This is a genomic window from Enterobacter sp. 148H3 (assembly GCF_034107425.1).
Classification (GTDB): domain Bacteria; phylum Pseudomonadota; class Gammaproteobacteria; order Enterobacterales; family Enterobacteriaceae; genus Enterobacter; species Enterobacter vonholyi.
In genome coordinates this window covers 57,672-115,342 of sequence record NZ_JAWNEI010000008.1, presented here as the reverse complement: position 1 = coordinate 115,342, position 57,671 = coordinate 57,672, and the positions used below count along the sequence as shown (strand labels likewise).

Here is a 57,671-nt window from a genome sequence, read left to right as displayed (position 1 = left end):
GCAGACCTACTGGAACACGTCAGACACCACGCAAAGCCTGCAGTTTGCGTGGAACGCCACGTTTCGTAATGTGTCTCTTGGCGTCAGCGTCCAGCGAAGCTCGAGCCTGTACGATGACAAGAAAGATAACATCCTGTCGATGTCGATTTCGGTCCCGCTGGGCAACCCGACGCTGTCGACCCGTGCGCGCTTTACCACGACCCATGCGGACTCCACCGGCACAACCGCCAGCACGGGCGTGAGCGGCTACCTGCCGGGCCAGGAAAACCTGTTCTATAGCGTCAACCAGCGCTACAGCGCGCAGCAGCACTACGGCGGCGATGCCACTCTGCAATACGAAGGCGCGTGGGGAGATTACAACCTGGGCTACAGCTACGCCAGCGACTCCCGCAACCTCAGCTACGGCATCAGCGGCGGCGCGGTAGTGCATGAAGATGGCCTGACGCTGAGCCAGCCGCTCGGGAACACCAACATTCTGGTGAAAGCCCCGGGGGCCAGCAACGTTGCCGTGCTTAACCATAAGGGCATCAAAACGGACAGCCGTGGCTACGCGGTGATCCCGTACGCCACGCCTTACCGCGTTAACCAGGTCGCGCTGGACGTGACGACCGCTGGCAACGACGTGGAGCTGGAAAACGCCATCGTCAACAAAACGCCTACCGATGGCGCCCTGGTTCGCGCCACCTTCGCTACGCACCAGGGGGCAAAAGCGATGTTTATCGTGCGTCACGGCAACGACGTACTCCCCTTCGGCACGCTGGTCTCGCTCGATGATGACAAAACCAGCGGCATCGTCGGCGATGGCGGCAGCCTGTATCTCTCCGGTTTGTCAGAGAAGGGCACGCTGAACGCCGTGTGGGGTCGCGGCAACCGCCAGCGCTGCGCCGTTACCTATGCCTTAAACAAGCAGAACTATAGCGCCCGCACCGGTCTTTATTCTCAGGAGGTGGTATGTCAGTAACGCTTCGGATCGGCTGCATTGCGCTGCTGCTGGTTTTCACGCTCCCCGTTCGCGGCTACGACGTGCTGGTCTCCGTCACCGGCAATTTGATCGGCAACACCTGCGTGGTGGCGCAGGACTCCGGGGAGCAGAACGTGCCGCTGGGCACTATTGGTATTAAACAGTTCAGCCGTGCCGGGGCCGTCAGCAATATCAAAACGCCCTTCACGCTCAGGCTTGAAGCGTGCGGGCCAACCTTTGCTGGCGTAAAAATTCGCTTCAGCGGAACGCCGGATGATGCCAACCCGCAGCTGCTGAAAATTGCCGACGGTGGCGCTACCGGCGTGGCGGTGCAAATCCTCGATAAAGAGAGCGTACTCATTCCCCTGAATACAAAGACCACCGCATACGGAACCGCGGGGGATGACAGCGTACAGATGACCTTCTACGCGCAGCTGGTTGCCACCGCTACGCCGGTGAGCGCCGGTGATGTGTCAGCCCTCGCCACCTGGACAACGGAGTATCTATGATGCGTTTAGCGTTTCTTCTCAGCGGATTACTTTTCTGCACCAGCGTGCAGGCTTTGGACTGGAAATCGGACATTACGCTCTCCCCTCAGCCGATGACCTACAGCGGGCCAGCGGACTCCGTGGTGCCGGGCAGCATTATCGGCTCAACCTGGAGCGCCACCGCCAGCGTGCAGCAGGTGTTCTGGTGCGGGCTTATTTTTACCTGCAACAAAGGCACGCTGCAGCCCAGCAGCAGCGCCATCTCAAGCGGTGCGACGGTCACCGTCGACGGCGCGAATTACACCATTTTTGAGACCGGCGTACCGGGCGTGGGATATATCATCGGGCTGAAGGATTTTAAGAGTACACAATATATTCCCCTGCAGACCGGTATCACGCAAAGCTACCCGGCAGAGGGCACCAGTGGGTTTGCCCAGGATCTGGGATGGTCAGCAAAGGTCACCTTTATTAAAACCGGTGCCGCCCTTAAATCCGGCGTCTATCAGATCCCGACCATCAACGCCGCGGTGCTCACCGCCTATAACAACGAGACAAAAACGGCGCAGGTGATTATCAGCCCGACCACCATCACGGTGACCGCCAGCGGGTGTACGGTCGGCAGCAAAAACGCCAGCGTGGCGCTGGGCACCATTGATATTCGCACCCTGCCCACGGTGGGAAGCACGTCGCCATCGGGGACGTTTAACGTCGGCCTGACCTGCGACGCGAACGTGGCGGTTCACGCGGTGATGACCGATCAGACCACGCCGTCGAACACCTCGTCGGTGGTGACGCTAACCGGAGACTCCACGGCGTCCGGCGTTGGGGTGCAGTTTTTCTACAACGGCAGCGGGCCGCTGATGATGGGGCCGGACAGCTCGGCCGCGGGTGCGACCGGCCAGTTCTTTATCCAGAGTACCACGGCGGCACAAACGCTCACGTTACCGTTCCAGGCGCGGTACATCCGAACCGGTGAACTGGTCCCCGGCTCGGCCAACGCGCTGGCCAGCATTACGTTTTCCTACCAGTAGGGGCTACTGCTTCACCCACACCAGCTGGTCAACCCGGAAGCCCAGACTGCGCGCGGTGTTCAGGTAATCCTGCTTCACCGCATCCGGGATGGTTGGCGTGCGCGACAGGATCCACAGGTAATCGCGGTTCGGGCCGCTCACCAGCGCGTACTGGTACTTATCGTCCAGCCTGATCACGTTATAGCCACCGTAGAACGGGCCGAAGAACGACACCTTCAGCGCGGCCGTGGTCGGCTCGCCGGTGAAGTACGCTTTGCCTTCGCTCTCATTCCACTTGTTCTTCACCGGATCGTAGCCCCGGTTAAGCACGCTGATGCCGCCGTCGCTGCGCTCGCCGTAGGTCGCCGTCACCTGCTCCAGCCCGCGTTCGAAGCGGTTTTCCAGACGGGCGACTTCGTACCATTTGCCGAGATAGCGGCTGGCTTCGAAATTGGTAATAGGCTGCACGCCTTTCGGCGGCGTGGGGGATTTACAGGCGACCAGCGTCAAAGCAATCGCAACACCGGTCACAACGGGCCATAGCTTCATGAGAATTCCTTTCATTTGCGCGGTTGGATGTTAAGTGTAGTGCACCGTTTCGGCGCTTCATCCCGTTCGGGAAAATTCGTAGTATATTGAGAGTATTCCTCCACTCTGGACACGGACATGGCTTACTCCATCGGCGAATTCGCCAGACTCAGCGGCATCACCGCCACCACCCTGCGGGCGTGGCAGCGTCGCTACGGTTTACTCAAGCCACAGCGCACGGAAGGCGGCCACCGCCAGTACAGCGATGAGGACGTCCAGCAGGCGCTCAAAATCCTCGACTGGGTAAAAAAAGGCGTCCCGATCGGCCAGGTCAAACCGCTGCTGGAACGCCCGACGCCCGGGCGGACCAACAACTGGCAAACCCTGCAGCAGAACATGCTGCAACGCCTGCAGGACGGCAAAGTTGAGTCTCTGCGCCAGATGATTTACGACGCCGGACGCGAGTACCCAAGGCCAGAGCTGGTCGCGAACGTGCTGCGCCCGCTGCGCAGCCAGGTCTCGGCCAACGTCGCCGCCGCCATGACCCTGCGCGCGATCCTCGACGGCATCATCATGGCCTACACCTCGTTTTGCCTCGAAGGCGATAAAAAAGCGCCGGGCGATAATATTCTGCTCAGCGGCTGGCACCTGAACGACCCGTGCGAGATCTGGCTCGAAGCCCTAACGCGCACCGGCCAGGGCCACCGCATCGACATCCTGCCGGTTCCGCCTGACGCGCTGGCACCGGAAATTTTCCCGGAGCGTAAATGGCTTCTGGTCACCAGCGGCAAGCTCACCGCCGCGCGGAAAAAGCAGGTGGAGCAGTGGCAGCAGCAGGTATCGCTTGAAGTAATTATCCTCTGATAATTTTCTCCTGCGGGAATCTTCACGAAAAGTTGAATATTTTCCCGCGCCGCAGATGCTAACGTTTTCCTGTGACGTATAACTCCACAGGAAAACACCATGAAAAAAACTGCCCCTCTGCTGATGCTGGCCGCGATGGCCTTTACCCCTGCCGCCTTTAGCGCCGCCCCGGCCGGCACCCTGAGCGTACACATCCTCGACCAGCAAACCGGCACGCCTCCACCGGGCGTCACCGTAACGCTGGAAAAGCAGCAGCAGGACAAATGGACCCCGATCGCCAGCGGTAAAACTGACCAGGACGGACGCATCAAATCACTCTATCCGCAGGACCAGGACATGCAGCCTGGCGTGTATAAAGTGACCTTCAAAACCGCAGAGTACTTCCACGGCAAAAAGCTGGACACCTTCTTCCCGGAGATCCCGGTGCTATTTACCGTGACACGCACCAACGAGAAGCTGCACATCCCGCTTCTGCTGAGCCAGTATGGTTACTCGACCTATAAGGGCAGCTAAGGCGCATTGATTCTAAAGGAATAAAAAAAATAGTTCCGCGAATACTTGGACAAATTAGTCATGTTGTGTAAGTTTTAATTATATGAACGGGAGGACCACACCATGACGACGAAACCAGTGCTGGGTATTAGCGGATGTTTGACCGGATCCGCCGTTCGCTTTGACGGCGGACACAAGCGTATGGGCTTCGTCATGGATGAGCTGGCCCAGTGGGTGAATTTCAGGCCCGTCTGCCCGGAGATGGCCATCGGCCTGCCGACACCTCGCCCGGCCATACGCCTGACGCTGACGGAAAGCGGCGAAACGCAGCTCCGTTTTAGCAAGCCGCCTCATGATGACCTCACGCAGAAAATGGCCGACTTTACGGCGGACTATCTGCCAAAAATCGGCGATCTGTCGGGATTTATCGTCTGTGCAAAATCCCCAAGCTGCGGCCTGGAACGCGTGCGGCTGTACGATGAAAACGGCAACCGGGGCCGCAAGGAGGGGGTCGGGCTGTTCACCGCTGCCCTCCTTGAAACCTGGCCGTGGCTGCCCGTGGAAGAGGATGGACGCCTGCACGATCCGGTGCTGCGGGAAAATTTCGTCGAACGTGTTTTTGCCCTGCACGAACTGAACACGCTGCGTAAAAATGGCCTCACGCGCCGCGCGCTGCTGGACTTCCACAGCCGTTACAAACTCCAGCTGCTGGCGCACCATCAGGCGGGTTACCGTGAAATCGGCCCGTTCGTTGCCTCGCTGCACGAGTGGGAAGACCTGGACGCCTTCTTCGTGGCGTACCGGGAAAAGCTGATGACCATCCTGAAAAAACCCGCCTCGCGGAAGAATCACACCAACGTGCTGATGCATATTCAGGGGTATTTTCGTAATCAGCTTAACACCCGCCAGCGCGGCGAGCTGCGCGACGTGATTCTGCACTATCGCAACGGACAGTTGCCAATCCTCGCCCCGATCACGCTGCTGAAGCACTACCTGGCCGAATACCCCGACCGGTATCTGATGACGCAAAACTACTTTGATCCCTATCCTGATGATTTGGGTCTGCGTCTGGCAGTCAAGTGATGAAAAAAATGCGAAGGCCCCATTGACCCATAGAGGCCCAAAGCAGTACCCCGTTTAGACGACATCCTCACTGTCGTCTCTTTTTTGCATTTCATCTCAAAGACTGTGATTATATACAGGCTTATTCTGCGAAAGGGGCCTGCCTGTGATCCACACCCTGCACATTCAAAACTACCGCTCCATCCGCGACATGTCGCTGGAGCTGGAGCAGCTCAACATCGTCTTCGGCCCGAACGGCACCGGGAAATCCAATATCTACAAGGCGATACATCTAATGCACAGCGCCGCTCAGGGGCAGTTTTCCCAGGCGCTGGCGAACGAGGGCGGCATTCTGAAGGTGTTCTGGGCAGGCAAAACCCGCAGCGACCAGCTGCGGCGGATGAACCTCGCGGTGGAAACAGAGACCTACGAATACGAGCTGCAGGTCGGGTTTGTGGAGAAGCTGCCCTATCCCTCGCAGTTTCAGCTCGACCCGGTGATCAAAGAGGAGTCCATCTGGCTGAGCGGCCAGCACCGTCGTCCTTCGTCACAGCTGATGAAGCGTAAGAACCAGGCGGTGTTTCTGAACAACGTGCATCACGAGAAGGTGACCCACAGCGGCACGCTGTACGAGAACGAATCGGTATTCGGACAGCTCGGCGAACCACACCTTTACCCGGAAGTGTCGCAGATGCGGGAGTCCCTGCGTAACTGGCGCTTTTATCATGAGTTTTCTGTATCAATCGGCTCGGCGATGCGCGCCCCGCAGGTCGGTTTCCGCTCCCCAGTGCTGGCCAGCGACGGCGCCAACCTGGCGGCCGCGTTTCAGACCATCGTCGAGATTGGTGACGAGCTGCTGCTGATGCGCATCCTCGATCAGGCCTTCCCCGGCTGCGTTTTTTACAGCGACAACACTGGCGGACGTTTTCGCATGATGATGCAGCGGGAGGGGCTGAGCAGACCGCTGGAACCGGCGGAGTTCTCCGACGGCACACTGCGCTTTCTGTGCCTGGCGGTGGCGCTGCTAAGCCCGCGCCCACCGGCGTTTATCGCGTTGAACGAACCGGAAAACAGCCTGCACCCGCAGATGCTGCCCGCCCTGGCGAGCTTAATCGCCGAGGCCAGCCGCTACTCGCAGATCTGGCTCACCAGCCACTCGCCGGAGCTGGCGAAGTTGATTGAGAAACAGCGATCGTTTTCGCTGTATCAGCTGTCGATGGTGGAGGGGGAGACGAAGGTGGAGAGGCTGGGGTAGTTTGTCGGTATACGGAGACTGTTTTTCCGCATCTTACTCATGCTAACTATCCTCGATAACAATTCTATCCGACGACGATTGCAGGTGAGCGGTTCATTTTTCTACTTTAATTGTCATCCACTTAAATTTTTGTAGTTGAGTTTTCCTGCACCTTAATTAGTTTGCCAGCAACATCACCTGCACACGTTATAATCCCGATAACAGTGGCGAGATAATCAAGCGCACTGTGTGCTTCTATAAAACGGCACAATTTTTTCTTATAAAACTCATTCGTTTTCTGCTTCGACACGCTCTTGCGCCATCTGCCGGGCCGTTTTGCAGTGAGATACTTCATCCAGCAAGTCGCTCAGTGAGCTATCCTCAGCGACTATTTTTCCGGCGATACTCATGCAATTTATTTTTTAACCATATCCCTACACCTAATATTAATCCTGTAACACTCCCTTTTATTAATGCGATATATAATGCCTTTTTCCATGAAAAAAGGAATTCACCATCGTTAAAATAAAAAATTGTTGACACTCCGAACTGGCATATGAAAAGAACAATAGTGACTAAAAATGTACAGTACACAACTAAGAAAAGTAGCCAAAAGATACCAACCTTACTGAAGACACTCATTGCTTCTTCTCCCGTTTGTCTAACTCATCTTTTACCACTTTCCCTGTAAATTCAGAAGCAGTAGAACCTGTAACTGCACCAATAACATCCTTTGTCACTTGGTCAGCTACTGGAGACAATGAATCAACAACTTTCCCTCCTAAACTACCAGCTAAACTTCCAAATCCAGTACTTATCACAGAGTTAGTCGGGTCTTCCCCTTTAATCGCACTGCCAATCGCAGCCCCCCCCATATTGATTGCCGCTGATACTTTCCAGCCTTTCCCCGTAGTTGCGGCAGATGCCACTCCCGCCATAATGGCATCAACGTAGCTGAATGGTTCATTTCCACTAAGTTGAAAACCAGTATTCACTGCTGTTCCTATCGCAGCATTAACAGCCATACCTTCTCTTATTGTAATTCCCAGCACGCTACTACCAAACATAAGAGGCGCATCACCAATACTGGCATTAGACTCATGGTAGCCCCAGGTATTTACAATGCTCTGGGCCTGATTCAAAACTCCATTGTCAGGATTACGTTCATAACCAGGATAAGCAAAAAGATTCTGCACCATCTCTTTAGCTCTATCTGCACCATAAATGTTCTGCATTTCAGCAGCATAGACTCTAACATAGGTACTTAATTCGGTTCGTTCAGATTCTGATAATGAAGAAGGATCGCGCCGAAACTTATCCATTAGCGCATCACTACGTTTATCAGCATTTTCCAGTTTAATCACGTCATTAGCCGCCGCCAGCGATCTATCCCCCTGCTTTATTTTCTCAATAGCTTTATCAAGCTTGTCCGAAGATATCGCACCAAGGAAATTATTCTCAACACTGTTCTTCCCGGCACTGGCACCAGCCGCCGCACCAGCCGTATTTCCTCCAGCAATCCCGCCTGCTATGCCCGCTGAAACAGATGCCAGCATACTCACGGTCTGCTTCTGCTCTTCCGTCAGTTTCGACGGGTCTGTGTCCGGATAGAACTGTTTGGCAATCGCTGTCGCAATCAGTTCACCGGATGCGGCCCCCACAGCGCCCGCTGCGGCACTGTTGCCCTGAAGGGCTGCGGTTACGCCGCCGAGGATGGCATGGGCAATCGCTTTTGCCGCCGTATCGTCATCAATGCCTGCATGATGGCCGATGATGTTCGCCAGCTCCGGTGCCGACGCGCCCGCCAGCGCCCCTCCGATATTGCCGCCCGCCAGTCCCTGCAGCGCTGCCGTGGCCGCCTGGATGCCGCGCTGCATGGCGCTGCCGGTTCCGTACGTCACCATCACGGCTTTGTATGCCTGGGTATCTCGCAGTTTCGCCAGATAATCCTGGCGCTGTTTCTCTGTCGCGTTTGCGGGGAGTGTTGCGCCGGTTTCTTTCTGTGCCGCCTTCAGCCCGTTCAGGTCACCCTGCGTCCTGGCAATATCCGCCACCTGGCTGCCAATTTCGCTGATCATTCCAACTGCGTTCAGGCGGTTCTGCTCTTTCTCCTTGTCGAAGATCGGGCTGATGCTGTCGTTGGCATGTTCGGTGTCGCGACTCAGATCGGCTACGTCCTGCTTCTGGTTTGCCTTGTCGCGGATGGTGAGGGAGCCTTCTGCTAAGGCGGCCTGCGTGGTGCCTTCCTTATGGCCTTTATTACCCGCAGCGGAAATCATGCCCCCCGGCAGGTTGCCCTGGAATTTATCCCCGAAGCTGCCGCCGCCGCTCAGGCTGATACCGGAGTGCGAGGTTTTAAAGTCCGCTTCGTTGTGGATATCGCTGAAGCCCAGCGTCCCGGTGTCGAGGCTGTTTTTATCCGGCGTGGCGGTAGAGGCGATAACCGCGCCATCAAGCTGGGTGTGATGCCCGACGGTGATGTCGAAGCCGCCGTCCCCGGCATACAGCCCGGTTTGTTCGGCCACCGAATCAAAGCGGCTCTTCATCTTGTCCTGGCTGGCGTTGATATAGCCTGAACCGGACATGGTGCCGAAGGTGAAGCTGCCCCCCGCCGCAACGCTGGTCTGCTTGCTGTCGTAGTCGCTGTTGTCCTGCTGGCTGCGCATCAGCAGATCGTGACCAACATCTGCCACGATTTTATCGCCGTTAACCTGGGCCCCGTTGAGCACGGTGTCGTGCCCGCTTTTAAGGGTGACGGTTTTGCCGCTGTCGATGGTGGTTTCGGTCCAGTCGGTACCGTTGCCTTTATCCTTGCCGTGCGCGGCGTTGACGTTGGCAAACACGCTGATACCCGCGCCGCTGCCTCCGGCACCGATGCTCACGCCAATACCGCCACCGCTGCTGCTGTTCTTGCCGCTGGTTTTTTGGGTATTCGCCGCGCCGGACAGCAGAATGTCGTTCTGCGCATCCAGCGTGGTGTCGCCCCCGGCTTTCAGCTGGCTGCCCGCAATCACGATGTCGCCGCTGTTCGCGCCTTTGTTTTTACCGTTCGCGGTGATGGAGAGATTGTTGCCTGCGTTCAGCGTGCTGCCTGCCACCGCATCACTCTCAGCATGCTGCTGTGATTTCGACTTCTGGGTCGTCAGCGAGAGGCTCACACCCATTGCGTTCGGATCGCCGGTGGTTGCCGCCATATCCGCTGCCTGCCCGGCCTGCACGCCGGATAGCACCGTTTTGGTGGCCTGAAGGGCTTTCAGACGGCCATCACTTTGCTCTTTGGTCTCCTGCGCCGCGCTCACGGCATTGTTAATAGCGCTACCGACGGTGCCGGAGAGCGCCACGGTGAGCCCGCTTTTCTTCTGCTCGAAGGTTTCATCCCGGGTGCGCTTGTCGTGCCCCGGCTCGATGATGACGCTGTCGCCGCTGAGGCTTAAATCCTTCCCGGCGATAAGATCCGCACCGCCGATATGGGCCTGGTTTCCGGCAGAAATCGCGACGTTACCTCCCGTCGAACCCACCGTACTGAAGCTCTGACTCTGGGTAGTGCCCTTCTCACGGAGATCGTGCGTGCTTTTGCTGCTGCCGATGGTGAAGCCAATCCCGCCCGAGCCCATCAGGCCGGATTTTTTCTCTTCCTTAAAGCGCCAGGAGGTATCGCTGTTCGTGGCCGCCACGATATCGACGTTGTTGCCCGCCTTCAGCTTCACGTCGCCATCGCCCGCGACGGCGGAGCCTGACACTAACAGGTTATTGCCCGCAACCACCTGCACGTTGTCGCCGCTCAGCAATGAGCCGGATTCACGCGTCGCGCTGTTCTCCTCGATGGTGTGGGTGCTTTTCTTGCTCAGGAACCCTTTTTTGGTTTTGGTCTGCTCTTTGTAGTGATAGTCGCTTTCGGTTGCGGTATTGAGATTGACGTCGCGGCCTGCCGCCACGCCGATATCGCCCTTCGCCGTCACCTGCGCGGCTTCGGTGGTGACATCGCGCCCGGCGAGGATTTGGGTATTCGCCCCGCTGGCGATCTCGGTTCCCTGCTGACGCACCGATTCGTTGATGACGGTTTTCTTGCCTGACCTATAGCTGTCGCCCTGCGTGGTCTCTTCTGCAGCCAGATTCACGTCGCGACCCGCCTGCAGTCCGACGCTTTTCTCCGCCGCCAGCGCGGCGGCCTGGGCGTTGATATCCTGTCCGGCCTTCAGGACCAGGTTATCGCCTGCGGAAATCGTGGTGCGGTCAAGCCCGGTGCTGTGGGACTCGCTTTTCCCTTTCCGGCTGCTTTCGCTGGTTTGCTCTGCGTTCAGGTTCAGGTCGTTGCCCGCGCTCAGCCCCGCGCTGCCGCCCGCCTTCAGGTCGCTGGCGGTCACGTCAAGGTTGTGCCCGGCATTCACCAGCAGGTTACCGCCCGCGGTGACGTTACTGCCCTGATACGTGACGGACGAACGGCTGGTTTTCGCCCGGCTTGAGCTGAATGCGTCGTTGATCTGATTCGCGTTGACGGCAATATCGCCCCACGCGTTCAGCAGCATATCGCCGCCGGAGGCCAGGTTCGCGCCGGTGACGGTGATGTTTTTCCCCGCCTCAAGGGACAGACCATCCTGTGCGGTAATGGACGCCGTGTTGCCCAGCAGGGTGTCTTTCAGGCCGATGTTGCCGTACTTCCCGCCGGCGTTGATATCAATCTGCTCAACCTGGGTCAGGTTATTGATGCTGCCGTCCAGGCTTTCCAGCGCGACCGTTTTGCCGCTGATGGTGGAGCTGATGTTATTGATATCGCCGATGGCGCTCAGGTTCAGGTCGCCGCCCGCTTTCATCAGGCCGTTGCTGAGGTTGCTGATGCTGTTCTGGCTGTCGAGCGTCAGGCTGTTTTGCGCCAGCAGCGTGCTGCCGCCGTTGGTGATGCTGCCGCCCTTCAGGGTGACGTTGTTGCCCGCGATCACGCTGCCGTTGTTGACGGTGACGTCCTTCGGCGACAGGTAGAGTTTCGGTACCATCACCGTTTCGCCGTTGATAGTGGCTTTCTCCCACCACAGCAGGCTGTGGTCGAGCGCGGCAATCTGATCGGCGGTCAGCGAGACGCCAAACTGCAGGCCCAGCGACTGCTGCGCCGCCGCGGCGTTGTCCATCAGATAGCGCATCTGATCCAGATCGGAGCCGATGCCGTTCAGGTAACGGTTACCGGTCTGGTTGAGCACCACGTTGGAAACGTAGCGGGTATCGAACGCCGCATCGCCGAGGAAGCGGTAATCGTAGTCCGGGTTCAGGTTGAGGCGGCCCAGCATGTAGGACGAGCCGAGGAATTGCTTCTCGTCCGTAAACGCCAGCCGCGTCTCCTGCGGCGCCGTGGACGACGGTTTGATCCCGAGCATTGCGTTCAGGTCGGCAAACAGGGCGGGATCAAGCTGTCCGAGACCGTTCAGTTTCGGGTTGATGCCGATCAGGTACGGGCTTTTCGGGTTGTCGGAGAAGACAAAATAGCCGTTGTTGCCCGACGGCAGCGGGTAAGCGCTGGTATCGACGCGCTGGCCCTGATAATGCCCGACGGCTCCGCCCTGAGCGGTTCGGAGATCGGCGGTGGTGACCCCGGCGTTCGCCAGCGCGCCCAGCTGGCCGAGGTTCGCGTTGCCTTTCTGCGTCGTGGCAATGTTGCTGAGAGGCGTGCCGGACGCGCCGCCGTTTTCCAGCGCGCCGCCGCCGTTAAGCTGCTGCAGCGCACCCTGGAGCCGATCGTTCCACTGCGGCGAGTTCACCGCCACGGTGCCGGTAGCGTTCAGCCCCTGTTTTTGCACGCCGCTGCCGACACTCTGATTGCTGAGGGCGTTCAGCGACGGCGTGGAGATGACGTTGCTGACGCCGCCCGCGTTCGCAGTGGTACTGGTGTTGCTGATGTTACTGGTGAAGTTTGCGGTGACGTTGCCGCCCGCCTGGATGACGGCGCGTAAGGTTTCGCCCTCCACAGATTCAGTCGTCAGACCTTGTAACTCATAAATAAAGGTCGAGTTAGCTTTTGGTCCAGGATATCCCGATTCCGAAGATGAACCCCCAGTAGAACTGAGATACTTATAATTATAAAAAGTCCCCGTTGTTCCCGATTGATAGCTCTCATTGTTCAGCTGCGAGCCTGAAAGAGATGCGTTACGTTCACTCAGTATTTGACTTGATTTATTTTCCAGAGTACCAGCATTGATAACCAAATCGCGCCCGGAAGCGATGCGCCCCGCGCCACCGCTCGCACTTACATCAAGATGTACCACTGAGCCAGCAAAGCGCATTTGGCTGCTCTCTGCGGTAGGAACAAAAGATGAACTGTAAATATCGTACTCAATTGCACAAGTACAGTTGCGATATCCTTTGGTTTTCGTATTGCTGATTCTGTAAGACGTTGAAGGGAGACTCAGGACAAGCAGTTCAATCGTTGCATCACCGACGTTTTCAGCCAGTTGTGAAGTCTCCGTCCAGCTATTTACCGAAAGTCCATCACGGGTATTCAGCAAATGCCCCGTTCTGATCGCAATATCCCCATTCTGCGTCTCAATATTCCCCGACGTGTTCACCACCTGGCTGTTCGCGTTCCCCGCCGCATCCCGCTGCATCCACAGGTTATTCCCCGCCATGATGTCGCCGCGCTGGTTGGTGATGCTGTCGGCAAACAGCGCCAGGTTATTCGCCGCGTACAGCAGCGCGGTGTTGACGATGGACCCCGGCGCGCTCAGGGTCAGCGAGCCGCGCGTGCCGGTGAAGCCGTCCACGGTAATATTGCTCCGGCTGGCCACGGTGATATCGCCGCCGCCCTGCACCGAGCCCGCGGCGTTCAGCGCCACGCTGCTGCCGGAGAGCGTGCTCGCGCCGCCGCCGGTGGTGATTTGTCCGCTGTTGCTGAGCTGCCCGCCCGCGTTCAGGCTGACCGCCTGCCCCTGCAGCACGCTGCGGTTATCGATGTCGCCGCCGCTGCTGATGGTCAGGGTTCGGCCTGCCGCCACGGCGGTCCGGCTGGTAAACGCGTTCGTCAGCTGCAGCGTTAAGTCCCCCAGGGAGACCAGCTGGCCGGTCAGGTCCAGCCCCCGGCTCTGCAGCCACAGGTTGCCGCCGCTCAGCAGCCTGCCGCCCGCGCTCTGGGTTACCTGGTCGGCATTAATGTTCAGCTGCGCGTTGCCGAGCAGCGTGCCGCTGTTGTTCAGCTGGCTGTAGTTAACCGTCAGCTGTCCTGCCTGGGTAGTGCCCTGGCTGGCGAAATTGGTGCCGGTCAGGGTGGCGCGATCGGCCACCCACGTGCCGCCGTTGGTAGCGTTTGCCGCATTCAGGATCAGGTCGGTGGCCTGCAGCCAGCCGGTGCCGGTGAACTGCGGCGTGCCGAGCGTCAGGCGCGCGCCGGAAAGAAGCCTGCCGTCGTTACGCGCCTGCGAGGAGGCGGTCACGCGCGTCTCGCCGCCGCCCTGGATAAGGCCGTAATTAAACAGCGCGGGCGTGGTCAGCGTCAGCGCATCGCGGCTGACGATTTCGCCTCCGCTGCTGTTGGTCAGCGTCCCGCTGAGGGCCAGCGTCGCGCCGTTATCGCCCTGCAGACGTCCGTTGTTGGTGAGCGCCCCTGTGGTGATGCCGAGCGTGCTCCCCTGCATTTTGCCCTCGCTGGTGACGGAGGCCGCCGTGACGTTCAGCGCCCCGCCGGAGAGCAGGGTGCCGGTCGACTGCTGGCTGACCGCGCCGGTCTGGCTGAGGGTCAGGCCATTCACGCCGCTGATGGCGCCGCTGTTGCTGAGCGTGCCGCCCGTCAGCGTCAGGTTTTTCGCCGCCCACTGCCCCTGGTTCGCCAGCGTGGCGGCCTGCAGCGTGGCCGCACCCAGCGCGGTGATCTTACTGCCCGCGGTTCCGGTGAGCGTGTCGGCCAGCGTCATCTGCAGCCCGTCGGCGCTCTGCACCGTGCCGCTGTTGCTGAGCGACTGCGCGTTAAGCAGGATGTTCTGCGCCTGCCAGCTCCCGGCGTTGGTCACCGCGCCGGATGCAATGGTCAGCGCGCCCTGAGTGAGAAGCCTGCCGCCTGCGCCGTTAATCAGCGCCTGCTGCGGCACGGCCATCGCCATGCGCGCCATCAGCCGCTGCTCCCCCTGAACGGTCAGGCTCTGCAGGCCGGTCAGCGTGCCCTGGTTGTTAATGCTGTTCTGATGCAGCGCGAGGGTGTTCCCCTGCACGGTGCCGCTGTTTTTAAGGGTGCTGCCGCCGAGCGTCACATCGCCCTCGCTGAGGAGCTGCCCGCGGTTATCCAGCGTCTGTGCGGTGATATCCGCCCGCCCCTGGCTCATCAGCGAGCCGGCTGAGGTCAGCGTGCCGCCGGTCGTGGCCGTCAGCGCTCCCTGGCTGAGCAGGGACCCGCCGTGCGTCCAGTCGCCGGTGGCGCGGATGTCCGCGCCGTTCCCCTGCAGCGTGCCCTGGGTGGTCAGCTGGCCTGCATCCAGCGTCAGCATGCCGCCGGAGAGGATGCGCGAGGTCGCGCCCGTGGTCAGCGCGGTGCCGGTGAGCGCCAGGCCGTTCGTTCCCTGCATCAGCCCGCCGTTGTTCATATCGCGGGCGGTGAGGGAGAGCGTACCGCCCGTGATGCGCCCCGGGTTCGCCAGGGTGTCCGCGGTGAAGGCGGTGGTGCCGCCACTCTGCAGCAGCCCGGTATTGGTTAACGCCCCTCCGAGCGTGCCGCTGAGTCCCGTCTGCCCGTTCACCGTGCCGCTGTTGGTGAGGGTGGTGCCGGTCATGCCCAGCGTCGCGCCCTGCAGCGTACCGGCGTTCGTCAGCTCTCCGCCCGTCAGCGTGAAGCCGCCGCCGGAGAGCCATTTGCCGTTCTGCTCGTTGATAAAGCGGTCAGCGGCGGCGTTAACCGCGCTGCTGCCCTGCATCAGGCCACTGTTGCACAGCTCCGTCGCGCCAGCTGTCAGCGTTTTGCCCGCCACCGTGCCGCTGCTGGTCAGCGTCGTCGCGTGAAGCGCGGCATCTCCGGTGGCAACGATGTTCCCCGTGCTGGTCAGGGCACTGCTCAGGCCCAAATCCAGGTCCTGCGCCTGAATATCGCCCCGGTTGGTCAGGTCGCTGCCCCGCAGGGTAAACCCACCGTTCACCAGCAGCAGGCCGGCGTTATCGAGCGTGTCGAGGGACAGGTCCAGCGAACTGCCGCTAATCAGCTGCCCGGTGGCGCCGTTGCTCAGCGCGCGGGTGGTCAGCGCCAGCGTGTCGTTGCCCTGCAGCATGCCGGTGTTGGTCAGCTGCGCGGCGTTCACCGTCAGCGCCTTCCCGGCCAGCTGGCCGTCGTTGAACAGCTGCGCCGCCGTCAGCGTGAACAGGTTCTGGCTGAGCAGGGCGCCGGTGTTATCCAGCCTGCCGGTCGCGGAAAGCGTCAGGGCGTCCAGCGCCTGAACGCTGCCCTGGTTATTCAGGCTTGCTGCGTCAAGCGTCGCGCGGCGCCCCTGCAGGCTGCCCGCGTTGCTCAGCGTTTGTCCGCTGAGCGTCAGGGTCTCGCCGCCCGTCACCTGGCCCTGAGGCTGGTTCGTGAAGGTGTTCCCGGACCAGGCCAGCGTGCTGCTGCCCTGAAGCAGGCCGCTGTTCTGCAGGTCGCCCCGCAGGGTCAGCACTTTCGCCAGCAGCTGGCCCCGGTTATCGGTCCTGCCGGCCTGGACGTCCAGCGCCTGCTGGCTGAGCACCTTGCCGCTGTTGGTCAGCGTGCCGGTCACCGCCGCCGTCACGCCCGCTTCCCCCAGCGCGTTGCCGGTGTTCATCCACTCGCCGGTGGCCAGGTTCAGGGTGTTGCCCTGCAGCAGCCCGGCGTTGGTCAGAGTAGTGTGGCGCAGGCCGAGCGCGCCGCCGGAGAGCAGCATGCCCGCCTGCAGGTTGCTGAGCTGTGCCCCGGTCGCCGTCAGGGAACGGGTCCCCTGCAGCGTGCCGCCGTTGGTCACCGACGCGCTGTTAAACTGCGCGTCGGTACCGGCCATCAGGCCGCCGTTCGTCAGGCTGGCGGTAGTCAGCGTCAGGCCGTCCCGGGCAATCACCCGCCCGTCGGCATCGTTGCTGGCCTGGCGGGTCAGGCTCAGCAGCAGCGCGGTGGCGCTGAGCTCGCCGCTGTTGGCCAGCGTTTCACCGTTAAGCGTGAGCGTTCCGCCGCTGCGCAGCGCACCCCGGTTAGTGAGGTCTGCCACGCCGAGCGTCAGGGCCGCGTCCCCCCCGACGGTGCCCTGGTTCTGCAGGCTGTCCGCCGTGATGTGCAGGTCGCCGGCCGCAATATTGCCCGCGTTAGTAAATGCAGTGCCGTTCAGGGTGAGCCGGTCGTCCGCCAGCAGGCGCCCGCTGTTGGTCAGGCTGAGGTAGTCGCTGCTCAGGCTGACGCCGTTGATTTCACCCTGGTTTGTCAGCGTGTCGCCTTTAATGCGCAGCGTGCCGTCGGTGGTGATAAGCCCGCTGTTGGCCAGCGCCGGAACGTTCAGCGTTAAATCCTGCGCGCTGTAGACCGACCCGCCGGCGAGGTTCGTGAGCGACCCGGTCTTCAGGTCGAGCAGGGTGGTCCCCTGCAGCAGCCCGCCGTTCTCCACCGAGGCACCGTCCAGCGCCAGCGTACCGGCAACCAGCGTACCGCTGCTGGTGATGCGCCCGGGGGCCGTCAGGGTCATGCGGTCCGCTTTTGCGACGCCGGACTGGAGGATGTTCTGTCCACTGAGCGCGATGGCGCTGGCGGTGAGCTCGCCGCCGCTGGTCAGGTCGCCGGTCGCGTTAAAACTCAGCGCGTTACCGGTGGATTTCCCGGCGTGCGCAAGGGTGCCCGCCGTCACCGACAGAGCCCCTTTCGCCGCCTGCGTGCCGTTCAGCGAGGCATTCTTCGCCTGCAGGGTAAGCCCCTGCCCGCTCTGCAGGTGCGCATCCTGGCCGGTGGTCAGGTCGCCGGTGCTGACGGTTAATGCCCCCGCCGCGTCCGTCTGCCCGTTCAGGCTGGCGCTGCGGGTCGCGGTAATCTGTACGTTACCCTGGCTGGTGGTGCGGGACGCCTGACCGCTGGTCAGGGTGCCGGCCTGCGCCGTCAGCGCCGTCGCGCCGGACAGGGTGCCGTTCTGCTCAAGCGCGTCTGCCGTCACGCGCATCGCCCCGTCAGCCAGCAGGCTGCCGCTGTTACGCAGGGTCTGCTGCGCCGTGACGTTCGCGTTGCCTTTCGCGCTGAGCGTGCCCCGCTGCTCCAGGGTACCGGCGCTCAGCGCCAGGTTGCCGGCGCTCTGCAGGGTACCGCTGTTAGTGACCGTCTGCCCCTTCAGGGTGACGTCGTTACCCTGCGCCGTGCCGCCGTTCGTCAGCTCTCCCGCGTTCACGTCAAGGCGGCCTTTCGCCGCCAGCTGGCCGCTGCTGGACACCCTGTCGCCGGAGAGCGCAATGTCGCGCCCCGCATTCACCTGCCCCTGGTTACTGACGGCGCTGCCCGTCAGGCGAACATCGCCCGCGGCATCGGCCCGGCTCTGGCCGTCCAGGACTATTTGCCCGCCGCTCAGGGCCAGATTCTCTCCTGCCGAGACCGCGCTGGCCGCGGAGGACAGCGTGCCGCCGCTGCTGAGCGTCGCGCGGGTATTGCTTCCGCTGCGGGTATTCGTCAGGGTGATATCTTTCCCGGCCGCCACGCTGAGCGCGCCTTTGCTGGTGACGCTGCCGCCGCGCTGCGTCAGGCTGCCGCCGGTGGACAGCGTGGTGTCGGCCTGACCCGTCAGCGTCGCATCCGCAAGCGCCATTCCCTGTTTGCTCGTGACGGTCAGCGCCCCGCCCTGTGCCGACACGCCGCCGCCGTTGACGGTCAGGGTGTCTTTACTGTCCAGCGTCGCAGCGCCGCGGGAAACCAGGGAGGTATTGCTGAGCGTCATCCCCTGCCCGCTGCTCACCGACAGCGCGCCCGCGCTGTTTGTCCCGCCACCCGTCGTCTGCACTTTCCCCGCAGCGGAAAGGCGCATATCGCCCTGGCTGGCGAGCGTGCTGTTATTGAGTTTCACATCCTGCGAGCTGGTTACATTCACCGCGCCACCGGCCTGATGGCTGCCGCTGAGGGCCACCCCCGCGCCATTCGCGGTAATCGAGCCGCTGGCCAGGCTGTTCGTGACCGTCAGTTTCCCGCCCGCGTCCAGCTGAATGTCGCCCTGGCGCGCGGTGAGGTTGCCGAGGTTCACCCCCACGCCCGTCTCGCTGGAGACCAGGCGAATACGGTTCGCATACATCCCGCCGAGCGCGCCGGTATCCACGGCCACCACGGGCGCGGCGCCCTCACCGGCAACCGGCCTGACGCTGCCGTCTGCGCCCACGCGGTTCGCCCCTGCCGTCACCGTCAGGTCGTTCGCGTGTATCGCGGCGTTCACTTCCGTCGCGCGCGCAATAATCGACAGCGCGTCGCTTTTACTGGCATCCAGCCCCTGCCCTTCAACCGTGATGGCCCCTTTCGTCACCTCCAGCGCCTGCAGGTTACCGCTGGCGTCGAACTGCGGTTTCCCCGTGGTCAGGGTGACGTTCGGGGTGTTGATAAATCCGCACCCGTTACAGGTAATGCCGTACGGGTTGGCCACCATGACGTTTGCTGCTTTACCGGCAACTTCCGTGTAGCCCTGCAGCTGCGAGCGGCTGGCACCCGTGACTTCGTTGATAATGCCTTTCGCTTCCCGCCCGGCCTGCAGGTTGGGGTTGTTCTGGATAAGCCCGCCCAGCTGGGTCCGGGTTAAACGGTCCGTGCCGTTGTTGAGGATAAGCCCCTCTTTGCCGACGTTATACTCACCGAACTGGTTATGCGAGATACCCGCCCCGTTGGGCGTGGCGATGTTGACGACCGGCACCCCGTTCCCCGCCCGATCGACCGTGGCCTGTCCGGCCGGCGTGAGCGCCGCCGCGACAGCAGGCGCCATCGGCTGCCAGACCATCAGGCCGCAGACAATCCAGCTGATCAGACGCTGCGAGAAACGAACGGGTGGGTGACGGGTATCCATAGTCGTAGAGTCTCTTAAAGCATGAAGGCAATGCGCCAGTTAACGCTCACATGATCCGGGCCGAGCCAGTCGGGGTAGTGCAGGGGCGTCCCGACCGAAATCTGGCTGCTGTACCAGCGCCCTGCGCTGCTCAGCCCCACCGAGCCTCCCCACAGCGTGCCGGAGGCAAAGCGGTCCTGACGGTCTTTTTCCAGCCAGCCGCCGTCAACGGCGACCGTTGCGCTCACCGCGCCAATCACCGGAAGGGTGAAGAGGGAATACCCCAGCTCGTTGCGCCAGTAGCCGCCGTTGTCCCCGGACAGGTACTGCTCCTTAAAACCGCGCACGGAGCTTTCGCCGCCGAGCGTCAGGCGCTCAGAGCCGTACAGCCGGTCGGGCGACCACTGGCCGTAGGCGCTGGTCAGCCACCAGGCGTTACGGGCGACAGGACGCTGGAAGCTGGCGTTCAGGCTCCATTTACGGAATTCCGCGCGCGGCATATCCCCGGACTTATCTTCGTCGGTTTCGGCACTGAACCACGGCATGCCGTGGCTCCAGGTCGGGTTGAAGGTCGCCACGCCGCCCAGCATTTTTTGCGTGTGCGTAATGCCCAGAACCAGGCTGGAGAGGTTGCGCGTGCTGCTCTGAAGCGGCGCGTCGTTGAGCCAGTTGCGGCTGGAGCGCTGAACCACGCCAGCCGCAATGCCGGTTTTCACCTCCCCGTTGCGGAAGACCACCCAGGACGCGTTAACGCGGTGGGTTTTCGTATCGCCCGTGGAGAGCCAGTTGAAGCCCTGGTTACTGATGGTGGTCCGGTAGTTACTCCAGGCGTAGCTGTAGTCCAGTAATCCGTAGCCAAACGGCACGCTGACGCCCGCCTGGAAGTTCTGCGCATCGTACGCGCTGGCAAAATCGCTGCTGCGCCCGCCGCTGACAAACCATTTATCCGCCAGCCCCAGCATATTATTCGCGGTGAGCACGCCATTCAGCTGATTTTCACCGGTGCTCTTCTGCCCGCTATTATCCAGGCTTACCGATGCACTTAAGGGAAATTCCGGTTTTGCCGTGAGGTTAACGATGGAATATCCGGCCTGCGTTCCCGGAAGAATTTCAATCTGAACCGGTTCGGCACGCAAACGGTTAATTTGCTCCATGCCCTGTTCGATGTCGCGTAAATTAAGGATGCCGCCGACCCGTCCCGGAAACGCCATTTTCAGCATGTGCGGCGTTTCGCCTTCCAGACGGATCGCTTCCAGTCTGCCTTCCAGCACCACAATATTCAGCTGACCGCCGGAGAGATCCTGCTCGGTAAGAAAAGCGCGGCTGGTGATATATCCCCGGCTGATATACCAGTCAGAAATATGGGCGAGAAGTTCCGTTATTTTTGCCATATCCAGACAGCGGCCCTGCCACGGCGCGACAAGGGTCTGCCGGGTTTTCGGGGAGATTAAGGTCGCACCGGAAAGGGTAATGGTATGAATGGTGAAACAGGGTCCGGAGCCGGTAACAGGCAGCGGTCTGGCGGGCGCGGGACGAGGAATACTCCGCTCCAGCTCCTCACGCTGTTGCTGGTTCTGTAATAAAAGCTGCTGCTGTTGCTGCTGGATGGAATCGCGATCGGCTGGAGACAAGGGGGCAGCGTTAGCGCTCGCTGAAAAAAGCGCAACCGATAAGATAAAAATAATATAATTTGCTAATGAAATTATTCTCTTTTTTATTTTATTGCTATTCATCCATGCCACAAAATTATTCGCTATTAATATTTTCGAAATATAAGAGCATTCTTAATGCGAGTATATCTAATTTGCGTTAGGGCTCATCAAATAAAATATTTTTTTAGAAAAATGAGAGGTCGATTAAGAAAAAATAATAAATTATTTAACTAAGCCTTAAATCTTGAGTTAGCCCAAATAAACTAGCTGTGAAGACGAAAGGTTTTTCTCCATTCCGCAGGGCTCACCCCAAAACGAGCCTTAAACTGCTGTCGCCAGGTGATGGCGGAATTAAATCCCACCAGCTCAGCCACGCGCTCAATCGGCATATTTCCGGCTTCCAGCAGGATCTGGCTGCGCCGCAGGCGTTCGGCGGTCAGCCAGTCGGCGACGCTCATCCCCGTAGCGTTAACAAAATGGCGGGTCAGGGTGCGGCGGCTCATCGAGACGACCTCCGCCAGCGAGTCCAGACTATGCGGTTCGGTGATGTGCTGCTGAAGATAGTCGATCAGGCAGTTAATGCGTCCGTCGCGGGTATCTTTGGGAACCGGCTGGGCGATGAACTGCGCCTGACCGCCCTCGCGGTGGGGCGGTACAATCATACGGCGGGCAATCTGGTTGGCGACCACGCTGCCAAAGCGCTGGCGAATGATATACAGGCAGCAGTCCAGCGCGGCGGCAGTCCCGGCAGAGGTAATGATATTGCCGTCATCCACGTAAAGGGCATTAATATCCAGTCGAACGTTCGGGAAGAGGGACTGAAACTGACGTTCGAACTCCCAGTGGGTGGCCGCACGCTTACCGTCGAGGATCCCCGCCCAGGCCAGCACAAACGACCCCAGACACAGCCCGACGATTTCTGCGCCGCGGTCTCTCGCCTGCACCAGGCTGTCGAGCAGCGACTGCGGCGGGCGTTCAAGAACGTGCTGCCAGTAGGGAACGACAACAATATCGGCCTGCCCAATGGCGGTAAAATCCTGCGTGGCGTTGAGGGCAAATCCGTCTTTTGAGGTGAGGAATCCCGGCGTTTCGGCGCAGATCGTCACGTTAAAGCGCTTTTCTCCGGAGACCGAGTCGCCAAACAGAATGCAGGGAACGGAGTAGTGGAACGGGCTGAACCCGTCTACCGCGACAATCGCGACGTTGGCTAGCGGCATTTGTCTCTCCTTTCCCTTTTAGATACTCAGAATATAACGGTTTCGCCATCCAGGGGAATGCTCACTGCGTCACTCACCTGGTTGGCTTCAACGTACTCACGCAGCGCGCTGCGGGTTAACAGGCAGTGGTTAATGGCTTCCATATGGCTCGCCACAATTTTGGCCTGCGGCAGCAGGAAATGGACGTTGAGCACGTCCTCCTGCCCCATAATAATGGGCCCAAAGCCAATGACGTGAGCATAGCCGGCGTTCAGCACCACCACGTCCGGCTGATGCTTTTGCAGATCGGCCGCCACTTCGTCACGCCAGACGGTATCCCCGGCAAGATAGAGCGTCTTCTCATCAGGATGGCGGAGCACCACGCCACAGGCCTCGCCCAGCCGCTCCGCCAGTTCGGGCACAGCATATGCGCGATCGGTCCCGTGCTGCCCGCCATGGGTTTTCGTAATCTGAATATCGCCGAAGAAGGTCGCGTCGGTCATGATCGTCAGGTTGCTAAACCCCTGGCTGCGCAGCAGCGCGGCGTCAAGTTCGTTTTGCACGTAGATCGGCTTATCTTTGGCGATCAGCTCTGCCGCGGCGCGATCCCAGTGATCGTCATGAGTATGGGTGACGATCACCGCGTCGGCGTCCAGCAGCGTGTTGATGTCAACGGGGAGTTCAACCGTCGGGTTACGGCGTTCGGCATACGCCGTGCCGGGAAAGCCCGGATAAGCGCCCTTAGGGGCCAGCATCGGGTCGATTAAAAGACGTTTTCCGGCGTAGGTAATCAGCTGGGTGGCGTTGCGAATGTGGGTGATGTTCATGGGCTATCCTCCGGTTGGTGTGATAAGGAGGATAGCCAGCCGTCGCGCGTCATGCTGTGGGTTAAAGGGCGATTACCGATGGAATCGGGCCAATTTAAGCAAACCTTTTTCCATCAGATTGTTTACCAGCCTGGCACCGCCCCACCGTTAAAGATCGTCTCCGCCGCTTTCGCCACTTCAGGCGACTGATACGACTGGATAAATTCCTTCACGTTCTCGGCGTCTTTGTTGTCTTCGCGCGTCACCACGATGTTCACGTACGGCGAGTTTTTGTCTTCGATAAAGACGCTGTCATGCACCGGCGACAGCCCGGTTTGTTGGATATAGGTGGTGCTGATGATGGCGACATCGACTTTCGGGTCGTCCAGCACGCGCGGCAGCTGCGCCCCTTCGAGCTCCATGATTTTCAGCTGTTTAGGGTTGGCGGTAATATCCAGCGCCGTTGGCAGCAGCCCGGTGTCCGGCTTCAGGGTGATGAGCTTCTCTTTTTGCAACAGCAGCAGCGCGCGGCCGAGGTTGGTCGGGTCGTTTGGAATGGCAATGGTCGCCCCGTCCTTCAGATCAGAGACGGATTTGATTTTGCGGGAATAGCCAGCCATCGGGAAAACAAAGGTGTTCGCCACGGCCACCAGCTTGTAGCCATGCGCCTTGTTATCCTCTGCAAGGAACGGGCGATGCTGGAAGACGTTGGCATCCAGTTCCCCCTGGTTGGTGGCATCGTTAGGCAACAGCGAGCCGCTGAAGCCTACCAGCTCCACGTCCAGGCCATATTTCTCTTTTGCCACCTTTTTGGCGACTTCCGCCACGTCCTGCTCGGCGCCGTTGATGACGCCGACTTTAATGTGTTTGGCATCGTTGCCACTTTGATCGCACCCTGCCAGCAGCAGGCCAGCCAGTACCAGAGCACCCAATCGACGTTTCACAAGACAGTTCCTTTTGCTGAATGTTGTAGTGACTATATCGACAACGAGGCGGTGAAATAAAAACCGAAAAAGAATCAATAAGAAGGATAAGTTATATGCGGCTATGGCCGGGTGGCGCTGCGCTTACCCAGCCTACGGATTCAAAGCTTAAAGGGCTTTCGCCAGGTAATGTCGCTGCATGCCCGGATAAGGATAATCCTGCAAAGACATTTGCAGCTGGTACCCCTGTTTTTCATAGAACGGCCGCGCCTGGAAGCTGACGGTATCGACCAGCGCGTGCTTGCAGCCTTTGCGTCTGGCTTCCTCTTCGGCCGTTCTGATGAGCTGGCTGCCAACGCCGGATCCGCGCACGGTCTCGCTCACCCAGAGATAGTCGATATTCAGCCAGTCGCCTTTACGCACACCGATTAACCCGCCCAGCATGGCGCCATTATCGTCACGCACGTAAACGCCAACGTCGCCGCTAAAGGTCGCCATATCCAAAAATTGCGCGTTGTAGGCACGCAGCCCAACGAATAACTCTTCTTTTTCCTGCTGCGTAACCGTATTGGTAATGCTCAGTTGCATGACGTTCTCCCTGTTTTTGTGTGCTGTTTGACTATCTCACAGATACTTTACGGAGAAAATTCATACTTTCGGCTGGCGTCGCTACACTGAATGTAACGATATATTTCATGGGAAGCCTGTGACGTCAAAAGGGGATTGTTGATGAAAGCTGCACACCTTGTCTGCCTGCTGGTTTGTCTGCTGTTCGCCGCGTTTGTCCATGCTCAGGAAAAGGACGATCCCGCGAAAGAGGCGCAAATAAAACAGCAGGTCCTGAAAGATATTAAGAAAACCTGTACGCCACAGAAAAAGCAGAGCGATAAAGCCTGGCAGGAGATGATTTTGTCGTCCGAGGCCAATCAGCTGCTAATCAAAAATGCCATTACCGCCGTGAAGCGCGACAACCTGGACGCCTACTGGGGGGCGATTGGTCAGGTGGACTGTATGGAAGATTATTGAATGCTGCTTGCCGGGTGGCGCTGCGCTTACCCGGCCTGGAAAATATGTTTAACGCTTACGCACATCCGGAATAATTAAATCTCCGCGCAGCACATACGAGCCCAGCATCTGCGTTTTCTCCGTCAGCCAGCTCACGATACGCGCCGCCATGGCATCCATGGAATATTCAATCGCCGGGATCACCGGAATACCCGGCAGGTGCAGCGATCCGGCAAGGCTAAAGACCATGATGTCATCCGGCACCGATTTATTAAACGCCTGCAGCTGCGGGATCACCCGCTGGGCTTCCTGCTCGTCCGCCACCAGCAGCGCGTTGAAGTTCAGCGTGCTGGCGTTATTAAGCAGCTCCTGCAGCGCAACGGACGAAGACGTCGCGTCCATAAAGACCAGGTTGCGATTAAAGGGCAGGAAATTTTTCTCCAGCGCGTGCTTGTAGCCGAGCAGCACCTGGTCGGCAAAACCGCTGCCGTGGGGGTGGATCAGCGCAATCTGGCGACGCCCCTGGCTGGTGAGATAGTTACAGGCAGTTTCTGCGGCAAAAGCGTGATCGAACTGGATGCTGTTGGAATTATCAGAATCCATGCAGTCCACCAAAATGACGTTGTCCATGTCGACGTCCAGCGGGAAACGGGCGCCGATCACCAGGATGTCATCACAAAGCCCGCAGGAAAGTTCTTCAAGGGCGTTCATCACTTCCGCTTTGCTGTGCGCGAAACGCAGCAGCAGGTGTTTTTGATGCTGGCTGAGCTGTTTTTCCAGCGCGTACAGATAACCGGTGGTCTGGTTAATATTCTCCTGCGCGCAAATGACCCCAATGCAGCCCGTCGACTGGCTCAGCAGCGACTGGGCAATCACGTTGGGACGATAGTTCAGCTCATCCACAGCTTTCAGAACGGCCTGACGGCTGGCTTCCTTAACGCCACGCGACCCACTCAACACTCGCGAAACCGTGGCTTTAGACACCCCGGCAAGACGTGATACATCATTGATTGTCGACATCTTTTTCCCCTGGCAGGCTTACCTCGCGCCTGCAAATTCCATCACCGCTTCGGCTCACATTATAGCCAGAACGGAGTATATCCGTTTCCGTTTTCCATGGAAACCGATTTTCCGTTTCCACTCAAAATGCTGTCAAACCAGCCAAATTATGTGACACACATCCGGTTAATTAGCCTCATAAGTATTGGATCTTGATGGCTATCACAGTTCTGCTTTTTATAAATGGAAACCGGTTTCCGTATAATGTCCAATCATCCTCGCAATAACTTTTTACATTTAGAGGATGGTTGTCGATGTTCAAGATTATGCTGTGCTGCTCTGCCGGGATGTCCACCAGCCTGTTGGTCAGCAAAATGGTCGATGTCGCGAAAGAACGTGGTTTGCCGGTGAAGATTGATGCGTACGGTGTTTCCGAATTTGATACGCAGTTTCCGCAATACCAGGTTGTCCTTCTCGGACCGCAAGTGAAATACATGTTACAGACACTCTCAGACAAGGCGGCGACGCATGGCATTCCGGTACAGCCCATCGACATGATGGACTACGGCATGCAGCGTGGCGATAAAGTACTGGACTATGCTCTGTCGCTCATCGAAGCGGCACACTAAAAGGTGTTCACATGAGTTCGTTATATCAATCCATGGTCGCGGTGATTGAGCAGTCAATTACCCCGCTGGCCGCGAAGCTCGGCCAGCAAAAGTATGTGATTGCCATCCGCGACGGCTTTACCGCCGCGCTGCCGTTCATGATCATCGGCTCGTTTATGCTGGTGTTCATCTTCCCACCGTTCTCGGCGGATACCACCAACAGCTTCGCCCGCGGCTGGCTGGATTTCTCCCAGACCTACCGCGAGCAGCTGATGCTGCCGTTTAACCTCAGCATGGGCGTTATGACCTTCTTCATCTCGGTGGGGATTGGGGCGAGCCTGGGACGTCAGTTTAACCTCGACCCGGTGATGTCCGGCCTGCTGGCCTTTATGGCCTTCCTGCTGGTCGCCGCGCCGTATGCCGATGGCAAAATCTCGACCCAGTATCTCTCCGGTCAGGGCATCTTCACCGCGCTGATCACCGCGATTTACGCCACCCGCGTTTACGCATGGCTGAAGCAGAACAATGTCACCATTCGTCTGCCGAAGGAAGTGCCAACCGGCGTGGCGCGCTCGTTTGAGATCCTGATCCCGGTGATGGTGGTGATCGGCACGCTGCATCCGCTGAACCTGTTCATTGAAGCGCAGACCGGGATGATTATCCCGCAGGCGATTATGCACCTGCTGGAGCCGCTAGTGTCCGCCTCTGACTCCCTGCCCGCCATTCTGCTCTCCGTGCTGCTGTGCCAGATCTTCTGGTTTGCGGGTATCCACGGCTCGCTGATCGTTACCGGCATCATGAACCCGTTCTGGATGGCAAACCTCTCGGCAAACCAGGCGGCACTGGCAGCAGGCGCGGCGCTGCCGCACGTTTACCTGCAGGGCTTCTGGGATCACTACCTGCTGATTGGCGGCGTCGGCTCCACACTGCCGCTGGCGTTCCTGCTGCTGCGCAGCCGCGTTACCCACCTGCGCACCATCGGCAAAATGGGCGTTGTGCCAAGCTTCTTTAACATCAACGAGCCAATTCTGTTCGGCGCGCCGATCATCATGAACCCGATGCTGTTTATCCCGTTCGTGTTCGTTCCGCTGGTCAACGCCTGTCTGGCGTACGCGGCAACCAAGCTCGGCTGGCTGGCACAGGTTGTGTCATTGACCCCATGGACTACCCCTGCACCGATCGGCGCCTCGTGGGCGGCGAACTGGGCGTTGAGCCCGGTGGTGATGTGCCTGGTCTGTATGGTGATGTCCGCGCTGATGTACCTGCCGTTCCTGCGCGCCTATGAGCGTACGCTCATCAAAAACGAAGAGCAGAAGGCCCAGGCAACCGTCGGTGCCGCCGAGACCGCCAGCAATTAAGTCAAAGAGGAAGAGTCATGAAATACGCATTTCCCGATAACTTCTGGTGGGGCAGCGCAAGCTCCGCTCTCCAGACGGAAGGGGCAAGAGAGGGGGAAACCACGTGGGATTACTGGTTTGCCCGCGAGCCGAACCGTTTTCACAACGGCGTGGGGCCACAGCAGACCTCCACGTTTTATCAGCACTGGAAAACGGACATTCAGCTGTTGAAACAGCTGAACCACAACAGCTTTCGCACCTCGATTAGCTGGGCGCGCCTGATCCCCGACGGTATCGGTGAAGTGAACCCGGACGCGGTCGATTTTTATAATCAGGTCATTGACGAGCTGAACGAACAGGGTATCACGCCGTTTATCACTCTGTTCCATTTCGACATGCCGATGGCGATGCAGGAAATAGGCGGCTGGGAAAACCGCGACGTGGTGGACGCGTACGCCCGTTACGCGCAGATTTGCTTCGAGCTGTTCGGCGATCGCGTGCTGCACTGGTTTACCTTCAACGAGCCGATCGTGCCGGTGGAAGGCGGTTATCTGTACGACTTCCACTACCCGAACGTAGTGGATTTTCGTCGGGCAGCCACCGTGGCGTATCACACGGTGCTGGCCCATGCGAAGGCGGTTCAGGCCTACCGCGCCGGGCACTACGCGGGGGAGATCGGCATCGTGTTGAACCTGACGCCGTCGTATCCGCGCTCGCAGAACCCGGCAGACGTGAAGGCGGCGCACGTTGCGGATCTGATGTTTAACCGCAGCTTCCTTGACCCGGTCCTGCGCGGCGAATACCCGGCGGATCTGGTGGCGCTGCTAAAATCCTACGATCAATTACCCTCCTGCAAGCCGGAAGATGGTTTCCTGATTGCGGAAGGGAAAATCGATCTGCTCGGCATCAACTACTATCAGCCGCGTCGCGTGAAGTGTCGCGACAGCGCGGTGAACCCGCAGGCGCCGTTTATGCCGGAGTGGTTCTTTGATAATTACGAGATGCCGGGCCGCAAGATGAATCCGCACCGCGGCTGGGAAATCCACGAGCCGGGTATCTACGATATTCTGATTAACCTGCGCGACAACTACGGCAACCCTCGCTGCTTTATTTCCGAAAACGGCATGGGCGTCGAAAATGAGCAGCGTTTTATTGAAAATGGTCAGATTAACGATCAATACCGCATCGAGTTTATTTCCGAACATTTAGCCTGGCTGCATAAAGGGATTAGCGAAGGGTGTAATTGTCTTGGCTACCATATGTGGACGTTTATAGATAACTGGTCGTGGTGCAACGCGTATAAAAATCGCTACGGATTTATCCAGCTCGATTTAGAGACGCAGAAACGCACCATTAAGAAAAGCGGGGAGTGGTTTGCCGCCACCGCGTTAAATAATAGTTTTGAAAAAGAGTCATGATTATGATCGCATTAGAAGAAGCCGTAATGGAAATTATCGTCAATGCCGGGCAGTCCCGCAGCCTGTGCTTTGAAGCCCTGCACGCCGCGCGTCAGGGAAACATTGACGAGGCCAAAAGCCTGCTGCGCGAAGCCGATGGCTACGCGCGCCAGGCGCACAAGATGCAGACCAAACTGATCGAGCAGGATGCGGGCGAAGGCCGTCAGCCGATGACGTTAATCATGGTTCACGCGCAGGATCACTTAATGAATTCCTTATTAGCACGTGAATTGTCCGAAGAAATTATTCATTTATATCAGAGATAGCCTATGTCGAAATAAATTAATGTAACACCTCTGTACCTAAAACTAGAAATCCACTTGTTCTGATGATAGCGACATATTCTGTCAGATCGGAGCGGGATGGTTATTGTCTGAATAAAATTAAACTATATTGAGATAACCATGAATACGATTAAAAAACTTCCATTAACCATGGCGGTTATCGCCGCGCTTTGCCCAATTTCCGTGCTCGCACAGGAATTCACGCAGGAACAAATCGACGCCATTGTGGCGAAAGCGGTGGATAAAGCCCTGGCTGAACGTCAGGCCAAAATGGATGCTGCCGTCGCGAAAAAAGCGGACGTGGTGACCGAGCCGCAAAGCGCGGCGCAATCTCCGGATATGGCGATTCCGTTTGGGGTTAAATTTACCGGCTACGCCCGATACGGCGCGCACTTCCAGGCCGCCGATCAGAAATACGTGGCGGTGGACGGTTCATACAACGGCGCGTCCGCCATTGGTCGTCTGGGCAACGAAGGCAACGGCGGGGAATTCCAGCTTTCCAAGGCCTTTAAAGGCGAAAACGGCGCCATCTGGGATATCAACGTGATGATCGACCACTGGGGCGACGAAGTTAACCTGAAAAAAGCCTACGCAGGGGTGACCAACATTATGGCCTCCAACCCGAACGCCTATTTCTGGGCCGGTCGTGACTTCCACCAGCGTCCGCAGCAGGGCATCAACGATTACTTCTGGATGAACCACGACGGCCAGGGCGCCGGGGTGAAGAACTTCGATATCGGCGGCGTGCAGTTTGACGTCGCCGCCGTGGCGGCGGTGGAATCCTGTAGCCCGGAAGTGATGGAAGATGAAGCCAACCCGTCGCGCATCACCTGTACCGGCGGGTCCGGCACGGGCGACAAAGGCAACTACGCCGCGACCTCAAAAATCCACGGCATGAAGCTCGGCCCGATCGACATGGAGCTTTACGCCAACTACGGCTTTGACTCCAAAGCGGTGGAGAGCGACGAACGTCTGAACGCGTGGCAGGGCGGCGTGGTGCTGAGCCACACCAACGACAGCGGCGTGAACAAGGTGATCGCCCGCTACTCCGATAATTCGGACAACAGCGTGTTCAATAAAACCGAAGACCTGACCACGGTCTACGCCAGTTTCGAAGGGCTGTACAAATTCACCCAGGCCACGCAGGTGGAGTACATCCTCGCCTTCCACGACTACGACAACAGCCGCGATAAGACCGATAACCGTAAGAACTACAACGCCATCGTGCGTCCGATGCACTGGTGGAACGACGTTCACTCCACCTGGCTGGAAGCAGGCTGGCAGCACGTTGACTACGACAACGGCGGCGACAACAAGGGCTGGAAGCTGACCCTGTCGCAGAACATGTCTATCGCCATGGGGCCAGAGTTCCGTCCGATGCTGCGCTTCTACGTGACCGGCGGCAAAGTGGATAACGCACGCACCGCGCGCGTGAACAACACCAAAGACGAAACGCTCGACGACTTCAACGTCGGCGCGATGTGGGAGGCGTGGTTCTAGTACAGCGCCGTTTGTTTCGCCCGGCGGCGCTGCGCTTGCACGGGCCTACAAGGTTTTGTAGGCCGGGTAAGCGTAGCGCCACCCGGAAAGATCCCATGTTATGCTAGAAAAAAACCAACATAACAGGGGAGAAAATGGGTTCTACACGTAAAGGGATGCTGAACGTCCTGATCGCCGCCGTTTTATGGGGCAGTTCCGGCGTTTGCGCGCAGTACATCATGGAGAAAAGCCACATTTCTTCGCCTTACCTGACCATGGTTCGCCTGCTGTTTACCGGCGTGATCCTGCTGACGCTCTCCTTCGTTCACGGCGACAAGATTTTCTCGGTCATCAAGCATCGCAAAGACGCCCTCAGCCTGCTGTTTTTCTCGCTGGTCGGCGCGCTCACCGTGCAGCTCACCTTCCTGCTGACGATTGAAAAATCCAACGCCGCGACCGCTACCGTTCTGCAGTTTCTGTCGCCAACGATTATCGTGGCCTGGTTCGCGCTGGCGCGGAAAAAGCGCCCCGGCGTGTTTGTTTTATCCGCGATTGTGACCTCGCTGGTCGGAACGTTCCTGCTGGTCACCCACGGCGACCCAACCTCGCTCTCCATCTCGCCTGCCGCACTGTTCTTCGGCATCGCCTCGGCGTTTGCCGCCGCATTTTACACCACCTATCCGTCATCGCTTATCGCCCGCTACGGCACATTGCCGATTGTCGGCTGGAGTATGTTGATTGCCGGGTTAATGCTGACGCCGTTCTACGCCGGGCGCGGGACGACCTTCGTCATTGACGGCAGCCTGCTGCTGGCGTTTTTCTATCTGGTGGTGATTGGCACCGCGCTGACGTTTAGCCTGTATCTGAAAGGCGCGCAGACGATAGGCGGGCCGAAGGCGAGCATTCTGAGCTGCGCCGAGCCGCTGAGCAGCGCGCTGCTGTCGGTGGTGTTGCTGGGCGTGGCGTTCACCCTGCCGGACTGGCTGGGGACGCTGCTGATCGTGTCGTCGGTTGTACTGATTTCGATGGATTCAAGAAGACGGGTGAGGACATCGGCGTGATCTACGAATAATAGTGATAGCGGCACATTAAAATAGTAAGAGCGCTATCTGACACCCCGTAAACCAGACGATCGGTATCATTGATTCGACGGGACCAGTATCCGGAAAGGTTACCTTTAAGGGGTTCCGGCTTACCCAGGCCATCGAAAGGTTGAAGCTTCGCATCTTCAATCAATTTATTGATTCTGCGAAGCGTTTTCTTGTCCTGCTCCTGCCACCACAGGTAATCATCCCAGCCGTTATCAGTCCAAATCAGTAGCCTGGTCATCTATCAGATCCCTCTGCGTGGTTTTTCCGGTATTTGCCTGTGCGATTGACTCCATCAGTCGGCTGGCGTTAGCAGGCGAACTCATCAGATGGATGGTTTCCATCATCGAGTTGTAGTGCTGCAGAGACATAACCACCGCGTCCCCCCCGTTTCGGCGGCTGATGATGGTTGTCTCCACGTTGTCATTCACGTCGTCCAACACATCTTTGAGTCGGCTTCGTGCTTCGGTAAACGTCACAACCTGCATATTCCCTCCTGTACAAGTTACGGTACAAGTATATCGATGAAGTGACTATTTATCAATCAACGTGCTTTAACCTTGCCCGCCACCAGCAGCGCGGTCAAAAGCATCAGCGTACCGGAAATCACCAGCGGTGACGTCAGCCCCAGGTGGTCGAGCGCCTCGCCGCCAATCGCCGCGCCGCAGGTGTTCGCCAGCTGGATCACCGCCACCTGAATCGACCCGGCTTTTTCAGCCTGATCGGCAAGCGAGCGGGTGATCCACGTCGACCAGCCCACCGGCACCAGCGCAAAGGCAAAGCCCCAGATAATCGCAATGGCAGACGCGACCCACTTATCGCTGCCCCACAGCACCAGCACCGCGGCGCTTGCAGCCAGCACCAGCGGCGCACCCGCCAGCGCCACTTTCAGGGAGCGCTTCAGGAACTGGGACGAAAGCGACGTACCGACAAAGCTGGCGATACCGAAGCTCAGCAGCACCAGCGTCAGGCCGTCTACGTCAAAGCCCGCCATGGTCATAAACACCGGGCGGATATAGGTAAAGAAAGCAAACTGCCCGGCAAAGGACATAAAGATCGCGGTCATCCCCGCCAGCACGCCGGGACGCTTCAGCAGGCTAAACATGTTCTGTTTGTGGTGCGCCGCTTCGCCAGGCAGGGACGGCAGCGCCTTCCACACCCAGATAACGCAAAGCACGCCCATAACCGCCGCCGCATTAAAGACGTTACGCCAGCCGATAATCCCGCCCAGGAAGCTGCCCAGCGGCGCGGCAATCACCAGCGCGATGGAGACCGCGCCAAATATGACGGACAGCGCTTTCGGCACGGTGCGCGCTGGCACCAGGCGCATGGTCAGCGAGGCGGACATCGCCCAGAAGCCGCCGAGCCCCAGTCCCAGACAGGCGCGGCCCAGCAGCAGCAGGGTGAAGCTTTCTGCGAAGGAGACCAGCAGGCAGGAGAGCGTCAGCAGCACGCTGAACAGAATGACCACTTTGCGACGGTCGATGGTGCCAATCACCTGGGTGATAAACAGGCTGGCAAACATCGCCACAAACGCGGTGACGGTAACGGACTGCCCCGCCACGCCTTCGGAAATGCCCAGGTCCTGCGCCATCGGCGTCAGCAGGCTCACCGGCAGAAACTCAACGGTAATCAGGCAGGCGACGCAGAACGCCACGGAGAAAACCGCCGACCAGTTGGGGCGTGAAACCTCTTTGGTCTGCGGTCTGGTCGTGGGCTGGATATGTTCTGTCATGGCGTCACCTGAAGATAAAAACGTGCGGAAAAGTCGCGCAGTTTATCATCAAAAGTGTGACGGATTTAACGTTTAGACAACTTTTGTGGTTTTTAGAGGGGATCAGTGCAGATAAAACACACCCTCTTCCGGCAGAAAGAGCTGGTTGTAGCGTAGCTGGAAGGCGTTCAGCTCCTGCGGATCGGGCTCCATCTCCCGCATGAAGCCAAGCGCCAGACGAATTTGCGCATCGGTAATGGGTGCGGCAAGGCGGGCTTTACGCAGCATGCGGTGCCAGGCGTGCAGGTTCTCCTCGCTGCCGTCGACAATGCAGACCTGCCAGATCAGGAGCACCTGCGCGGCGTTTTGCAGATGCGCTTCGTCCGGGCGCTCAAGGTAGCGGATAAACTCATTGCCCGGCATTTTACCGAACTGATCGATCATCGACTCAACCGGCATCGGGGTGATGCCCAGACGCTCGCTTAAACGTTTGATGGCGCGGCGGGAGTCTGAGGTCAGGACGCGAAATCCCGCCACAAACACCACGGCAAGCGTTGCCAGCATTATCCAGACCATGCGTTCTCCTTTGACTAGCCGCTCATCATAGCGGGAAACGCACGGCGTCAACAGCGGGCAGAACCAGAATAGTGCACTGAAAAGACGTCGCGGGACGGGGGATAAGGTATTAATGCCGTCGGCGGAAATAAAAAAGCCCGGCATCACACACCGGGCAAAGACGTTACCTGCACACTCAGGCTGTTTTTAATTTCTGCGCACGATTCTCACGGCGAATTTTACGTTCCTCCAGTACCGCGACCATCGCCATCAGGACGATACAGCCGATCGCTGCCGCATCCAGCGCCGCGAAGGTTCCCGCCCAGCCGGTGAGGCCGAAAATTGGCGTACCGTCAGCGATCATCCCCAGACCCAGCTTGGCGAAGCTGTCGCCAATCAGATAGGCGAAGGTGCCTTTAATCCCATCGGCAGCGCCGATCGCTTTTTTCGGTACGAAGCCCACTGCCGCCACGCCGATCAGCAGCTGCGGACCAAACACCAGGAAGCCGAGCGCGAACAGGGATGCGAGGTAAACGTACTGGTTGCTGGCATGCTGGTAGACGCCTAGGGTAGCGATAATCAGCGCCAGCGCGACGCAGGCCACCAGCGCGCGACGGCCGTTGGCGAGGTCAGAGAGCCAGCCCCACAGCAGGGTGCCGACAAGCGCGCCCACTTCGAACAGGGTGAAGCCCTGAATCGCCACCTCTTTAGAGAGCTTAAGCTCCTGGAAGGCGTACACGGTGGACCACTGGTCGATGCCGATGCGCACCACGTAGAGGAATATGTTTGAGAAGCACAGCAGCCAGATCACTTTGTTTTTCAGCACGTACTCAACAAAGATCTGCCATTTGGACATCTCGTTCTCTTCGGTCTCTTTGTCCTCTTCGCTGATCTCTTCCCCGAACAGCTCTTCGGCTTTGCCGAGGCCGTACGATTCCGGGGAGTCGCTGCCGTAGCGCAGGCCAATAAAGCCAACAATCAGGGCAATAATCGACGGGAAGATAAACATGCCGATCACGTGGCCGTCGAACAGGTAGTTTGCGCCAAACAGCGCCACGCCTGCCGCACCCGCTCCGCCGAGGTTGTGGGAGATGTTCCACATGCCGAGGTACGAACCACGCTTGCGGCGCGGGGTCCACTTGGTGATGGTGGAGTAGCTGCACGACCCGCCGGTACTCTGGAAGAAGCCGCTCAGGGCGTAGAAGGCGATCATCAGGAACAGGCTGACAGACCCTGCGCCCATGCTGGCGCTGAAGCCGAGCATACAGATGGCGGAGAGGATCAGCATAAACGGCAGGAACTGCTTGGTGTTTTTGCCGTCCGCGTAGTAGGACACAACCGTTTTTCCCACGCCGTAGGTGATGGAGAAGCCCAGGCCAATCATCCCCAGCTGCGTCATGCTCAGCCCGTAGGTGGAGATCATGTCGTTCTGCGCGATGTTAAAGTTTTTGCGGATCAGGTACATGGTCAGGTAGCCGATAAAGACCACCAGATAGGACTGCATGAACGGTTTGAACCACATTTTGCGCCGCACGTCGAGCGGCAGATCCAGGGTCGGCTTGCGCACCTGGTTGAGGAAGGCCAGCATGGTTTGCTCCTGAGCTGATTTTTACCTGCGAATGGCAGGCATTGTAAAAATCAGCCAGGAGAGATGCCTGAGACAGTGTCCAGGTAAAACCGGGAAAATTTCTTAGTTTTACGCCACTCGGGCCAGAAAGGTGAGGCGCATCACGCTTCACCCATCTCGCGCGGGGCCTGCGCGTGCAGGAAAGGCAGCAGCAGCAGGGCGGAAATTCCCGCCGCGATGGCGATCACCGCGAAGAAACCGCTCCAGTGCCAGATATCGATCACCCGCGCCAGCGGCCAGCCGGAGAGCGATGCGCCAAGGTAGGCAAACAGCCCGACAAAGCCCGTCGCCGCGCCTGCCGCCTCTTTGTGGGAACACTCCGCCGCTGCCATGCCGATGAGCATCTGCGGGCCAAAGACGAAGAAGCCGGTAGTAAAGAAGCACGCCGCCTGCATCACGTAGCTGGCGAACGGCATCAGCCACAGCGAGCCGACGGAGAGCAAAATCCCGGCGGCAAAAATCAGGTTCATCGGGCCGCGGTTGCCGTTGAACAGCTTATCCGAACCCCAGCCCGCTACCAGCGCGCCGATAAACCCGCCCAGTTCGAACATCGTCACCGCCGAGTTAGCGGTGACCAGGTCCACGCCGAGCGTCTCGGACATGTACAGATTGCCCCAGTCGTTAATGGCCGCGCGCACCACGTAGACCAGCACGTAGCAGAGCGACAGCAGCCAGATGTACGGGTTTTTCAGCACGTATTTGGTGAGGATCTCCTTACGGGTCAGCCCCGCCCCCTCCTGCTGCTGGGCAATCTCCATTTCGTCGTGCCGCCAGTCGCCCACCGCAGGCAGGCCAACGGTTTGCGGCCTGTCGCGGAGGCGCCAGCAGAGGAACAGCCCGGCGAGAATGGCGAGGCCACCGGCAATCATCATCCCCGCGCGCCAGCCGTAGTGCAGCGCCGCGGCGCCGACCACCATCGGGATCAGCGCCCCGCCGACGTTATGCGCGGTGTTCCAGACGGCCCACCAGCCGCCGCGCTCGTTGCGCGAGTACCACGCCGTGAGCAGGCGGGCGCAGACCGGCGCGCCCCAGCCCTGGAAAAAGGCGTTCAGCGCCCACAGCAGGGCGAAGGCCCAAAGCGAGGTGGAGAAACCAAACAGGATGTTCACCACCCCGGTCGCGATCAGCCCAACGCCCATGAAATAGCGGGCGTTAGAGCGGTCGCTAACAATACCGGAGAAGAACTTCGACAGGCCGTAGGTGATGTAAAACAGCGTTGCCAGCAGGCCGATATCGGTGCGCGTCATCACGCCGCTGGCGAGGATCTCCGGCGCGGCGGCGTTGAAGCTTTTGCGGGTGAAGTAGAACAGCGCGTAGCCGAGCCAGATGGTAATCAGAATATGACGTCGCCAGTAGCGGTAGCGGGCGTCAATTTCCGCTTTGTTGCTTAATGGGGCTGCGCTGGCTGGGGTTTTAAACATGATGCGTCCTTAACGGCAAACTGACGCTGACGCGCGTCCCGTGGGTACAGGAAAGGTTCAGCGTGCCGCCCAGCGCCTTGACGCGCTCGCGCATACCCGCCAGGCCAAAGCCCTGCTGGCCGGAGCCCGGCGGCAGGCCGCAGCCGTCGTCTTCAATCACCAGCATCAGGCGCTCGTCCTGCTGCCAGCCCTGTATCGTGACCGCGCTGGCACTGGCGTGCTTGACGATATTGTTCAGCCCCTCCTGACAGACGCGGAACAGGGTTACGCGCTGGCCTTCGCTCAGCGCAGGTTCGCTAATGCGCCAGTCGAGATGGCTGACAATGCCGCGGCTTTCCAGCTCCATCTCGCGCATCAGGGAGCGTACCGCCTGCTCCAGCGACAGGTCGTCAAGCTGGCGCGGCCGCAGCCTGCCGAGCAGGCGTCGCACCGAGTCATACACACCCAGCGAAAGCTGTTCAATATGCGCCCCGCCCTGCTTCACGCCCGCATTTTCCGCCGCAAGACGCTGGACAATGCCCGCCTGGGTGCGGATGGCGGTGATCGTCTGGCCGATATCATCGTGCAGCTCGCGGGCCACCTCCTGCCGCACGCTCTCTTCCGTCTCCAGCAGGCGTTCAGCCAGACGGCGATTGCGCGCCAGCTCGGTCTGCAGGGACTGGTTCAGCTCGCGCAGGCGCTGAATGCCCGCGCCGAGCAGCAGCCCGGTCAGGCTCTGGGCCAGCAGCGAGAGCAGCAAATCCACCGGATGGTCGTGCCAGGTCTGGCTGGCGATCAGCGCGATGGCGTTCATCAGGGTGGCGATCAGCGCCCCCTGCCAGCCATAGTGCCAGGCCAGAGCAATAATCGGCAACGCAAGGCAAAACGGCGTGAAGCGTGAAAGCTCGGCGGGCAAACCCAGCTGAAGCCAGAGGCTTACCACGAACAGCAGCAGATACCAGATGAGATGCCGGGCGCGCCAGTTCACCGGTTGGGAAACCAGCCCCGGGCCGAGCGGCTGCCAGACGGTGCTGGTGAGGTAGTGCCAAATCACGAGGCAGGTGGGTGCCAGCGTCAGGCCACCGGTGAGGGTCAGCAGCAGGGCGTTGAGCATCTCTTTCTCGCCAATCCACGGCAGGGATTGTAACAACGCGGCGGCAATCAGCGCCGCCCCCTGCCGCAGCAGGGTGCGCCAGTCGCGCTGGTGACGATAGCGGGAAATGAGGGCAACAGGGAGAAGCGTGAGCAGGCTTCCGGTCATCAATAAGGGAAGATGCGCGAGGGCAACCTCCTGAGCCAGCCAGACCAGCATCAGCCACTCTGCCCCGAGCAAAACGGGCCAGTAGCCGCGCGGGCATTGCAGCATCAGCCCCAGACGCAGGCCGAATGGAAACAGCAGCACCGCCAGCTCCGGGCGCTCCACCAGATGCAGACTAATGCTCCACAGGCAGAACCACGCGGCGGAGAAGATAAAAAAGCTGGCGACGACGGCGATCAGCCGTGAAAAAGCGGAACTCATTGCCAGCTGTCGAACATGCGGCGCGCCAGCTCGACGTCGTTGCTGACGTTGAGTTTTTCCATCAGGTTGGCGCGATGGACATGCACGGTTTTTGGCGACAAATCCAGCTCAGCCGCAATCTCTTTCACCGACATCCCTTGCGCGAGCTTCTCAGCCACCTGACGCTCGCGTCTGGTGAGCGGATCCTGCCTGCCGGCCGCCAGCTTGATGGCGATATCCGGCGTCAGGTAGCAGCCGCCGGTGGAGACTGTGCGCACGGCGGCAATCAGCTCGTCCGGGCTACAGCGTTTGGAAAGGAAGCCGCGCGCGCCCGCGTTAAGCGCCTGCTCGACCAGCGCCGGGCTGTCGTGAACAGACAGCATGATCGTCGCCATCCCTTTCGGCAGTTGGCTTAACAGCTCCAGCCCGGAGAGATCCGGCATCGAGATATCGCAGATACAGACCTGCACCCCTCGTCCCGGCAGGCCCGCCAGCGCCTCGCGACCGGAGCCAAACTCGGCCACCACCTGAAAATCCGGTTCGAGGTTCAGAAGCTGGGCAAATCCGGAGCGGACAATAAGGTGGTCGTCGATAAGGGCGATGGTGGTCATGGCGCGTTCCTGGCGGGCGGATAAAAAAACGCGCCTACCTTAACGATAAGCGCGCGGGTGTTCAAGCAATGAGCGATCTATTCGAAAAACACCGCAATTTTGTTAAACATGGTGGGATCGGACTGGTTGCGCGCCACGTTGGTGACGTCCTCCAGCTTGTCGATCTGCGCCATCATCTGCTCCAGACGCTGGTCATCGTTCACCAGGAGCCAGATGCGGCTGTGCTCGCTGCCCTGAATCGGCAGACAGAGAATGCCTTCCACGTTAAACGCGCGGCGGGCAAACAGCCCGCAGACGTGAGTCATGACGCCGGGATGGTTGCGGACGGTGAGTTCCAGAATGACGTTATCGTGTTGTTTCTGCATGGCTTATTCTCCCACCATCTCAGTATTTGCCGCACCCGGCGGCACCATCGGATACACTTTTTGTTCAGGGTCGATACGGACGTGGATCAGCGCCGGGCCCGGACGAGAAATCGCCGCCTGCAGCGCCGCGTGGGCATCCTCTTCCGCGTTCAGATCGCAGGTGTGCAGGCCAAAGCCGGCAGCAATCTGCATAAAGTTAATCATCCCCGGATAGGTCGCCGCAAACACACCCTGCTTGTAGAACAGGCTCTGCTGCTGGTGGACCAGGCCAAGCGCCTCGTTGTTCATCAGGATGATTTTCACGTCTAACTGGTTTTCGGCCGCGGTCGCCATTTCCTGAATGTTCATCATCAGGCTGCCGTCACCGGAGAAGCAGATGACCTTGCGGTCCGGGTTGGCGAGTGCTGCACCGACCGCCGCAGGCAGGCCGAAGCCCATGGTTCCCAGACCGCCGGAGGTCAGCCACTGGCGCGGACGGTTCAGCGGATAGGCCTGGGCGGTCCACATCTGATGCTGGCCGACGTCGGTGGTGATAATCGCGCTGTCGTCGACGCAGGCGGCCACGGCGTTGATCAGCCCGTAGTGGCTCAGCGGGTCGCCTTCGGTTGGGATGGCACCCGGGAACTCGCGCTGCAGATCGGCCACCAGCTGACGCCAGTCGGCGCGGTCGGTTGCGTCGGTTTGCGGGATCAGCTGCGTCAGTACTTCCGCCACATCTCCCTGAATCGCCACGTGCGGCTGCTTGATTTTGCCGAGCTCGGCGCGATCGATATCCACGTGAATGATTTTCGCATTCGGGCAGAACTGCTCGGTTTTGCCAATCGCCCGGTCATCAAAACGCGCCCCCATAACAATCAATAAATCCGCCTCCTGCAGGATGTAGTTGGTGCTGCGTGCGCCGTGCATCCCCAGCATGCCCAGGGACAGCGGGTGCGCTTTTGGCAGCATGCCCAGCGCCATCAGCGTCATGGTAGTCGGCAGATTGGCTTTTTCTGCAAACTCGCGGATTTCATCTGCGGCGTTAATCGCCCCGCCGCCCAGATAGAGCACCGGGCGTTTGGCGGCGTTAATCATGGCGGCAGCGTCGCGCACGCTCTCAGCGCTGAATTCCGGCGCGGGGGCTCGCTCGCCCGGCTCCGGCAGAACGTCGATCTCGATCTCTGCGGTCTGGACATCCTTAGGAATGTCTATCCACACTGGGCCCGGGCGGCCGGACTGCGCAATGCGGAACGCATCGCTGATAACCTGAGGAAGCTCGCTGATATCGCGAACTAAATAGTTATGTTTGGTGATGGGGATAGAGATGCCGTAGGTATCCACTTCCTGGAACGCATCGGTGCCGATCATCGAGGACGGCACCTGGCCGGTGATGCAGATCAGCGGAATGGAGTCGAGGCGCGCGTCGGCGATGGCGGTCACCAGGTTGGTTGCGCCCGGCCCGCTGCAGGCCATACAGACCGCCGGTTTACCCTGGGTACGCGCCATGCCCTGAGCGATAAAGCCTGCCCCCTGCTCGTGGCGCGCCAGCACGTGGCGGATCTGCGTGCTTTGGCTTAACGCATCGTACAGCGGCAGCACCGTGCCGCCAGGGATGCCCGCAACCGTGGTGATGCCCTGCCGCTCCAGCAGATGAACGATCAGCTGCGCGCCGGTAAAACGCGTCTTGGTAGATGTTGTGCCCGAACTTGCCATGCTCCAGTCCTTTTCTTCTGGGCCGACTTTCCGGGGAGGGTCCTAAACGAAAAACCCCGCCCGGTTTGCGCCGGCGGGGTTTTGGATTCGTGTGTTGATCCAGTCCCTACGGCGCATTGCCGACGACCACCACCACCACACGCACGACGACCACTGCGGCTGGTTGCGCAGTTTTTAGTAGGGTCGAAGTGAAGATGGATGAAGTCATTGGGGACCTGTGTTTGGATTCATTGATTGAATTTATACAAACACAGGTTTTCGGGCGTGACAATGGAAAAATTTTCATCTGCGCAAAAATGCGTCAGGGATCACGTTTCGTTTGTTGGGTGATGAAAACAAAAAACCCCGCCTAAGCGAGGTTTTTATCAGGGTTTTGCGGTTGGTCGCCGCAGAACACACTGTGTTACGTCAACGCAAAAAAGTATACGCGATCGAAGACGAACGCGCAATTCCGGCACGGATTTTGACGTTTTTGAGTATGGATCGCCATCCAGATTTTGTCCACAAAATACTGTTCATACGTACAGTATTTATCTATACTGAGGGTGTTCGCAGTGAGCGAGGGGGCCGCAGTTCTACCGGCGCAACGAAGTCCTGGCTGAAACGGGTGGTGCCGTCAGTGCCTTAACCCTCTGAAGTGAGCACACTGTGTTACGTCAATCCAGGTGCTGGCAACAGGCGGCGGAAAGGTACGCCAGCATCGTGCTCCTTTTAACCAAAAGGAGACGCGTATGAGCGTAGTGGATATGGTGATACTTATCCTCAAACTCATTGTTGCTGTACTGCAACTGCTTGATGCTGTCCTGAAATTCGTTCGGTAATTCAGGTTCAAGTCGCACCTGAGAGGGGCGGGCAACCGCCCCTCTTTAATAACGAGGGAATGCTATGTCGCGTCTGTTAATTGAGCCTGTCACGCCAGACGAGCCGGGTTATATCGCCCTGAAGGCGGAAAGTATTGCACTGAATTTCAATATGCTGCGCAGGCTCGAAGAGAGCTGGCAGCGGGGTGAGAACCGCTTTAACGCGCCGGGCGAAAAGCTGTTAGGCGCGTTTCTCAACGGCAAGCTGGTCGGCGTGTGCGGTCTGAATCGCGATCCGTTCAGCCAGCAGCCGCGCGCCGGACGTATTCGCCATCTCTACGTCAGCGAAAAGTGCCGCGGGCTGGGAATTGGCAAGCAGCTTTTGACCGTGGTGATGGCCGATGCCAGCATCTGGTTTGATTTCCTCAATACCCATGCGCCGGACGCTGCCTACGGGTTTTATCGCCAGGCAGGATTTACGCTGGTCTCGGACGAACCGCGGGTGACGCACCGCCTTTTTTGTGCGGTGTAAGCGGCTGGCAGCTTCAGGGCGTGAATGTTACAGTTGAGTGACAATTCACCACCCGATACGCCATGACCATCACCGTATTCTGCATTTTGCTCTTCGCCGCGCTGCTGCATGCCAGCTGGAACGCCATCGTTAAGGCCGGAACGGACAAGCTCTATTCCGCAATAAGCGTCAGCGGATCCGCCACGGTTATCGCTCTGGTCTTACTGCCGTTTTCCCCACAGCCTTCTGCTGCAAGCTGGCCATTTTTGTTAGTCTCCTGCGCCTTACAGGTGGTGTACACCGTGCTGGTCGCGAAGACCTATCAGGTTTCCGATATGAGCCAGACCTATCCGCTGATGCGCGGCACCGCCCCGCTGCTGGTGGCGCTGATCAGCGTGCTGGCGCTCGGCGATCGTCTCTCCTGGCTCGCCTGGTCCGGCATCGGGGTAATTTGCCTGTCGATTCTGGCGATGGCGATGAACGGGCGCATGCAGCCACGCAAAGGGATCTGGTTGGCGCTGCTAAATGCCTGCTTTATTGCCGGGTATACGCTGGTGGACGGCACCGGCGTGCGGCTGTCGGACACCGCGCTGGGCTATACGCTATGGACCTTCTTTATGAACGGCTTCTGCCTGCTCGGCTGGGCGATGGTCGCGCGTCGGCGCGAGGCGTCCGGCTACCTGCGCCTGCACTGGAAAAAGGGGCTGCTCGGCGGGGTTGGCACCATGGGCTCTTACGGTCTGGCGCTGTGGGCGATGACGCAGGCGCCGCTGGCGGTAGTCGCGGCGCTGCGTGAAACTTCCATACTCTTCGGCGCGCTAATCGCGTTTGTCCATTTAAAAGAGAAGGTTGCGGGCCTGCGCATCGCGGCGGCGCTGGGTATCGCCGGCGGCGCCATTTTGCTACGTCTGGCGTAAATCACTGGCAACATTAGTTGCCGTTCTTGTTTACAAATCCTGCCTTTCACGTTTTTTTCATTCACCACGACAATGCTTAATTTGTCATCTCTCTGTGGTAGATTCCTCGCGCATTTATGGGAATGCGCAGTCACTTATTCTTCATTTCTCTCTTTTGGCAAAAGTATTCAGCGACATGAAAAAGCAACGGAACGTTAACTTATTGTTGATGCTGGTGTTACTGGTGGCCGTCGGTCAGATGGCGCAAACCATCTACATTCCGGCGATTGCCGACATGGCAAAGGAATTAAACGTCCGCGAGGGCTCGGTACAAAGCGTGATGGCAGCCTACCTGCTGACCTATGGCGTTTCGCAGCTGTTCTATGGACCGCTCTCCGACCGTATCGGACGCCGTCCGGTGATTTTAGTCGGTATGTGCATTTTCATGGTGGCGACCGTGATTGCGATGACCACCCACAGCCTGACCGTACTGATTGCCGCCAGCGCTCTGCAGGGCGTCGGAACCGGCGTTGGCGGGGTGATGGCGCGAACCTTACCGCGCGATATGTATCAGGGTACCCAGCTCCGTCATGCTAACAGTCTGTTGAATATGGGGATTCTGGTCAGCCCGCTGCTGGCCCCGCTGATCGGCGGCCTGCTGGACACGATGTGGTCCTGGCGCGCCTGCTACGCCTTCCTGCTGGTGCTGTGCATCATTGTCACCTTCAGCATGGCGCGCTGGATGCCGGAAACGCGTCCGCAGGACGCGCCGCGCACGAAGCTGATCGCCAGCTATAAAACGCTGTTCGGCAACGGCGCGTTCACCTGCTACCTGCTGATGCTGATTGGCGGCCTGGCGGGTATCGCAGTCTTTGAAGCCTGCTCCGGCGTGCTGCTGGGCGCGGGGCTGGGCCTGAGCAGCATGGTGGTGAGCATTCTGTTTATTCTGCCAATCCCGGCGGCGTTCTTCGGCGCGTGGTTTGCCGGGCGTCAGAACAAGCGCTTCTCCACCCTGATGTGGCAGTCGGTGATCAGCTGCCTGCTGGCGGGTCTGATGATGTGGATCCCAGGGCTGTTTGGCGTGATGACCGTCTGGACGCTGCTCATCCCTGCAGCGCTGTTCTTCTTCGGCGCGGGGATGCTGTTCCCGCTCGCCACCAGCGGTGCGATGGAGCCGTTCCCGTTCCTCGCAGGCACGGCGGGCGCGCTGGTGGGCGGTTTGCAGAACATTGGTTCCGGCGCGCTGGCCTGGCTGTCGGCGATGATGCCGCAGACCGGGCAGTCTAGTTTGGGGTTGCTGATGACGCTGATGGGGCTGCTGATTTTACTGTGCTGGCTGCCGCTGGCGTCGCGCGTTCCGCATCACGAGCAGCCGGTTTAAGCGCATGATGGCCCGGCTTCTCGCCGGGCTTTTCACAGGCAGGCGTTATCATCGCCTGCAGTAAGGGCTCTGGCGCAGGCCGCCAGGCCCCCTCTTCCCCGTCGTAAAACTGGAAATCCGCGTTAAGCGCATACGGGATTTTCGCTTTTTGCAGTTCGCAGGCCATAAAGGTGGCGAAGGCCATTTGCGAAGCGGTTGGCGTAAGGTGGTTTGACTCCCCCACGCCCCAGCCCCCGACCCAGCTAACGTGACCGGTTTTTTGCTGCCAGTGCAGGGCGGTATTGATGCGATTATGGATAGCCGCTTTCTCCGCCGCCGTGCCGGACGTCCACGGGTATTTACCACCATTTTTCAGCGGCCCCCACGGGAAAATATGCCACTCCGCCAGCAGGTAGTTTTGGCTGTGCGCAGGCAGCTTCAGGCTGGATAAATCCTCCGGTGCGGCACGCAGGCGCGGCGCAATAAAGATCATGCGCTGGGGGTCGATGTCGTGGATCGCTTTAATAGATTTTTCATACACGCGGTTTAGCGACGCCAGGCTGTGGTTAAGCTTGTCGGCCGGCTCATAGATGAGATCAAAACCCAGCTGCGGATAGCTTTGGCCGAAATAGTGTGCCACGGCAATCCACCAGTTGACCGTCTCTTTCTCGTTATCGGCTTTCGGGTCGTTTTTATATTCATCAGCCTGATAAGCAATTATCGGGATCACGCCATACTGCTCGCAGGCTTCTACCAGCTTGCGAAGGTGAATTAACCGCGCTTCCGTCGGCTCATCGGCCACGCGGATGCGCACGTGGGTAATGCCTTTTGCACGAAAATCGCGGACCACCAGCGGGTCGAATTCACGTATGCCGCGTTCGGTGCGCGCCCAGTCCACATCCATCCCGACGCCCAGCTGCTGCGCATAACGGGCAGCCGTCAGCGGCGGCTCAGCGGCCATCGCCCAGCCGGAAGAGATCAGTAATGCAAAGGCAATAAAAGGCTTTAACACGGTTTACCCTGGATAAATCGAAAGCATTACCTGTATTTAGCACGCTTTTTCACATTTGGTGTAGAGCGAAAGCGTAATAATTCTTCAACCTGCCAGTTCTTTCAGCCAGCCGATAAAGGCGTCTATTTTCGGCCACTGACGGCCAGAAAGCGTCGAGACATAGTAGTGCTGATGGCATTTCAGGGTCTTGTCACCAAACGGGGCGATCAGCTCGCCCCGTTCGAGCCTCTTCTGCACCAGCCGCTTTCTGCCCATCGCGACGCCAACGTGATTGATGGCCGCAATAATCGCCAAATCAGAGCGATCGAAACCGATACCCGACGATGACGGCATATTCACCGCAAAGTGCTGCGCCCAGCTCAGCCATTCATCCGTACCGGAATCGTTACTCCAGGCCTGACGGTCGTGAAGCAGCGTGCAGTGGCTGAGGTTATCAGGGTTTTTCAGCAGTTCATGCTCACGGGCATACTGCGGGGAGCAGACGGGCAAAATCTCCTCGTCCATCAGTAAGTGATGAGACAGATGGTTTGGCGGCGTATCGTCGAAATAGAGCGCCAGATCGACACCCGTTCGCTGCATATTGACGTAATCATTGCCGGTCAGGATGGTGAGCGAAATCGACGGATAGCGGCGGGTAAAGTCACCCAGCATGGGTACCAGCCAGCACTGAGCGATCGACGGCCGGGAGTAGACCGTCAGCGTGCCGGACAGCGCCTGGTTTTTGATGTCCAGGATCTCCTGATTCAGGGTGTCGAGGGACGATTTTAGCGTCCAGTAAACGCGCTTTCCCTCCTGCGTCAGCTCGACTTTACGGTGCGAACGGACAAATAGCTGAATACCCAGCTCCTCTTCCAGCAGGTTGATGCGGTGGCTTACCGCGCTGGGGCTGAGCGACAGCTCCTCCGCCGCCAGCGCGAAGGATTCATGCCGGGCCGCGACTTCAAAGGTGTACATTTTCGACAGCTGCCAGCCGTTTAATAGCCGGTTTCTGGCTTCATTTGCATCGGTCATCATAATTCTCACGCGTGTTTTCTGCGCTCAGCATACCGTTTAAGGGTGAATTTATGTGACCCTAATTCAGATTAAGTGCGTTTTTTAGAGCATAGTCACTCAATTGATTCAATCTGGCTCACCTGAACGCCAATTTATATCGTTTGTCAGCCCACGCCGATTTTTCGTCCAATACCCCCAGATGACATAAGGGTGAGGTGAGATATGGGATCTCAGGTCTGGGTTGTGGCAACGCTGCTTGTCAGCATCGTGTTGATTGTTTTAACCATCGTAAAACTGAAGTTTCACCCGTTCCTCGCGCTACTGCTGGCGAGCTTTTTCGTCGGCGCAATGATGGGAATGAGCCCGCTGGATATGGTAAACGCCATCGAGAGTGGGATTGGCGGCACGCTGGGCTTCCTGGCGGCGGTTATCGGCCTTGGAACCATTCTCGGCAAGATGATGGAGGTTTCCGGCGCGGCAGAGCGCATCGGGATCGCCCTGCAGCGCTGCCGCTGGCTGTCGGCGGACGTGATTATGGTGCTGGTGGGCCTTATTTGCGGCATTACGCTGTTTGTGGAAGTGGGCGTGGTACTGCTGATCCCACTGGCGTTTTCCATCGCCAAAAAGACCAACACGTCGCTGCTCAAGCTGGCCATTCCGCTCTGTACCGCGCTGATGGCGGTGCACTGCGTGGTGCCGCCGCATCCGGCCGCGCTGTTTGTGACCAATAAATTAGGCGCGGACGTCGGAACGGTCATTGTCTACGGTTTGATGGTAGGCCTGATGGCCTCGCTGGTCGGCGGCCCGCTGTTCCTGAAACTGCTCGGCAACCGTCTGCCGTTTAAACCGGTTCCGGCGGAATTTTCAGACCTGAAGGTGCGGGAAGAGCACACCCTGCCGTCGCTGGGCGCCACGCTGTTCACGGTGCTGCTGCCGATTGCCCTGATGCTGGTGAAAACCATTGCCGAGCTGAATATGGCAAAAGAAGGCACGCTGTATACGCTGCTGGAGTTTATCGGCAACCCGATCACCGCGATGTTTATCGCCGTGTTTGTCGCCTACTACCTGCTGGGCATCCGCCAGCATATGGGCATGGGCACGATGCTGACGCATACCGAGCACGGCTTCGGCTCTATCGCCAACATTTTGCTGATTATCGGCGCGGGCGGCGCGTTTAACGCCATCCTGAAAACCAGCGGACTGGCGGACTCGCTGGCGCATATTCTCTCGAACCTGCACATGCACCCTATCCTGCTTGCCTGGCTGGTGGCGCTGGTGCTGCATGCCGCCGTAGGCTCCGCGACGGTGGCGATGATGGGCGCCACGGCGATAGTCGCGCCGATGCTGCCGCTCTACCCGAATGTGAGCCCGGAGATCATCACCATTGCCATCGGTTCCGGCGCCATTGGCTGCACGATCGTGACCGATTCTCTCTTCTGGCTGGTGAAGCAATACTGCGGCGCGACCCTGAATGAGACCTTCAAATACTATACGACGGCGACGTTTATTGCCTCGGTGCTTGCACTTGGCGGCACATTCCTGCTTTCCTTCATTATCTGAGCGCGAAGAGACGTATTATGGAAAACGCAACTATCACTACTTTAACCGCACAGTTTCCTCTGGTTGAGGATCTGATCGCCCTGAAAGAAACCACCTGGATTAACCCCCGCACCACGACGCTGGCTGAAGGGCTGCCCCATGTTGGGCTGACCAAAGCCGATGTGGACAACGCCCACGCTCGCCTGAAACGCTTCGCGCCTTATCTGGCGAAAGCCTTCCCTGAGACGGCGGCAACGGGCGGGATTATTGAATCCGAGCTGGTCGCGATTCCGGCAATGCAGGCGCGGCTGGAGAAAGAGTCCGGCAAGGCCATTCCCGGCACCCTGCTGCTGAAAAAAGACAGCCATTTGCCGATCTCCGGCTCGATTAAAGCGCGCGGCGGTATCTATGAGGTGCTGACCCACGCGGAAAAACTGGCGCTGGAAGCCGGGTTGCTGAGCGTTGAAGACGACTACAGCGTTCTGCTGGAGCCGCGCTTTAAGGACTTCTTCAGCCAGTACAGCATCGCCGTGGGCTCAACCGGCAACCTGGGGATGTCCATCGGCATTATGAGCGCCCGCATCGGCTTTAAGGTGACGGTGCATATGTCCGCCGACGCCCGCGAGTGGAAGAAAGCCAAACTGCGCAGCCACGGCGTGATCGTCGTGGAATACGAACAAGATTATGGCGTGGCGGTGGAGCAGGGACGCAAAGCGGCGGAAAGCGATCCGAACTGTTTCTTCATTGACGATGAAAACTCCCGCACCCTGTTCCTGGGTTACGCGGTAGCAGGCGAGCGGCTGAAGGCGCAGTTTGCCGCACAGGGCCGCGTGGTGGATGCGGAGCATCCGCTGTATGTCTACCTGCCGTGCGGCGTCGGCGGCGGCCCCGGCGGCGTGGCGTTTGGCCTGAAGCTGGCCTTTGGCGATACCGTTCACTGCTTCTTCGCGGAGCCCACGCACTCCCCGTGCATGCTGCTCGGGGTTTACACCGGCCTGCACGATGAAATTGCCGTGCAGGACCTGGGCATTGATAACGTGACGGCGGCGGACGGGCTGGCGGTAGGACGTGCCTCCGGCTTCGTGGGCCGCGCGATGGAGCGCCTGCTTGATGGGTTCTATACGCTTTCCGATCAGAGCATGTACGACATGCTCGGCTGGCTGGCGCAGGAGGAAGGCATTCGTCTGGAACCGTCGGCGCTGGCGGGGATGGCCGGGCCGGTGCGCGTCAGTGCCGGTGCGAACGTTACCCACGTTGTGTGGGCGACCGGCGGCGGGATGGTGCCGGAAGACGAGATGGCGAAGTATTTAGCAAAAGGCCGCTAATCGTAGGCCCGGTAAGGCGTAGCCGCCACCGGGCTTTAAAAGCTCACAATTTGCTGAATGTGAGTCACTGCGAAGAGTAAAGACAGAGACAGCACGGCCAGCGCAATCAGGAATTTATCCCGCACAGCCTTCGGCTGCACAAAGTCGTTCTGCGCCACGTCCATCAGGTTACGGCAGCGGGTATAGCGCCATAAAACAATCGCCACCAGCGCCAGCACAACAAGCGAGATCCAGAACGGCACCCCGGTGCGGTGCCAGTTGTGCTTAATCGCCAGGGCAATCAGCGCGCCATACCCCAGCAACGTACGCAGCCAGGCGAGCGACGTCCGTTCAGGCTGCAGGCCGGGGTCCGCTTCCCGTCGCGCTTTGCGGCTATCCGCCATAGAACACCAGCACCATCACCACGCCCGCCACCGCCAGCAAAACCGCGCTGATGATGAATAACCCGCGCGTATAGGGCAGATCCTGCTTCAGACGCATCGCCTTCTCATTGCGCAGCCAGCGCAGATAGCCGTAAACCGCCAGCACGCCCGCAAACAGGCACAGGAGCAGCGCCAGCACCTCGCGAATCAGCGGCGTGGCAAAATCAGGCGCGAGCTGGTCGAGACCCACCCCTGCGGCAAGGAATCCCAGCGCGGTGCGGATCCACGCTAAAAACGTGCGTTCATTAGCCAGTGAGAAGCGGTAGTCCGGCGCTTCGCCGAGGCGGGAAATTTTCATGAAGGTTCCTTGTCGTGCAACGGGCAGGCTTCAGCATAGCGTAAATCGACAAGGACAAGGAGACCGACATCGGGCGATGTCGGTCAGGACGATCAGTGCAGCTCTGGCCAGTAATCCTTATTGGCCTCGATCAGGTCATCCAGAATCGCTTTCGCGACGGACGCGCTCGGCACGGTTTTCGACAGGGTGATCGCCTGCCAGAGTTTCTGGTACGAGCGCTGCTCCCAGGCATCCACCACCAGTTTTTCCACCGCTACCTGCTGGCTCATCAGCCCTTTCTGGAAATGTGGAATATCGCCCACCGTAAGCGGCTCAGGACCGTTATGGCCCACCAGGCAAGGAATTTCCACCATCGCATCGGCATCGAAGTTATGGATGGCCCCGTTGTTAGGCACAATCAGCAGCATCCGCTCCTGGGTGTTAAAGGCAATTGCCGTCGCCAGATCGACGATGTACGACGCATGTTCATCAATTTCCAGCTCACCGGCGGAGGATTTGCCCGCCTCGATAATCGCCCGGCAGGAACTGAACACATGCTTTTCACGGTGATCCATGACCTCATTGGCGCGGGTGCGTTCCGGGTTGGAATGCGCGACCACGTAGTCCGGGAACAGGTAATACTTCAGGTAGGTGTTCGGCATGGTGTCCGGATCCAGCGCCTGCACGTCTTTTGCTTTGGCGAACGTATCGTTCCAGCTCGCTTCGGTGTGCGCATCCTCCGAAGGCGGAACATAGCCGTTTTTCGCCACGTATTCGCGCAGCTTCGGCATCAGATCGTTGCCGTTCAGGTCTTCAATCGACGTCCACCAGCCGAAGTGATTCAGGCCGTAGTAGCGCACGCGCATCTCTTTGCGGTCCTTCAGGCCGACAATCTGCGCCATGCGCCCTTCAATGCCGATCGGCATATCGCAGATGTTGAGGATTTTGGCGTTCGGACGCAGACGGCGCGTGGCTTCCGCGACAATCGCCGCCGGGTTGGAGTAGTTCAGCATCCACGCGTTTGGGGAGTACTGCTCCATGTAATCCACCAGCTCCAGCACGCCGCCGATAGAGCGCATGCCGTAGGAGATGCCGCCCGGGCCGCAGGTTTCCTGGCCCAGCACGCCGTGGCGCAGCGGGATTTTTTCATCTTTTTCACGCATTGGGTATTTGCCCACGCGGATATGCGCCATCACGAAATCGACATCGGTAAACGCCGCTTTCGGATCGGTGGTGTAGCTGAATTCAATCTCCGGAGCCTGCTCCTTAAGGATGATTTTGCACGCTTCGGCGATGGTCTCCTGACGCGCGCCGTCGTTGTCATAGAACTTCAGGGCGCGCAGCGGGAAACGGTCACGGTTGGCTAACAGCATCAGGACGATACCAGGCGTAAAGGTGCTGCCGCCGCCTGCAATGACAACTGAGAATTTTTTCATGATATAGCCTCTGTCAGGGTGGTTTGTTCATTCGTTAAGGGGGTTTTCATCAGCGATTCCAGCTGGTCGCGCACCTGAGGAACGTGCAGGCCGACAATCACCTGAATGCCGTTGCCGCGTCGCACCACGCCGTGGGCGCCGAGGGCTTTGAAGACGTCATCGCTTTGCGTTTTCGCCATATCGACCAGGGCGATGCGCAGGCGGGTGGCGCAGTTGTTGATGCTTTCGATGTTGGCCGCACCGCCAAGCGCCTGCAGGAACCCGGCGGCCTGTCCGACCTGCTGGCTGGCCGCCGCCGGGGCGGTGGTTTGCCCGCGCACCGCCTTATAGTCGGCCTTGCTGTAGAGTTTGATTTCGCTCTCTTCCCGGCCCGGCGTTTTCAGGTTCAGACGCGCAATCAGCGTTTTGAAGACCACGAAGTAAATTCCGGTGAAGCACACGCCAATGCCGATCTGGGTGAAGACCATCGCGGCGTGGTTATGGAACATCGGGATCCAGTTTTGCGGCAGGAACTGGTCCAGCAGGCCGCCGCCCATGTTGCCGACCACGCCGAAGGTGTACATCACCGTTGCCATGGTCGCCGCCAGCACGGCGTGAACGGCAAACAGCAGCGGCGAGATAAACAGGAAGGTGAATTCGAGCGGTTCAGTAATGCCCACCAGCACCGCGGTAAGCGTGGCCGGGACCAGCAGCCCCGCGACCTTGACGCGGTTTTCCGGCGACGCGGTGTACCAGATCGCCAGCGCAATCCCGATCGAACCGAACACTTTTGAGTTACCGTGCAGGGCGAAGCCGCCTTCCGGGAAGAGGGTTTTCAGCGGCAGGGTGCTCTGGCTGAATTCCTGCAGGTGCTGTGCCCAGTAGACCTGAATCCCCCCTTCCACCGCCGCCGGGCCGAAGATGAACGGACCGTAGACGAAGTGGTGCAATCCGGTTGGGATCAGAATGCGTTCCAGGAAGGTATACACCCACACGCCCAGCGCCCCGGCAGAGCGCAGGAACGCCTGCAGGGACTCAATGCCCATCTGCACTTTCGGCCAGCCCAGCAGCGTAAGCCAGGCGCAGGGGATCATGACGAAGAATGCGAGGATAACGACAAACGAGCTGCCCTGGAAAATCCCCAGAAACACCGGCAGCGGCTTGTCAAAATAGCGGTTGTGGATGCCGGTGACGATGCCTGAAATCACGATGGCCCCGATGATGCTGGTATCGAGCGTTTTGATCCCGGCAATCATCGCCAGCCCGCTACCTGCCGTCGGTTCGGCGGAGAAATCGACGCCAAAGAAGTGGCCCCAGGTCATCCCCATCGCGTTGATAAAGTAGTTCCAGGTCAGGAAACTAATCAGCACCGCCAGACAGGCGCGGCCCTGCGCCTGCTTCGCCAGGCCAATCGGCAGGCCGACGGCAAAAATCAGCGGCATATTGCGGAACACCGCCCAGCCGCCCTCTTCGATGATGTGAACAATCTGCGCGAAAAGATGATCGGGGGCCGTTAAGGCTTCGCCGACAAACAGCGGGTTGCGAAGCATGATGGCGATTCCCACCACGATCCCGGCGAACGGAAACAGCAACACCGGGGTAAACATGGCACCGCCAAAACGTTGTATTTGACTGAGCATTTTTAAATCCTCATGAAACAACCTGTAGGGGTAGAGGCCTTTATGGTTTTTTGCTGGCCTGAGGTGAGCATAAGAACTTACTGATGCGCGAACATGGCGTGCCGCTGCGATTCGTGATCGCATTCATGGTTTTATTTTGACCAATCAGGTCTACTTTTTACGGTAAATATGGACATGTCAGGACGCCATCCACGCCCTGATAAGGGCAGAGAGGTCTACTGGTGATCTACAAATCCATTGCTGACAGATTGCGGCTGCGGCTGAATTCGTCTGACTACAACATCGGCAGCCCGCTGCCGGGCGAGAAAGCGCTGGCGCAGGAATTTGGCGTGGCGCGAATGACCATCCGCAAGGCGCTGGATCTGCTGGTGAGCTGGGGGCTGGTTGAACGGCGGCACGGTAGCGGAACGTTTGTGTCGCGCAAAGACGTTCACCACGAAACCACCAACCTGACCGGGCTGGTGGAGGTGTTGCGTCAGCAGGGAAAAGAGGTGCAGAGTAAGGTCTTACAGTTCGAAGTGATGCCCGCCCCGCCCGCCATCGCCAGCCAGCTGCGGATTCAGGTGGATGAGCGGATCTACTTTTCCAGACGGGTGCGCTACGTGGACGGAAAACCGCTGATGCTGGAGGACAGCTTTATGCCGGTGAAGCTGTTTCGCAACCTGTCGCTGGCGCATCTTGAAGGGTCAAAGTTTGATTACATCGAGAAGGAGTGCGGGATCACCATCAGCGGCAACTACGAGAGCCTGACGCCCGTGCTGGCCGATAAACAGCTGGCCGGTTATATGAACCTGCCGGAACAGACGCCGCTGCTGCGTATCACCTCGCTTTCCTACAGCGACAGCGGCGAGTTCCTTAATTATTCCGTGATGTTCCGAAATACCAGCGATTACCAGGTGGACTACCATTTGCGGCGCATCCACCAGGAAGATTTACTAGCTCATCCCCCAGAACAGCACCGCCAGTAGCTGTGGAGTGATGATGCGCAGGAACATCACCAGCGGGTAGACGGTGGCATAGGAGAGCGCTGCCGCGCCGCTGGTGGCGTGCAGGTTGTTGGCAAAGGCCAGCGCGGGCGGATCGGTCATGGAACCCGCCAGCATGCCGCACAGCGTCAGGTAGTTCATTTTGGCGAACATCCGCGCCAGTATGCCCACCGTCAGCAAAGGAATCGCCGTGATAAAGATGCCGTAACCGACCCAGCTCATCCCTTCGCCCTTGTTCAGGGTGTCGACGAAATCCCCGCCGGACTTCAGCCCGACCACCGCAAGGAACAGCACGATGCCCAGCTCGCGCAGCGCCAGGTTAGCGCTTGGCGGCATAAACCAGTAGAGCTTGCCGATGCAGCCGATACGCCCGAGGATCAACGCCATAATCAGCGGCCCGCCCGCCAGACCCAGCTTGAGCGCCACCGGGAAGCCCGGCACGTACACAGGGATAGAACCGAGCAGCACGCCGAGCCCGATACCGATAAACACCGGCAGCATCTGCACCTGCTGCAGTTTCTGCTGGGCGTTGCCCACCATATCCGCCACGGCGTCAATGGACGAGGGGCGACCGACCAGGTTGAGGATATCCCCGAACTGCAGGCTGGCCTCCGGGCTGGCGACCAGCTCGACACCCGCACGGTTGAGGCGGGAGATCACCACGTCATAGCGCTCTTTTACCTGCAGATCGCGTATTTTCTTGCCGAGAACATGCTCGTTTGTTACCACCACGCGCTCCACCCGCATATCGGTGCCGCGGGTTGAGAGCGAGGTATCCACTTCCTGACCAATCACCAGCCGCGCGTTATTTAAATCCCCGGGCTGACCGACAAGGTGCAGCAGATCGCCTTGCTGAATGACGGTGCCGGGTGCGGGGACCATCAGCATATCGTCGCGCTTAAGGCGGGAGCAGATGATATTGGCGCTGTTCAGGATCGGCACGTCCTGAATCGCCATATTATTCAGATTAGGGTTATCGACCCGAATATTGATGGTTTTGATCGGCATATGGCCGTTGGTGAGCGTGGTTTCATGGTCCTTCGCCTCTTTGTCGACGTTAATGCGAAACAGGACGCGGACCAGCCACATGGAGAGCAGAATGCCGCAAATGCCAAACGGATAGGCCATGGCGTAGCTCATCCCCATCTGGTCGACAATGCCGGGTTCGATACCCAAATCGCGAAGGATCTGCTGCCCCGCGCCGAGCGCAGGCGTGTTGGTGACCGCCCCGGAGAAAATGCCCAGCACTACGGGGAGCGGGATATCGAAGATTTTGTGCAGAATCGCTGTGACCAGCCCGCCCATTATCACAATGCCGAGGGCAAACAGGTTGAGCCGTAATCCGGAGACCCGAAGTGAGGCGAAAAACCCCGGTCCCACCTGAATACCGATGGTGTAAACGAAGAGGATCAGGCCGAACTCCTGGGTAAAGTGGAGCATTTCGGCGCTCAGCACCAGCCCGAGCTTGTCGGCAAAGTGCCCGACAAAAATGCCGCCAAACAGTACCCCGCCTATCCCAAACCCGACGCCGCGGATTTTGATATTCCCTATCCACAGGCCAACAACAGCGACCAGGGCCAACACGCTTACGGTTAACGCGATATCACTCATGATCCACTTCCTTGGCATAACCTTAGTTATGCTAAGGATTCTCTCAGAGCCGTGGGCGGTTGTATGGGCGATGGCGCACAAAAAAGCCCTGCCGTGGCAGGGCTTTATCTTTTCATCCTCTCCCTGTGGGAGAGGGTCGGGGTGAGGGCACCAGCCCGCACACTGTTAACTGTTTAACGCCGGCCGGTCGCTAATGGCGATACGCTGTGGCGCGATGGCTTCCGGCACGTTACGGGTCAGGTCGATATGCAGCAGCCCGTTGGTAAACGTTGCGCCGGAGACGTCCATATGGTCTGCCAGAGTAAAGCTCAGGCTAAACGGCTGATTAACCAGCCCCTGATGCAGCCATTTGGTTTCGGTCTCTTGTTTCTCCGGCGTACCTTTCACGGTCAGACGCGTGCCTTCGAGCTGGATATCCAGATCCTCCTGGCGGAAACCGGCCAGCGCCAGGGTGATGCGATAGTGGTTATCGTCGCTTTTTTCGATGTTGTAAGGCGGAAAAGTCTGTTGCTCAGCGGTGTTTTGCAGGGCGTTAGCCAGTTTGTCAAAACCAATCCACTGACGAAGCAAGGGGGATAAATCGTAGTTACGCATACTAAATCTCCTTCTGAGAAGCGAGTTCGGCACAATTTTTTGTGCGCAGTTGTTCCTGCAAATCCAGGTGGATTCGCATATGCTCCCGTTACGGCAAGCAAGTCCGGGTGGGCCGCTCGCGCGACCCGCATAATTAGTTAATTTCGATACGACGCGGTTTTTTCTCTTCCGGAATCACACGTTCCAGTTCGATAAACAGCAGGCCGTTGACCAGGTTCGCGCCTTTCACGTGAATGTTCTCGGCTAACTGGAACTTGCGTTCAAAGTTGCGCTCGGCGATGCCCTGATAAAGGTAGGTACGTTCTTTCTGCTCGGCCGTATGGGAACCTTTCACCACCAGCAGGTTGTCCTGCGCGGTGATCTCCAGTTCGTTTTCTGCAAAACCGGCGACGGCAATGGCGATGCGGT

The 57,671-nt window shown here is 58.9% G+C and carries 49 protein-coding genes (2 of these 49 cut by a window edge); 21 read left to right on the top strand and 28 right to left on the bottom strand.

The genetic code is table 11. From position 1 onward, the window contains the following. The 3 genes in view from USH94_RS13440 to USH94_RS13430 are tightly spaced (each overlapping or abutting the next) and all read left to right on the top strand, a layout consistent with a single transcriptional unit that may run on beyond the window. Positions 1 to 961, top strand: the 3' end of a protein-coding gene (locus USH94_RS13440; RefSeq protein WP_111964280.1) for a fimbria/pilus outer membrane usher protein. Its footprint begins 1,565 nt before the window's first position; the window shows 961 of its 2,526 coding nt (coding positions 1,566-2,526); its start codon lies beyond the left edge, outside the window; its stop codon occupies positions 959 to 961. Further along, a complete protein-coding gene (locus tag USH94_RS13435; protein WP_111964279.1) occupies positions 952 to 1,470 on the top strand; it encodes a fimbrial protein in 519 nt (172 codons plus the stop codon). Before USH94_RS13440 ends, USH94_RS13435 begins: the two co-directional genes overlap by 10 nt. Next, complete coding sequence (locus USH94_RS13430) at positions 1,470 to 2,480, top strand: fimbrial protein (protein ID WP_111964361.1); 1,011 nt, start codon at positions 1,470 to 1,472, stop codon at positions 2,478 to 2,480. Before USH94_RS13435 ends, USH94_RS13430 begins: the two co-directional genes overlap by 1 nt. A 3-nt stretch (positions 2,481 to 2,483) precedes the next feature. Here the strand turns inward: USH94_RS13430 and USH94_RS13425 are convergent, their stop codons facing one another. Then, complete coding sequence (locus USH94_RS13425; protein WP_109845916.1) at positions 2,484 to 3,008, bottom strand: lipocalin family protein; 525 nt, start codon at positions 3,006 to 3,008, stop codon at positions 2,484 to 2,486. Between the two features lie 117 nt (positions 3,009 to 3,125). On the opposite strand from USH94_RS13425, the gene USH94_RS13420 reads away from it, so the two are divergent. The 4 genes from USH94_RS13420 (at position 3,126) to USH94_RS13405 (ending at position 6,660) form a co-directional block, all read left to right on the top strand. Beyond that, the gene (locus tag USH94_RS13420; protein ID WP_111964278.1) at positions 3,126 to 3,851 is read left to right on the top strand and encodes a MerR family transcriptional regulator; all 726 of its coding nucleotides are present in this window, start codon (positions 3,126 to 3,128) and stop codon (positions 3,849 to 3,851) included. Positions 3,852 to 3,950: 99 nt separating this feature from the next. Then, positions 3,951 to 4,364 (top strand): hydroxyisourate hydrolase, encoded by a 414-nt coding sequence (uraH, locus tag USH94_RS13415; RefSeq protein WP_111964277.1) that lies wholly within the window; start codon positions 3,951 to 3,953, stop codon positions 4,362 to 4,364. Between the two features lie 102 nt (positions 4,365 to 4,466). Then, complete coding sequence (locus tag USH94_RS13410; protein ID WP_111964276.1) at positions 4,467 to 5,426, top strand: YbgA family protein; 960 nt, start codon at positions 4,467 to 4,469, stop codon at positions 5,424 to 5,426. Between the two features lie 145 nt (positions 5,427 to 5,571). Further along, the gene (locus tag USH94_RS13405; RefSeq protein WP_111964275.1) at positions 5,572 to 6,660 is read left to right on the top strand and encodes an AAA family ATPase; all 1,089 of its coding nucleotides are present in this window, start codon (positions 5,572 to 5,574) and stop codon (positions 6,658 to 6,660) included. 617 nt (positions 6,661 to 7,277) lie between these two features. On the opposite strand, the gene USH94_RS13400 is transcribed toward USH94_RS13405, so the two are convergent. The 6 genes from USH94_RS13400 to USH94_RS13370 all read right to left on the bottom strand — a co-directional run bounded on the left by USH94_RS13400 (position 7,278) and on the right by USH94_RS13370 (position 24,751). Further along, positions 7,278 to 19,607 (bottom strand): hemagglutinin repeat-containing protein, encoded by a 12,330-nt coding sequence (locus USH94_RS13400; protein WP_111964272.1) that lies wholly within the window; start codon positions 19,605 to 19,607, stop codon positions 7,278 to 7,280. Between the two features lie 14 nt (positions 19,608 to 19,621). After that, on the bottom strand, positions 19,622 to 21,319 hold the full coding sequence (locus USH94_RS13390; RefSeq protein ID WP_111964271.1) for a ShlB/FhaC/HecB family hemolysin secretion/activation protein: 1,698 nt from the start codon (positions 21,317 to 21,319) through the stop codon (positions 19,622 to 19,624). A 182-nt stretch (positions 21,320 to 21,501) separates the two neighbouring features. Further along, positions 21,502 to 22,455, bottom strand: coding sequence for a GlxA family transcriptional regulator (locus USH94_RS13385; RefSeq protein WP_111964270.1), 954 nt, complete (start codon positions 22,453 to 22,455; stop codon positions 21,502 to 21,504). Between the two features lie 26 nt (positions 22,456 to 22,481). Beyond that, positions 22,482 to 23,261, bottom strand: coding sequence for an MBL fold metallo-hydrolase (locus USH94_RS13380; RefSeq protein ID WP_111964269.1), 780 nt, complete (start codon positions 23,259 to 23,261; stop codon positions 22,482 to 22,484). Positions 23,262 to 23,383: 122 nt separating this feature from the next. Continuing rightward, positions 23,384 to 24,184: a lipoprotein NlpA gene (gene nlpA / locus USH94_RS13375; RefSeq protein ID WP_111964268.1), complete on the bottom strand. Its 801-nt coding sequence runs from the start codon at positions 24,182 to 24,184 to the stop codon at positions 23,384 to 23,386. 147 nt (positions 24,185 to 24,331) lie between these two features. Next, on the bottom strand, positions 24,332 to 24,751 hold the full coding sequence (locus USH94_RS13370; protein WP_111964267.1) for a GNAT family N-acetyltransferase: 420 nt from the start codon (positions 24,749 to 24,751) through the stop codon (positions 24,332 to 24,334). Between the two features lie 141 nt (positions 24,752 to 24,892). Between USH94_RS13370 and USH94_RS13365 the strand changes: the two genes are divergently transcribed. After that, complete coding sequence (locus USH94_RS13365; RefSeq protein WP_023309843.1) at positions 24,893 to 25,189, top strand: YicS family protein; 297 nt, start codon at positions 24,893 to 24,895, stop codon at positions 25,187 to 25,189. 48 nt (positions 25,190 to 25,237) lie between these two features. Here USH94_RS13365 and USH94_RS13360 read toward each other — a convergent pair whose 3' ends face one another. Beyond that, positions 25,238 to 26,188, bottom strand: coding sequence for a LacI family DNA-binding transcriptional regulator (locus USH94_RS13360; RefSeq protein WP_111964266.1), 951 nt, complete (start codon positions 26,186 to 26,188; stop codon positions 25,238 to 25,240). Positions 26,189 to 26,481: 293 nt separating this feature from the next. Here USH94_RS13360 and USH94_RS13355 point away from each other — a divergent pair, with 293 nt between their 5' ends. The 6 genes from USH94_RS13355 (at position 26,482) to USH94_RS13330 (ending at position 32,393) form a co-directional block, all read left to right on the top strand. Then, entirely contained in the window at positions 26,482 to 26,796 is a 315-nt protein-coding gene (locus USH94_RS13355) for a PTS sugar transporter subunit IIB (protein ID WP_032644367.1), read from the top strand. A gap of 11 nt (positions 26,797 to 26,807) precedes the next feature. Then, positions 26,808 to 28,133, top strand: coding sequence for a PTS sugar transporter subunit IIC (locus USH94_RS13350; protein WP_023309840.1), 1,326 nt, complete (start codon positions 26,808 to 26,810; stop codon positions 28,131 to 28,133). 17 nt (positions 28,134 to 28,150) lie between these two features. After that, entirely contained in the window at positions 28,151 to 29,530 is a 1,380-nt protein-coding gene (locus USH94_RS13345; RefSeq protein ID WP_111964265.1) for a glycoside hydrolase family 1 protein, read from the top strand. Positions 29,531 to 29,532: 2 nt separating this feature from the next. Continuing rightward, positions 29,533 to 29,835, top strand: coding sequence for a PTS lactose/cellobiose transporter subunit IIA (locus tag USH94_RS13340; RefSeq protein ID WP_029741865.1), 303 nt, complete (start codon positions 29,533 to 29,535; stop codon positions 29,833 to 29,835). Positions 29,836 to 29,973: 138 nt separating this feature from the next. Next, a complete protein-coding gene (locus USH94_RS13335) occupies positions 29,974 to 31,353 on the top strand; it encodes a carbohydrate porin (protein ID WP_111964264.1) in 1,380 nt (459 codons plus the stop codon). 134 nt (positions 31,354 to 31,487) lie between these two features. Next, positions 31,488 to 32,393, top strand: a complete 906-nt coding sequence (locus USH94_RS13330; protein WP_111964263.1) for a DMT family transporter — start codon at positions 31,488 to 31,490, stop codon at positions 32,391 to 32,393. 1 nt (position 32,394) lies between these two features. On the opposite strand, the gene USH94_RS13325 is transcribed toward USH94_RS13330, so the two are convergent. The 11 genes from USH94_RS13325 to ivbL form a co-directional block, all read right to left on the bottom strand. Then, positions 32,395 to 32,661 (bottom strand): Txe/YoeB family addiction module toxin, encoded by a 267-nt coding sequence (locus tag USH94_RS13325; RefSeq protein WP_111964262.1) that lies wholly within the window; start codon positions 32,659 to 32,661, stop codon positions 32,395 to 32,397. Further along, a complete protein-coding gene (locus tag USH94_RS13320) occupies positions 32,636 to 32,908 on the bottom strand; it encodes a type II toxin-antitoxin system Phd/YefM family antitoxin (protein ID WP_041911702.1) in 273 nt (90 codons plus the stop codon). The genes USH94_RS13325 and USH94_RS13320 overlap by 26 nt, the downstream gene beginning before the upstream one ends. Positions 32,909 to 32,964: 56 nt before the next feature. Next, the gene (nepI, locus tag USH94_RS13315) at positions 32,965 to 34,155 is read right to left on the bottom strand and encodes a purine ribonucleoside efflux pump NepI (RefSeq protein WP_111964261.1); all 1,191 of its coding nucleotides are present in this window, start codon (positions 34,153 to 34,155) and stop codon (positions 32,965 to 32,967) included. Between the two features lie 102 nt (positions 34,156 to 34,257). Further along, positions 34,258 to 34,710 carry a DUF1198 domain-containing protein gene (locus USH94_RS13310; RefSeq protein WP_111964260.1) on the bottom strand — a complete coding sequence of 151 codons (453 nt, stop codon included), beginning with the start codon at positions 34,708 to 34,710 and terminating at the stop codon, positions 34,258 to 34,260. 175 nt (positions 34,711 to 34,885) lie between these two features. After that, positions 34,886 to 36,277, bottom strand: coding sequence for a hexose-6-phosphate:phosphate antiporter (uhpT, locus tag USH94_RS13305; RefSeq protein ID WP_023309834.1), 1,392 nt, complete (start codon positions 36,275 to 36,277; stop codon positions 34,886 to 34,888). Positions 36,278 to 36,417: 140 nt separating this feature from the next. Beyond that, complete coding sequence (locus USH94_RS13300) at positions 36,418 to 37,737, bottom strand: MFS transporter (protein ID WP_111964259.1); 1,320 nt, start codon at positions 37,735 to 37,737, stop codon at positions 36,418 to 36,420. Next, complete coding sequence (gene uhpB, locus USH94_RS13295) at positions 37,730 to 39,235, bottom strand: signal transduction histidine-protein kinase/phosphatase UhpB (protein WP_111964258.1); 1,506 nt, start codon at positions 39,233 to 39,235, stop codon at positions 37,730 to 37,732. Before uhpB ends, USH94_RS13300 begins: the two co-directional genes overlap by 8 nt. After that, positions 39,232 to 39,825 carry a transcriptional regulator UhpA gene (gene uhpA / locus USH94_RS13290; protein ID WP_022646555.1) on the bottom strand — a complete coding sequence of 198 codons (594 nt, stop codon included), beginning with the start codon at positions 39,823 to 39,825 and terminating at the stop codon, positions 39,232 to 39,234. Before uhpA ends, uhpB begins: the two co-directional genes overlap by 4 nt. Positions 39,826 to 39,902: 77 nt before the next feature. Continuing rightward, complete coding sequence (gene ilvN / locus USH94_RS13285; protein ID WP_008500144.1) at positions 39,903 to 40,190, bottom strand: acetolactate synthase small subunit; 288 nt, start codon at positions 40,188 to 40,190, stop codon at positions 39,903 to 39,905. A 3-nt stretch (positions 40,191 to 40,193) separates the two neighbouring features. After that, on the bottom strand, positions 40,194 to 41,882 hold the full coding sequence (gene ilvB, locus USH94_RS13280; RefSeq protein WP_115876750.1) for an acetolactate synthase large subunit: 1,689 nt from the start codon (positions 41,880 to 41,882) through the stop codon (positions 40,194 to 40,196). Positions 41,883 to 41,988: 106 nt separating this feature from the next. Continuing rightward, positions 41,989 to 42,090, bottom strand: coding sequence for an ilvB operon leader peptide IvbL (gene ivbL / locus USH94_RS13275; RefSeq protein WP_111964257.1), 102 nt, complete (start codon positions 42,088 to 42,090; stop codon positions 41,989 to 41,991). Positions 42,091 to 42,613: 523 nt separating this feature from the next. On the opposite strand from ivbL, the gene tisB reads away from it, so the two are divergent. The 4 genes from tisB to emrD all read left to right on the top strand — a co-directional run bounded on the left by tisB (position 42,614) and on the right by emrD (position 45,470). Further along, positions 42,614 to 42,703: a type I toxin-antitoxin system toxin TisB gene (tisB, locus tag USH94_RS22540; RefSeq protein WP_008500146.1), complete on the top strand. Its 90-nt coding sequence runs from the start codon at positions 42,614 to 42,616 to the stop codon at positions 42,701 to 42,703. A gap of 64 nt (positions 42,704 to 42,767) precedes the next feature. Further along, a complete protein-coding gene (locus USH94_RS13270; RefSeq protein ID WP_021242692.1) occupies positions 42,768 to 43,214 on the top strand; it encodes a GNAT family N-acetyltransferase in 447 nt (148 codons plus the stop codon). Positions 43,215 to 43,276: 62 nt separating this feature from the next. Then, positions 43,277 to 44,110, top strand: a complete 834-nt coding sequence (locus USH94_RS13265) for an EamA family transporter (protein ID WP_111964256.1) — start codon at positions 43,277 to 43,279, stop codon at positions 44,108 to 44,110. A 175-nt stretch (positions 44,111 to 44,285) separates the two neighbouring features. Further along, positions 44,286 to 45,470: a multidrug efflux MFS transporter EmrD gene (gene emrD / locus USH94_RS13260; RefSeq protein ID WP_111964360.1), complete on the top strand. Its 1,185-nt coding sequence runs from the start codon at positions 44,286 to 44,288 to the stop codon at positions 45,468 to 45,470. Here emrD and USH94_RS13255 read toward each other — a convergent pair. Both USH94_RS13255 and dsdC read right to left on the bottom strand, forming a co-directional pair. Beyond that, on the bottom strand, positions 45,373 to 46,461 hold the full coding sequence (locus USH94_RS13255) for a cellulase family glycosylhydrolase (protein WP_111964255.1): 1,089 nt from the start codon (positions 46,459 to 46,461) through the stop codon (positions 45,373 to 45,375). The two genes, emrD and USH94_RS13255, sit on opposite strands and share 98 nt — an antisense overlap. An 84-nt stretch (positions 46,462 to 46,545) precedes the next feature. Continuing rightward, positions 46,546 to 47,472 carry a DNA-binding transcriptional regulator DsdC gene (gene dsdC, locus USH94_RS13250; protein ID WP_111964359.1) on the bottom strand — a complete coding sequence of 309 codons (927 nt, stop codon included), beginning with the start codon at positions 47,470 to 47,472 and terminating at the stop codon, positions 46,546 to 46,548. Between the two features lie 204 nt (positions 47,473 to 47,676). Here dsdC and dsdX point away from each other — a divergent pair, with 204 nt between their 5' ends. Beyond that, positions 47,677 to 49,014, top strand: a complete 1,338-nt coding sequence (gene dsdX / locus USH94_RS13245) for a D-serine transporter DsdX (RefSeq protein WP_023309824.1) — start codon at positions 47,677 to 47,679, stop codon at positions 49,012 to 49,014. A gap of 17 nt (positions 49,015 to 49,031) precedes the next feature. Further along, a complete protein-coding gene (dsdA, locus tag USH94_RS13240) occupies positions 49,032 to 50,318 on the top strand; it encodes a D-serine ammonia-lyase (RefSeq protein ID WP_111964254.1) in 1,287 nt (428 codons plus the stop codon). Positions 50,319 to 50,353: 35 nt separating this feature from the next. On the opposite strand, the gene USH94_RS13235 is transcribed toward dsdA, so the two are convergent. The 4 genes from USH94_RS13235 to USH94_RS13220 form a co-directional block, all read right to left on the bottom strand. Continuing rightward, entirely contained in the window at positions 50,354 to 50,701 is a 348-nt protein-coding gene (locus USH94_RS13235; RefSeq protein WP_111964253.1) for a DUF202 domain-containing protein, read from the bottom strand. After that, on the bottom strand, positions 50,691 to 51,038 hold the full coding sequence (locus USH94_RS13230) for a YidH family protein (RefSeq protein WP_111964252.1): 348 nt from the start codon (positions 51,036 to 51,038) through the stop codon (positions 50,691 to 50,693). Before USH94_RS13230 ends, USH94_RS13235 begins: the two co-directional genes overlap by 11 nt. A 92-nt stretch (positions 51,039 to 51,130) precedes the next feature. Next, positions 51,131 to 52,453: a 6-phospho-alpha-glucosidase gene (locus tag USH94_RS13225; RefSeq protein WP_111964251.1), complete on the bottom strand. Its 1,323-nt coding sequence runs from the start codon at positions 52,451 to 52,453 to the stop codon at positions 51,131 to 51,133. After that, entirely contained in the window at positions 52,450 to 54,072 is a 1,623-nt protein-coding gene (locus USH94_RS13220; RefSeq protein ID WP_111964250.1) for an alpha-glucoside-specific PTS transporter subunit IIBC, read from the bottom strand. Before USH94_RS13220 ends, USH94_RS13225 begins: the two co-directional genes overlap by 4 nt. Positions 54,073 to 54,293: 221 nt before the next feature. On the opposite strand from USH94_RS13220, the gene USH94_RS13215 reads away from it, so the two are divergent. Then, positions 54,294 to 55,040 (top strand): GntR family transcriptional regulator, encoded by a 747-nt coding sequence (locus USH94_RS13215; protein ID WP_111964249.1) that lies wholly within the window; start codon positions 54,294 to 54,296, stop codon positions 55,038 to 55,040. Here USH94_RS13215 and USH94_RS13210 read toward each other — a convergent pair. The 3 genes from USH94_RS13210 to ibpA form a co-directional block, all read right to left on the bottom strand. Then, positions 55,008 to 56,669 carry a putative transporter gene (locus USH94_RS13210; protein ID WP_111964248.1) on the bottom strand — a complete coding sequence of 554 codons (1,662 nt, stop codon included), beginning with the start codon at positions 56,667 to 56,669 and terminating at the stop codon, positions 55,008 to 55,010. The genes USH94_RS13215 and USH94_RS13210 overlap by 33 nt on opposite strands. Positions 56,670 to 56,834: 165 nt before the next feature. Continuing rightward, positions 56,835 to 57,263 (bottom strand): small heat shock chaperone IbpB, encoded by a 429-nt coding sequence (ibpB, locus tag USH94_RS13205; protein WP_008500161.1) that lies wholly within the window; start codon positions 57,261 to 57,263, stop codon positions 56,835 to 56,837. Positions 57,264 to 57,396: 133 nt separating this feature from the next. Further along, a protein-coding gene (gene ibpA / locus USH94_RS13200) for a small heat shock chaperone IbpA (RefSeq protein WP_008500162.1) crosses the window boundary here: on the bottom strand, positions 57,397 to 57,671 show its 3' portion. Its footprint extends 136 nt past the window's final position; the window shows 275 of its 411 coding nt (coding positions 137-411); the start codon falls outside the window, past its right edge — the gene reads right to left on this strand; it ends in the stop codon at positions 57,397 to 57,399.

Bases quoted from the DNA above. Each gene is read 5' to 3' on its own strand.
- USH94_RS13435 (WP_111964279.1), top strand. From the start codon at position 952: ATGTCAGTAACGCTTCGGATCGGCTGCATTGCGCTGCTGCTGGTTTTC.
- USH94_RS13430 (WP_111964361.1), top strand. From the start codon at position 1,470: ATGCGTTTAGCGTTTCTTCTCAGCGGATTACTTTTCTGCACCAGCGTG.
- USH94_RS13425 (WP_109845916.1), bottom strand. From the start codon at position 3,008: ATGAAGCTATGGCCCGTTGTGACCGGTGTTGCGATTGCTTTGACGCTG.
- USH94_RS13420 (WP_111964278.1), top strand. From the start codon at position 3,126: ATGGCTTACTCCATCGGCGAATTCGCCAGACTCAGCGGCATCACCGCC.
- uraH (WP_111964277.1), top strand. From the start codon at position 3,951: ATGAAAAAAACTGCCCCTCTGCTGATGCTGGCCGCGATGGCCTTTACC.
- USH94_RS13410 (WP_111964276.1), top strand. From the start codon at position 4,467: ATGACGACGAAACCAGTGCTGGGTATTAGCGGATGTTTGACCGGATCC.
- USH94_RS13400 (WP_111964272.1), bottom strand. From the start codon at position 19,607: ATGGATACCCGTCACCCACCCGTTCGTTTCTCGCAGCGTCTGATCAGC.
- USH94_RS13390 (WP_111964271.1), bottom strand. From the start codon at position 21,319: ATGAATAGCAATAAAATAAAAAAGAGAATAATTTCATTAGCAAATTAT.
- USH94_RS13385 (WP_111964270.1), bottom strand. From the start codon at position 22,455: ATGCCGCTAGCCAACGTCGCGATTGTCGCGGTAGACGGGTTCAGCCCG.
- USH94_RS13380 (WP_111964269.1), bottom strand. From the start codon at position 23,261: ATGAACATCACCCACATTCGCAACGCCACCCAGCTGATTACCTACGCC.
- USH94_RS13370 (WP_111964267.1), bottom strand. From the start codon at position 24,751: ATGCAACTGAGCATTACCAATACGGTTACGCAGCAGGAAAAAGAAGAG.
- USH94_RS13365 (WP_023309843.1), top strand. From the start codon at position 24,893: ATGAAAGCTGCACACCTTGTCTGCCTGCTGGTTTGTCTGCTGTTCGCC.
- USH94_RS13360 (WP_111964266.1), bottom strand. From the start codon at position 26,188: ATGTCGACAATCAATGATGTATCACGTCTTGCCGGGGTGTCTAAAGCC.
- USH94_RS13355 (WP_032644367.1), top strand. From the start codon at position 26,482: ATGTTCAAGATTATGCTGTGCTGCTCTGCCGGGATGTCCACCAGCCTG.
- USH94_RS13350 (WP_023309840.1), top strand. From the start codon at position 26,808: ATGAGTTCGTTATATCAATCCATGGTCGCGGTGATTGAGCAGTCAATT.
- USH94_RS13345 (WP_111964265.1), top strand. From the start codon at position 28,151: ATGAAATACGCATTTCCCGATAACTTCTGGTGGGGCAGCGCAAGCTCC.
- USH94_RS13340 (WP_029741865.1), top strand. From the start codon at position 29,533: ATGATCGCATTAGAAGAAGCCGTAATGGAAATTATCGTCAATGCCGGG.
- USH94_RS13335 (WP_111964264.1), top strand. From the start codon at position 29,974: ATGAATACGATTAAAAAACTTCCATTAACCATGGCGGTTATCGCCGCG.
- USH94_RS13330 (WP_111964263.1), top strand. From the start codon at position 31,488: ATGGGTTCTACACGTAAAGGGATGCTGAACGTCCTGATCGCCGCCGTT.
- USH94_RS13325 (WP_111964262.1), bottom strand. From the start codon at position 32,661: ATGACCAGGCTACTGATTTGGACTGATAACGGCTGGGATGATTACCTG.
- USH94_RS13320 (WP_041911702.1), bottom strand. From the start codon at position 32,908: ATGCAGGTTGTGACGTTTACCGAAGCACGAAGCCGACTCAAAGATGTG.
- nepI (WP_111964261.1), bottom strand. From the start codon at position 34,155: ATGACAGAACATATCCAGCCCACGACCAGACCGCAGACCAAAGAGGTT.
- USH94_RS13310 (WP_111964260.1), bottom strand. From the start codon at position 34,710: ATGGTCTGGATAATGCTGGCAACGCTTGCCGTGGTGTTTGTGGCGGGA.
- uhpT (WP_023309834.1), bottom strand. From the start codon at position 36,277: ATGCTGGCCTTCCTCAACCAGGTGCGCAAGCCGACCCTGGATCTGCCG.
- USH94_RS13300 (WP_111964259.1), bottom strand. From the start codon at position 37,737: ATGTTTAAAACCCCAGCCAGCGCAGCCCCATTAAGCAACAAAGCGGAA.
- uhpB (WP_111964258.1), bottom strand. From the start codon at position 39,235: ATGAGTTCCGCTTTTTCACGGCTGATCGCCGTCGTCGCCAGCTTTTTT.
- uhpA (WP_022646555.1), bottom strand. From the start codon at position 39,825: ATGACCACCATCGCCCTTATCGACGACCACCTTATTGTCCGCTCCGGA.
- ilvN (WP_008500144.1), bottom strand. From the start codon at position 40,190: ATGCAGAAACAACACGATAACGTCATTCTGGAACTCACCGTCCGCAAC.
- ilvB (WP_115876750.1), bottom strand. From the start codon at position 41,882: ATGGCAAGTTCGGGCACAACATCTACCAAGACGCGTTTTACCGGCGCG.
- ivbL (WP_111964257.1), bottom strand. From the start codon at position 42,090: ATGACTTCATCCATCTTCACTTCGACCCTACTAAAAACTGCGCAACCA.
- tisB (WP_008500146.1), top strand. From the start codon at position 42,614: ATGAGCGTAGTGGATATGGTGATACTTATCCTCAAACTCATTGTTGCT.
- USH94_RS13270 (WP_021242692.1), top strand. From the start codon at position 42,768: ATGTCGCGTCTGTTAATTGAGCCTGTCACGCCAGACGAGCCGGGTTAT.
- USH94_RS13265 (WP_111964256.1), top strand. From the start codon at position 43,277: ATGACCATCACCGTATTCTGCATTTTGCTCTTCGCCGCGCTGCTGCAT.
- emrD (WP_111964360.1), top strand. From the start codon at position 44,286: ATGAAAAAGCAACGGAACGTTAACTTATTGTTGATGCTGGTGTTACTG.
- dsdC (WP_111964359.1), bottom strand. From the start codon at position 47,472: ATGACCGATGCAAATGAAGCCAGAAACCGGCTATTAAACGGCTGGCAG.
- dsdX (WP_023309824.1), top strand. From the start codon at position 47,677: ATGGGATCTCAGGTCTGGGTTGTGGCAACGCTGCTTGTCAGCATCGTG.
- dsdA (WP_111964254.1), top strand. From the start codon at position 49,032: ATGGAAAACGCAACTATCACTACTTTAACCGCACAGTTTCCTCTGGTT.
- USH94_RS13235 (WP_111964253.1), bottom strand. From the start codon at position 50,701: ATGGCGGATAGCCGCAAAGCGCGACGGGAAGCGGACCCCGGCCTGCAG.
- USH94_RS13230 (WP_111964252.1), bottom strand. From the start codon at position 51,038: ATGAAAATTTCCCGCCTCGGCGAAGCGCCGGACTACCGCTTCTCACTG.
- USH94_RS13225 (WP_111964251.1), bottom strand. From the start codon at position 52,453: ATGAAAAAATTCTCAGTTGTCATTGCAGGCGGCGGCAGCACCTTTACG.
- USH94_RS13220 (WP_111964250.1), bottom strand. From the start codon at position 54,072: ATGCTCAGTCAAATACAACGTTTTGGCGGTGCCATGTTTACCCCGGTG.
- USH94_RS13210 (WP_111964248.1), bottom strand. From the start codon at position 56,669: ATGAGTGATATCGCGTTAACCGTAAGCGTGTTGGCCCTGGTCGCTGTT.
- ibpB (WP_008500161.1), bottom strand. From the start codon at position 57,263: ATGCGTAACTACGATTTATCCCCCTTGCTTCGTCAGTGGATTGGTTTT.